Below are 55,075 nucleotides of genomic sequence, written 5' to 3' on the forward strand. Positions count from 1 at the left end.
GGCGTACGCCCCGCGCGTACGCCTCGATCGTCTTCGGTCGGAAGCCCTTGAGATGCAGATGCTTGTCCAGGGCGCTGTAGCGGCGCTTGAAATCGGCCTCGAAAGATGGTGACATGACGGCGCAACCTCATGATTCTCAGCGGAATGTCCCCTCGCACGGCGAGGGCGTGAGGTTGCATCTTAGTCACTGCGGGGCCGCCGCGTCGCTGTTCTCCGCGTAGCGGCTCCGTCCAACGACATTCCCGACCTGCGTATCCCATGACCAACGTCACCCCCGGTCCTCTCCACCTCCTCGCCATCATCGAGCTCGGCGGTTATCCGAACTTCGCGCCGCTCTACAAGCGCTTTGGCTTCGCTGCGGAGCTGGTGAGCTCGCAGCGGAAGGCGCAGGCGGCGCTGAAGCGGCGCATCCCGGAGGTCATCGTCGCGGAGTACAACTTCCAGTCCGACTTTCGGGACCGCACGAGCAACCTGGAGACGCTGATGGCGCGGCTCCAGAAGCATCCCGAGGTGCGCGTCATCTGCATCTACCAGCCCGAGTACGAGCACAAGCTCGATGGCCTGCGCGCCCGCTTTCCGGTGTTCGCGGCGCTGCCGCTGCCGGTGACCGAGGCGGCGATGGAGCAGGCGCTGGGGTCGGCGCTGGCGAGCACCGGCCAGGCCGACTGAGCCTGGATCCGTGCGGGATGCGCGGGGACGGGGCTCAAGCGGTCGGTCTTTCCGGCCGATTGCCCCTACGCAAGTGCCGATCTGCTGGACGATGGGTTCTGGCCCGGTTGAGGGCGCGGCGCGCCGAGGGTGCAAGGTCCTTGAATTGAGCACCTGGATTGGGGGCGGGATCGGTTGCCTCTCGGTTTGATCTCGATTTCGATTTCGATAGCGATGTCGATGAGCGCGACTCATCGGTCTGAGGCTCTGCCTGGCTAGGATGCGCGCAGCAGGACCTGGCACTGCGCCGGCGGCTTCGGGGTCGGGGGCGCCTTCGCGGACGATGAGCTTTTGGGGCTTCTGGCTTCCAGGCTGAACCACCAGGCCAGCTCGGCGCCGCAGCCGCTGCCCATGGGCACCGGGCTCTGCTGCTCGCAATGCGGGCTGTCGGCCGGGCACTTGAGGCGCACGTGCATGTGTGCGTCGTGCCCCCACCAGGGGCGCAGCTTGCGCAGCCATGGCGCGTTGTTCTCGCTCTCGCACAGCGCGCGCTTGATGCCCGGGTTGACCAGCACGCGGTCCACCTTCGGATGCTCCGCGGTGGTTCTGATCAGGAACAACTGGTCCGGGCCGAAGAGCGCGTTCAGCGCCAGCCTCTTCGGCGTCAGCATGCTCGGTGGGTCGTGCTGCTCCGGTGTCGCGCGCACGGCCTCGGCAGGCGAGTCGGCGAGGGTGAGCCAGATGTCCGCGTCGAGGCCGTTTTGGTGACTCACGTGGGATGAGTTCATGCGCCCGCCGCGCGGCTGCGCGAGGTCGCCGACCATGATGTAGCGGCCGTTGCGCGCGGCCATCGCCTCGCCTAAGTCGCGGATAAGCAGCAGCGCATCCGGATGGCCGTAGTAGCGATTGCGGTGTCGGCGAATGTTGACGAAGCCCGTGCCGCTGGCGGGCAGGGCCTCGGCACCGGCAATACACCCGTTGGATGGGCTGCCAATGGCCGTGGCGCGGCCGAGTGATGCGTGTTGGATGCGGGACCAAGGCGTGTCCGCGGCGGCGGACAATGCTGGACTCAGCACAACAAGCCAGAGGATGGCGCGGCGCAACATGGCCCCGGCCGGTGTCCCGTTTCGATCCGTTCTCGATGAGTGCATGCTCCGCTTCCCCGGGCAGACAAGCCGCCGCCGTGGTCAATGAGAGCGGGCATGTTAGCCGAAACGAGAAGCTTTGACGCCGTCCCTGGCATGCATGTGAGCGCGCCCGGGATCGGCGCCGGTCGGCTAGGCCGCCTTCATCAGGCGGCGCTTGCGGGCGCGCTTGCTGATGACGGCGCCGCGCATCATGAAGACGACGAATAGGCTGGCAACGAAGCCCGCCAGTGCCACGGCGCTGCTCACGAGCACCGGTTTGGCCTGCGGCTCGGCGATGCCCAGGAAGGTGCCGACGGAGATGAGCGTCGGGTTGTTGGCCGGCACCGCAATCAGGAAGGCGCAGAAGGCGAGGAACACCGAGAAGAACAAAAGCTTGATGTCCATCTGCACTGCCGCGAGCAGGGTGCCCAAGGCCAGCAGGTAGAGCATCAGGGCCGTGTATTGCTGGTCATTCATTAGCTCCCGGTAGCCCTGGGAGTTCAGCAGGTACAGTAGGCCGATCAGAGCGCCCCAATGGACTAGGCCGCGCAGCAGGTACCACATGCGGTTGCTGTTGCTGACATAGGCCTGGGTCCAGCCCGAGGCCAGCGACACAATGGCGACGACGGGTACGAAGATTTCCCAATACTTGTACGTCGCGGACATGTCCCGCTGGCTCAGCCAGAACAGCACCACGGTGGCGGCAAACAGGATCAGGATCGGCAACAGCGCCATCGGCAGGGGGGTGAGCCCGTAGGGGTCGCGCTTCGGGGTGGTCGTCTCGGTTGCGGCAGCGGACACGTCGAATCCTCCAGCAGGGTAGGGGAAGAAGCCGACGGCTTCCGCGGCCCCGCGCGGGGTCGTTAGCCGGCTGCAATGCAGGGTGCAAGGCAGGGGCCGTCGGCAGGACAGCCACGCTAGAGTCTAAACCATTTTTTCCATGTGTGAAGTGTGATTGACACCGACTGCCGATTTTTCATGTAAACCGAAACTGACACCCGCGGCGCGCCGACCTGGCTTGAACCTGGATTGCTTGACGGCGCCAAGTGCTTGCAGATGAGTCAAGGTTCATGGCGACAAGGCGCTTGAAGGCAAAAGGGCCGAGGGCCAAGGGCCAAGGGAGCCCTCCTTGGCCCTTGGCCCTTGGCGCAGGCTGCTGAGGTGCGGCCGATCAACTGCCGATCAGCGCCTCGTAGCGCTCGCGGAACGCGGTCTGCCGAGCCCGATCCGCCTCCGCCTCGCTCGCGAACAGTGGCGATTCCTGCCAACTGCCGCTCGCGTGGTCGTAGACCGAGTAGCGCCAGGTCTTGCCCACCTTGAACACCTTGGTCACGTCGTGGCCCGCCTGGGCCATGGCCTGCATCCTGTTGAGGCCGGTGGGCAGGCCGGCGTCGGCGGGGCTTGGCGTGCTTGCTGGGGCGGGGGCAGGGTCGGCGGGGGCCTGCTCGCGCAAACGGAAGCTGTTGTTCTGCATCTCGCCCTGCACGTCGAGCTCCACCGCCTCGACGTTCGGCAGTCGCTTCAGAATATAGGCGGCCATCAGCATGCCGACCTTGTGATTCTCCTTTTCGAGCGCGGTCAGGAGCTTGTCGGCGACAATCTGGCAGCGCTGCTCCAGGGTCGGTGCGGCGACCCATTCGCGGCTCATCTGCCAACCCTTGTCCATGTCCGCGTCCAGCTTGGCGCAGAAGGCGTCGGCGCCGGCCAGCAGGCCGTCCGGCACGTCCAGACTGTATTCCTGGTCCTCGATAATGGCCTTGAGGATCATGCTCGGTCTCCGGGCTCGGGTGGCAGCGGGGCGGGGCGGGCCGGCGGCCGAGCTGGCCGCCGCCACGGGCGATCCGCTATGTTAGCAAAGGCGTCGGCGCTCACTGTCGGCCGGCGCGTCGTTCGTCCCCAGACGCCCGCGAGGCCGCGATGCTGCTCACCATCCCGAACCTGCTCAATGCCGCCCAGCTCGCCAAGATGCACGAGATCATTGCGGATGGCGAGTTCCTCGACGGCAAGCTCAGCGCCGGCTACGCGGCGGCGCGGGTCAAGCGCAACGAAGAGCTGGGGCAGGAGCCGGAGCGCATCCAGCGCCTGATTCGCATCCTGATGGCGAGCTTGGGCCACCACGAGACCTTTCGCTTCGGCGTGCTGCCGCATCGGGTGGCGGACCCGATCTTCGCTCGCTACCGGCCCGGGATGGCCTACGGCGACCACGTGGATGATCCGATCATGGGCAGCGGCGGGCCGCGCTTTCGCTCGGACGTCTCGATGACCGTGTTTCTGAACGAGCCAGCGGACTACGACGGCGGCGAGCTCGTGATCCGCACCAGCTTCGGCGAGCAGCGCGTCAAGCTGCCCGCCGGCGATGCGGTGGTCTACCCGTCCTCCAGCCTGCATCAGGTCGCGGAGGTCACCCGCGGCGAGCGCCTGGTGGCACTGACCTGGATCCAGAGCTACGTGCGCGACCCCGCCCGGCGAGAGCTCCTGTACGAGCTGAACCTGGCCCGAGAGCACCTGCTGAGGACGGCGCCAGCCGCCGAGCACACGGCCCTGGTGGACCGCAGCTACAGCAACTTGGTGCGGATGTGGGGGGAGGTCTGATGGCGTCGGGGAGGGGCCGAGGGCCGAGGAGGAGGGCGCCGCGCGGTTGCCCTCGGCGGCGCGCTTGCCGCTCATCATCGGCACCGGCAACGCTGCAACGCCGTTGATGATGGCGGTGTCGCGGTTGCCGTGGAGCCTGAGCGTATCGGCCCTGTCCATGCCTGCGTAAGGAGGGGGGAGGTTTGACGCCGCCGGGGAAGAGCCGAGGGCCGAGGCTGGCGCGCCCCTCGGTTGCTATGCGGCAGCCAGACTGCGCACCTGCCTCTTCATCTTGTTGACGATGGCATAGACGCCGACGTGGCGGTTGGGGCTCAGGTGCTCTTCGAGCTGCAGCCCTTCAAACAGGGCGTCCACGTCCGTCGCCTCGATCTCGGCTGCGCTCTTACCGCTGAAGACCTGCACCAGCAACGCCACCACGCCCTTGATGATGGCGGTGTCGCAGTCGCCGTGGAACCTGAGCGTGTCGGTCCCGTCTATGGGCTTCGGCTCTATGGGCTTCGGCACCACGTGCACGGTGCTCATGCACTCCATGACCCGATTGCCGTCCACCTTGTCGGCCGGGTCCATCGGCGGCAGGCGCTCGCCGAGCTCCACCAGATACTCGTAGCGCTGATCCCAGTCGCCGAGCAGCTCGAAGGTGTCGATGATCTCGTCGATCTCGTCGCTGGTACTCATGATGGCGCGTTGAACCTAGTTGCCGCTTAAACGCTGAAGGACTCGCCGCAGCCGCACTGGTCCTTGATGTTCGGGTTGCGGAACTCGAAGCCCTCGTTCAGCAGGCTCGACTTCACGAAGTCCACCTCCATGCCGTCGAGGCGGGTCAGGCTCGCATCGTCCACGACGACCTTGACACCGTGGCTTTCGAAGACCTGGTCGTCTTCGTCCACGTCGTCGGCGTAGTCGACGACGTAGGCGAAGCCGGTGCACCCGCTTTTCTTGGTGCCGATGCGAAGGCCGATGCCGTGCCCGCGCTTTGCCAGCATGTTGCTTACGTGGCGGGCGGCGCTGTCGGTGAGGGTGACTGCCATGGTGCTGCTCCGAAGTGTTCGTTGTTGCGTCGATGACGGCTGTCGATGTCGGCTGTCGATGTCGGCTTTAGTAAACCTTGCGACTAAGGATTTCAAGGGCGCGGCGCAGCGCCGGCAGGCCAAGCGCTGGCGCCTCGGCCCTCGGCCCTAGGCCCTAGGCCCTCTCCTAGTGCCGCTGCTCGCTCCCCGCCGCTCCGCCGCCGAAGACCGACATGTCCATCAGCCCCCGCATCAGGTCCGCGCGGGCACCGATGCTTTCGGTTTCGAGCAGGGCCTGCTTGTCGTCCGCGCCCAGCGGCAGGTGCGCGCAGAGCAGGTTGACGAGGTCGTAATCGTCCATCTTGCCGATGTCTTCCCAGGGCACCTCGACGCTGCGCTGATCGCAGAAGGCCCGCAGCGAGCCCATGAAGCGCTCGCGGTTGCCGATGGCTTCGCCTTCTAGGTCGTAGTCGCCGGCGAAGCGGCTCCAGTCCGGGCGCACGCGGCGGTAGCCGTCGCGTGCCGGCAGCTCCTCGGCGATCTGGAAGCGGCAGAGCCCGGTCAGTACGAGCACGATGCGCCCGTCAGCGGTCTCGCTGTAGGAGGTGATGCGCCCGGCACAGCCGATGCGGTGCACGGCAGGCGTGTCGTCGGTGTCGTCGCCGCGGGGCTGCACCATACCGATCAGGTGATCCTCGGCGAGCGCCGCGCCGATCATGCGCAGGTAGCGCGGCTCGAAGATATTGAGCGGCAACTGCACCCCCGGCAGCACCACGGCGCCGCTCAGCGGGAAGATGGGCAGCTCGCGCGGCAGGTGCGCGAAGGTTTGCAGAAAGGGGCTTCTCACGCTGGATTCTCCCGGTGGCAATGGCAGGCGCGCGGGCCGGCGGCCCTGGGTCTCGGACAGCCCTGTGGTCGGGAGATTCACGGCAGGGGCCGTTCCGCGATCGCGCGCCTCTCGCACGTTACGCCGACAATGATCAACATACTGACCGCCATATTGAGTCCAGCACCGGCGTCTTACAATCGATCCGGCGCAAGTTGCGGGTTGCCTGCGGCTGCCGTGCTCGGCCGCGGGGCTCCCGCACGCCGCATCAGCCCGGCTCGTTGATCGGCACCCGCAGCTCTTCGGCGATCTGGCGCAGCAGCTCCCCCGCGGTGGCGAAGTCGAAGCCGTTGATGGCATTGCGCAGCGTGTCGACGCTGTCCGCGGCCACCAGGCCCGTGAGCCGCTCTGCGAGCGGCACGAAGGCGTTGATGGCCGCCGCGTCGAAGTCCTCCAGCAGCCAGGCCACCTGCCGCAGCCTCGCGCCCACGGCCGCCTCCGGCCCCGCACGGCTGCGCTTGGCCTCCGGCGGGGGCTGGGCCGCTCGGTCGTTGAGCCGATGACCGCGGCATCGGTCGTGGTCGTGGCGGGCAGGTGGCCGGACCGCTCCGCGAGGCGCTGATCGATCTCCGCCATGAGCCCCTCCAGCAGTCGGCCCACGCGGAGCACGTCGAGCGACGGATCATCGTCTGCCCGGCGCTTGTGTGCCAGTCGCGACGCCGCCTCGCGCAGCTCCAGCGCCCCCAGGCTCGCCGCCGGGCTCTGCAGCGCGCGCGCCAGTTGCGCGGCGCCGAAGCGGTCGCCCACCGCGTGCAGGCTGCTGTAGTCCGTCACGAAGTCGCCGTGGTCCAGCTTGAACCTGGTGAGCACGCGCCGCAGCATGCGGCCGCTGCCGCGCGGCCGCACCCGTGTCGTACCGAGGTCGATCTGTCCGGATCGCGTCGGCCGGTCGTGGTGCGCGGCGGTGACCGTCGGCTCCGGGGGCGTCGGCGCACGTCCCGGCACGCCGAGTCGTAGCTCAAAATAGAAACTGCTGCCGGTGTCCAAGTGACTGTCGAGCCTGAGCTCGCCCCCCATGACCTGCACCAGCCGGTAGCACAGCCCGAGCCCGAGCCCGGAGCCGCCGTGCCGGCGGGTCAGCGAGGTATCGCCCTGGCGGAACAGCTCGAACAGCGTGTGCTGCTTGTCGGTCGGAATGCCGATGCCGGTGTCGCGCACCTCGAAGCGGACGCACGCCTCGGCAGCCGGGGCCTCACTTACGAGCTGGCAGCTCAGCACCACCTCGCCCGCGTCCGTGAGCTTGAGCGCGTTGTCCAGCAGGTTGGCCAGCACTTGGTGTAGCCGGTCGGCATCCCCCACCAGCGCGCTTGGTACCCGCGGATCGAGCTCCGTGTGCAGGTGCAGGCCCTTGCCCGCGGCCTGCTCGGCGGCGGCGGCGACGAGCTGGGCCAGCAGATCGCCCGCGGCAAAGCCGGAGCGCACCAGGCGTAGCTCGCCGGTCTCCAGCTTCACCAGGTCCAGCAGGTTGCTGATTTGGGTCAGCAGGCCTTGGGCGGCGCGGTCCGCTCGCAGCAGGTGCTCGCGCTGCTGCGGCAGCGTCGCGAGTTTCAGCGACAGCCGCGTCATGCCGACGATGACGTGCATCGGCGTGCGGATCTCGTGGCCGATGTTCGCGAGGAAGGCGCGCTTGGCGGTGTCCGCGCACTTGGCTTCGGCCTGCGCGCGATGCAGGCGCGCCTCCAGCTCGCGGATGCGGGCGCGGTCGGTCTCCCGTTGGCGGCCGAGAGCGCTCAGGCAGGTGTCGATCTGCGCCCAGTCGCCGCCCGCGCAGGCGCCGCCCGGGGCGAGCTGCCGTGCCCGCCGAGCCAGCCGCCGCCGCGGGCGCACGACCAGCTCGAATGCCGCGTTCAGCAGGCCGGCCAACACCGTAATGGCGAGCACCTGCCCGAGCGGGGACGCCAAGAGCCCGCTTCGCGCAAGCACCGGCACGCCGAGCGCGACTGGCACTAGGGCGATTTCTGTCAAAAAACATACCGCCTGGCTTGTCTTTTCGCCCGCCTTCTGCGTCGCGGCAGCGGGTGCATAGATCGACTATGCACCCGCTGCCGCTCCTTGAAGGCGGACGAAAATCCTGCGCCATTCGGTACGTTTTTTTCCGGCAATCGCCTTTAGATCAGCAGGCGCAGCAGCGAATCGGTCATGGTCTGACTTCCAACCGCGCGAACGACAGGCTCGGCGGTCACGGGCTGCGAGCCAGCGCGGCGAGCAGCATCGAGCTCAGTCCAAACGATAGCGCCCGCCTGCCGCGGCAGACTGTGATTCGGGTTCGACAACGCCAGCTTCCGTATCCGCACCGGCGCGCCCGCCTCCCGACCGGCGGTCTCGCTGCCGCGGCCCGTGCGCCAGCGCCGGCGGGCAGCGGCGGCAGGCCGCCGCCGGCTGGCGTTCGGCTTGACTGTCCGCGCCGTCGGCACATAACATCACGGGCTCGCTATCGCATGAAGTTGCCCATGGATCTTTCCGCTATTCGGGCGCCTGTCTCCGCCGATCTCACGGCAGTCGACGAGCTCATCCTGAAACGCCTGCACTCCGACGTGGTGCTGATCAATCAGATCGGCCATTACATTGTCGGCAGTGGGGGAAAACGACTGCGCCCGCTGCTGGTGCTGCTCGCGGCCAAGGCTTGCGGGTACGCCGGCGATCGTCACCACGACATGGCCGCCATCGTCGAGTTCATCCACACGGCGACGCTGCTGCATGATGATGTTGTGGACGGCTCCGAGCTGCGCCGCAACCGCGACACGGCCAACGCCGTCTGGGGCAACGAGGCCAGCGTCCTGGTGGGCGATTTCCTGTACTCGCGCGCCTTCGAGATGATGGTGGACGTGGGCGTCATGCGGGTCATGGACGTGCTCTCGCATGCCACCAACCGCATCGCCGAGGGCGAGGTGCTGCAGTTGCTCAACACGCACGACCCGGACACCGACGAGGCGCGCTACATGGAGGTCATCGAGCGCAAGACGGCGACCCTGTTCGAGGCTGGCACCCGGCTCGGCGCCGTGCTGGCGGCGGTGCCGCAGGCGCTTGAAGATCGCATCGCAAGCTTCGGTCGGCACCTGGGCGTCGCCTTTCAACTCGTGGACGATGCGCTGGACTACGAGTCCGACAGCGCGACCATCGGCAAGCACATCGGCGACGACCTCGAAGAGGGTAAGCCGACGCTGCCGCTGATCCGCGCTATGCAGGTGGGCAACGACGCCCAGCGCGCGCTGCTGCGCAAGGCCATCGAAGAGGGCGGGCGCGAGCGCATCGACGAAGTCGTCGCGGCCATTGTCGATACCGACGCTTTGAACTACACTGTCGCGCTTGCCAGGAGGCATGCGGAGTCAGCCCAAGAGGCGCTGGAGGCGCTGCCGGACTCGGACGCCAAGCGTTCTCTGCTGGCCACGGCCGAGTTCGCCGTGGCCCGCACCTACTGATCTCGTCGGCGCACGGGGTCAGATTTCAGCACCACGGTTCCCGGCCGTCGTGCAGCCCACGGAAGGTCGAGCGGCCCTGTGCCGCGCGCCACACACCATCGGGGTGTAGCTCAGCCTGGTAGAGCACTGTCTTCGGGAGGCAGGGGTCGAAGGTTCGAATCCTTTCACCCCGACCAAACTCAGCTTCCGAAATTGGAAGCCAAGAACGGCTGAAGGCGAACGCGCCCTCAGCCGTTTTTTTTGTCCCGCGTCGTCGCCGCTTGGCGTGCCTTTGCGCCGTCGCCGCCGAGGGCCCGCCGCATCGACTTCCTTCAGCCCCAGGAGCGTCGTCGCGACTTGCGCGACTCGCGCAACAGGGCCGAGGCAGCGCTGTCGGTCCGTTGCCCGTTGGACGGGGCTGATCTATATTCCCGGTATATATTGCAATCCAACCGGAGGCCGCCGTGTCTGCTAGCGCAAAGCTCTTCATGAACGGGCGCAGCCAAGCCGTGCGCTTGCCCGCGGAGTTCCGCTTCGACGGCACCGAAGTGTTCATCGAGCGCCAAGGCGATGCCGTGATCCTGCGGCCAAAGCCGCAGGGCTGGGATGACTTCTTCGCGGCCACGCCCCGCACGCCGGACGACTTTCTGGCCGACCGGGAGCAGGAGGCACCGCAGGAGCGGGGCTGGCACGATGACGTGGATGCTTGACACCAATACCGCGAGCTTCGTCGTCCGCCGCCGCCCGCCGACGGTCAAGGCGCGCTTCGATGCCGTCGGCCACGACAACCTCGCCATCTCCGTGGTCGTGCTGGCCGAGCTGCTCTACGGCGCCGAGCTGCACCCCACGCGTGGCGCCGACATTCGCCGCGACATCGACGACTTCCGTCGCCGGCTCCGGGTCGTTCCCTGGTCCGAATCCGCCGCTGTCCACTACGCCCGCATCCGCGCCGACTTGCGCAAGGCCGGTACCCCGATCGGCAACATGGATCTGCTCATCGCCGCCCATGCCCGAGCGGAGGGCTCGATCCTGGTGACGAATAATCACAAGGAGTTTCGACGCGTTGCGGGACTCGACTTGGAAGACTGGTTGGAGCCTGTGGATGGCGATGGTTGAACCAGGAAAGAGCGGTTATTCGCCTGGGTTTGCAACGAAATGCCCGTGCTCGTCGGGATCTCGAGCATTCCGGGAACTGCGCCGCGGGTCCTGCCCGCGGCGCAGATGGCCTTACGCGACGCTGGGTTGAGCGGTGCCGGCGGGCAGTGCAGCGGGCGGCTCCTGCGGCATGGCCTGGCTCGTGCCGGTCTGAGGCTCCGTCGGGGTCGCTGCTGACTGCGCGCGGCGGTGGCCCTTCGGCACCATGGAGTAGAGCATCAGGCTCGCGATGAAGCCGGCCCCGGCCAGTGCCGAGACGACCATGGGGGCGTTGTCCCGCGGGTTGTCGATGCGCAGCAGATTGCCGACTGAGGCCAGCGCGGGGTTCTCCACCGGGGTGAAGAGCAGGTAGGCGCAGAAGGCCAGGAGGAACGCGAACAGCATTAGCTTGAGGTCCATCTGGATGGCGGCGAGCAGCGTTGCGCCGGCCAGGGTGGCGATCAGGATGACGATGTATTGTTGATCGCTCAGCAGCTCGCGGAAGCCGACCGCGTTGAATACGTAGATCAGCCCGAGCACCGTGCCCCAGTGAATGAGTTGCCGGATGAAGTACCACAGGCGGTCGCTGCCCATGGCCTGGCATTGGCCCCAGCCGGAGAACAGCGACAGCACGGCGACGACGGGGACGAAGATCTCCCAATACTTATAGGTTGCCGACGGGTCGCCGGCGCTGAGCCAGAACAGCGCCGCCACGGCACCGAAGAGGATCAGCAAGGGTACGACTGTCAGAATCACCGGGCTTTGGTCGTTGTGCGTGGTGGGGGCAGTAGGCATGGTTATTCCTCCTCTCGCGTTTTGGTGGGCCGGCACGGCTTGGGCCGGGCCGAAACATCCGGCGGGGTGACCGGCGGATGTGCGACTGTCATCGTCGCGGCATGTCGGATCATCGCCGAGCTCGACAGGATGCTGCCTGTCGCCGCCAGATTGTATGCCATGTCGGCGCCCCGCCGCGCATCCGCAGTGGGCGCGGCACGGCCGGCGCGCAACGGCGCAGGGGCGTACCGGCGCTCGCCCGTCCGGGTTACAGCAGCGCCACGGCCTTGATCTGAATCCAGACGTCCATGCCGGGCGTGAGCCCGAGCTCCTCGGCTGAGCGCCGCGTGAGGCGGGCGAGTACGGGGGAGCCCGCCACGTCCAGCTTCACCAGCGTGAGCGCCGGGTGTGAGTCTTCGCCCAGGGAGACGACTCGGGCGGGCAGGGTGTTCAGGATGCTGGTGCCCGTCTTGGGCTCGCGGGCGATGCTGATGTCGCGGGCGAGGATGCGGATGCGGGCGTGGTCGCCGACGGCGGCGCCGTTGTCGCGCACCCACAGGCTCGCGCTGCAGCAGGCTACCCGCAGCAGGTGCCAGCGCTCGTCGCGCTCGGCCACCTGGCCGTCGAGCACGACGCCGGCGTCCTCGCCCAGGCGGATCGGCAGGTCCAGGCGCGACAGGATCTCGTTCAGCGGTCCGCTCGCCTGCACCCGGCCTTCGTCCATCACCACCAGGTGGTCCGCGAGCCGCGCGACCTCGTCGGGGGCGTGGCTGACGTAGACGACGGGAATATCCAGATGATCGTGCAGGCGCTCCAGGTAGGGCAGGATCTCCTGCTTGCGGGCAAGGTCCAGCGCTGCCAGCGGCTCGTCCATGAGCAGGAGCCGCGGCCTCACGGCTAGCGCGCGCGCCATGCCGACGCGCTGGCGCTCGCCGCCGGACAGCGCCGCCGGGCGGCGCTCCAGCAGGTGGCCGATGCCGAGCAGCTCGATGGCGTGCTCCAGGCTGAATTTGTCCTCGCTGACCTCGCTGAGCTTGTTCTCGCCGGGGCGCTGGTTCTCTGCCTTGGCCAGGGTTCGCCGCTGACCGTAGCGCAGGTTGCCGAGCACGGTCAGGTGCGGGAACAGGCTCGCCTCCTGGAACACATAGCCGATGGGTCGGCGGTGCGTCGGCACCCAGGTGCGCTCGTCCTGCCAGACCTCGCCGTTGAAGCAGACCTGGCCCGTGGCCTTGCGCTCCAGGCCGGCAATGCAGCGCAGCAGCGTGGTCTTGCCGGAGCCGGAATGGCCGAACAGCGCGGTGACGCCGCGCGGGGGCAGGTGCTCGTCCACATCCAACGTAAAGCCGGGCCACTCGACCCGCAGGCGGGCGCGGATGCCGGGCTTGCTCACGGAGTCGCGCATGGTCAGGTCTTCCTCAGGTCCGGCCGCCAGGAATAGAGCGCCAGCAGCACCAGGAAGGAGAACACCAGGAGCACGGCGGCGAGGCGATGGGCGTTGCCGTATTCCAACGCCTCGACATAGTCATAGATTTGCACGGAGGCGACCCGGGTCACGCCGGGAATGTTGCCGCCGATCATGAGCACGACGCCGAACTCGCCGACGGTGTGCGCAAAGGTCAGGATGCCGGCGGTGGCAAAGCCGGGCAGCGACAGCGGCACCGCCACGGTGAAGAAGCGGTCCAGCGGCGAGGCGCGCAGCGTCGCCGCCGCCTCCAGCGGCCGCTCGCCCATCGCCTCGAAGGCGTTCTGCACCGGCTGCACCATAAATGGAAAGGAGTAGAACACTGATGCCACCACCAGCCCCCAGAAGGTAAAGGGCAGGAGTCCGATACCGAGGGATTGGGTCAACTGTCCCACAGGCCCGTTTGGCCCCATGGCCACCAAGAGATAGAAGCCCAGCACCGTCGGGGGCAGCACCAGCGGCAGCGCCACCACGGCGCCGATCGGCCCCTTCCAGCGCGAGCGCGTTCGCGCCAGCCACCACGCGATGGGTGTGCCGACGACGAACAGGATCAGCGTCGTGGTCGTGGCCAGGCGCAGGGTCAGGCCGATGGCTTGGAGGTCGGTGTCTGAAAGCATAGTGGGAAGTGGGAAGTGGGAAGTGGGAAGTGGGAAGTGGGAAGTGGGAAGTGGGAAGTGGGAAGCGCGGAGTGCGAAGTGCGAAGTGCGGAGTGCGAAGTGCGGAGTGCGGAGTGCGGAGTGCGGAGTGCGGAGTGCGGAGTGCGGAGTGCGGAGTGCGGAGTGCGGAGTGCGCACTTCGCACCACGCACTTCGCACTATCTTCTATGCACTTCGCACTTCTTTCTATTCCGTTTCATACCCAAAAGCGTGAATCACCTCCAGCGCCCGCTCGCTCTTCAGGTACTCGAGAAAGGCTGCCACCGCCGGGTTGTCCTTGCCGGGCTCCAGCATGATGGCATCCTGGCGGATCGGTGCATGCATGTCGGCGGGCACTACCCAGCCCGAGCCCTTCGTGATCTCGCCGTTCTGCATCACCTGGGACAGCGCGACGAAGCCCAGATCGGCGTTGCCGGTGTCCACAAACTGGAAGGTCTGGGCGATGTTCTCGCCCATCACCAGCTTCGGCTCCAGGGCGTCCTTGAGGCCCATGGCCTCCATGGTCTGGACGGCGGCCACGCCGTAGGGCGCGAGCTTGGGGTTGGCGATGGAGAGCTTGTTGAAGTCCCCGGACGCCAGCAGCGCCTTGCCGTCCTCGACCAAGTCGGGCTTCGCGGACCAGAGCACCAGGGTGCCGATGGCGTAGGTGAAGCGCGAATCGGCCACGCCGGCGCCCTCGTCGGCCAGTTTCTTCGGGGTCTTCTCGTCGGCGGCCAGCAAGGCCTCGAACGGCGCGCCGTTCTTGATTTGCGCATAAAACTTGCCGGTGGCGCCGAAGGATGTCACGACCGTGTGCTCCGTGTCCTCTGCAAACATCTCGGCAATGATCTTCATGGGGGCCGTGAAATTGGCGGCGACGGCGATGGTCGCCTCTTCGGCGGCGGCATTGCCGGCGGCGAGCGCGACGGCGAGGACGGCGGAGGCGGTGACGAGGTTCTTCATGATCAATGTCTCCTCACGGGAGTGGTTGCGTTGCAGTGATCCGGCCGGTGCAAGCCGATCGGAGCGAGTTGAAAGCGGGGTTGGAGTGGCGTGGACGGTCGCGTCGCGCTGTCAGCTGGGCCGCGGGATGCAGTGGGCCAGCAGCACGCTCGAGGCCTGGAACACCGCGCAGGCCTCGATGCCCTGCCGCAGGCCGAGGTGGCGCAGCCCGGCGCGGGTGATGACAGCCGCAAGGCTGAGGCCACCCGGCAGCCGCAGCGTGACATCGGCGTCGAGCGCGCCCTCGTTGATGCGGCTGACCTCGCCCCAGAGCTGGTTCGCCGCCGAGGTGCGCAGCCCCCGGCCCGTGCCCAGCATCACGGCCGCGGCCTTCACCAGCGCATGCACCTCGGCCCCCGGTTTGAGCGCCAGGGCCTCGGCACTCTCGCGGGTGAGCTGCGCGGTGACCTGCGTCGCCGCGTCCAGCCGCACCGTGGCCCGTGCACCGACCTGATCGGTGCTGAGCTGGACCAGCGTGCCGGCGAAGCGGTTGCGGGCGCTCGTGCGCAGCGACATGCGCTTGAAGAGCGCCCTGAAGGCCTGCGCGTCGCCGTCGCCCGCCTGATCCAGCTCCCCGGCGACGCGCTCGAGCGTCTGCTGGTACTCCTGCGAGACGGCCCGATACAGCGCCACGAGCCGTGCTCCCTGCGCCGTGAGCCGGGTGCCGCCGCCGTCGCGCCCGCCCACGGAGCTCGCCACCAGCGGCTCCGCGGTCAGGCTGTTCAGCGCGTCCAGCGTCTCCCGGGCCGACTTGTAGGACATGGGCACGGCCCGGGCGGCGCGCGCGATGGAGCCGTGGCGGCCGATGGCCTCCAAGAGCCGGATGCGCTTGTCGTCGAGCAGGCCGCCCAATAGGTCGAGCTCCGCGCCTCGGCGGGGTCGGCACTGCGGGCGGGGCGCTCCGTCGCGTGGGGGTGTCATGCGGGGGGTCTGTAAATCTCTGGCTATAACGCTATCGGTGCCGAGCGGCTGCAATAAGGGGGCCAACCATCGATGGCGCTGTGCTTGTACCTACCGAGCGGCCTTCTCTACCCTGTCGGGGAGTCGCGCCGGCTGCGGCCGAGGCGGCCACCGCCAACCCACGACAACGAGGCCATTCGCATGAAGATCAGCGCGCGCAATCAATTCCACGGCAAGGTCGTCTCCGTCACCCCCGGCGCTGTCAACGCCGAGGTTACGCTGGCCCTGCCCGGCGGCCAGGAGATCGTCGCCATGGTCACGATCGAAAGCGTCAAATCCTTGAATTTGCAGCCGGGAGTGGACGTCGTGGCACTCTTCAAGGCGTCCTCCGTGCTGGTCATGACCGACGGCTCGGGCGTGCGCCTCTCGGCCCGCAACAGCTTGGCCGGCACCGTCTCGGGCCTGGAGGTCGGCCCGATCCATGCCGAGGTCACCATCACCCTGCCCTCCGGGGACGAGGTCCACGCCACCGTCACCCACAAGGCCTGCGAGGCGCTCGGCCTCAAGGAAGGCGTGCCGGCCACCGCGGTCATCAAGGCGCCGCAGGTCATTCTGGGTGTTCCCGTCTGACGACGTAGTGTGCGCTGAGACATAGCGAGACTTGTCGGAGCGTCCGCTGCTTGCCCCGCGATGGTGCGACTGTGCGCGGGAGGCGGGGCGCTCGGCGCTGCGCGATGGTGGGTAGAAGCGGCGGCGACGGCGCCTGAAGCCTAAAGAGGCGACCCCTCACACCGGCCAGCTGAAGGGATCGCCGTGTCGCGCGCGTTGCCGCAAATGAGCTGTGCGCCGAGGGCCGAGGAGAGACCCTCGGCGCCGTTGCTTCCGAAGCCAGGTTGTTGCTATGAAACCGGGCGAGTCTGCGCCGGGTCAGTGTCGTCGATCCGGGCGTCGGCGGTTGTCGCGTTATCTACAGATGTAGATGACGCTACGTCGGTCTTGCGACAGGGCGGGTCCTCGGCGAGGCGGCTCGGGCATCTGTGCGGACCGCTGCCCGACGACGCCGAGCGGCCGTTCATTCAGGAGCAAGGTGCGCCTGGCGCCCGGGGCCGCGCTCCGATGCCACGCCCGGTTGCGGACCGTCGTTGTCCCGAGGACCCCGCGCGGCCATCCTGTCCCCATCGTGCTGACCCCATCGAGGCCTCTACATGCCAGTGTTTACCCCGCCCGTGCTCGCCGACCACGAGCTGTACCAATTGCTGGCCGAGGACGTCCCCTTCGGCGACCTGACCACGGAGTCCCTCGGCATCGCCGCCGAGGCCGGCGGCATCCGCTTCTATGCTCGCGACCCGATGACCGTGTGCGGCGTCGAGGAGGCGGTGCGGATGTTTCAGCTCTGCGGTGCCGAGGCCGAGCCGCTGTTGGCGTCCGGCACCGAGGCCGCGCCCGAGACCCTGCTGCTCCAAGCCACGGGCCCGGCCGGCGCGCTGCACCGCGGCTGGAAGACGGCGCAGACGCTGATGGAGTGGTGCGGCGGCATCGCCAGCAGCGCCGCCGCCATCGTCGCCGCCGCCCGGCGCGGGCACCCGGATGCGATGGTCGCCGGCACGCGCAAGAACGTCCCCGGCAACCGCAAGCTGGCGGTCAAGGCGTTCAAGGCCGGCGGCGCCGTCATGCATCGCAACGGGCTGTCCGAGACCCTATTGATCTTCGCGGAGCACCGGCAGTTTCTGGGCGGCGAGCCGGCGGCGGCAACCCTCGCGGGGCTGCGCCGCCTCTGCCCCGAGAAGCGGGTCGTCGTCGAGGTCGCGACCCCGGACGAGGCGCTGACCTGGGCCGATGCCGACGTGCTGCAGCTCGAAAAATTCACGCCCGAGCAGGTCGCCGACACCGTCGCGGCGCTCGCCGAGCGCGGCGCCGCCGCCGTCGTCGGCGCCGCCGGCGGCGTCAACGCGAAGAACGCCGAGGCCTACGCCCGCGCCGGCGCCCGGCTCCTGGTCACCACCGCGCCGCACCTGGCGCCGCCGCGGGACGTGCAGGTGCGGTTCGGAACGGGCGATCAGCTCGCGTAGCGGCCGTTCCATTCGCAGCGCCGGGCCGCTGGGTCAGTGCAGCACCGATTCCAGCGTCTCGGCGGTGAGGATGCGCTCGGACCAGTCCAGCAGGCGCTCGGCATCGGCGCTCAGCACGCGCTCGCGGATATCGGGGGGCGTCTTGATCTCGGCGCTCGCGGAAGAAGGTGTCTTGCCGGGTGGCGATGTCCTCCATGGCGTGAGCCGGGAATCGCTCGCTCCCCTGTGCCAAAATTGCCCGAGCACAGCCCACGCCAAAGCCCCATGCACGCGACACGATGCCCCCGAACAACGGCAACAGCGGCGGTCCCCTCGGACGCGCCCGCTGGGCCGACCCCGAATATATCGCCGCGCGCTACGCCTGGCGCGAGGGCGCGATCTGGCTCGGTCGCTGCCCGCACGACCCCGAGCGCGCCATCGGCTTCGATGACAATCGCCACGTCTTCCTCTGCGCCGAGACCCGCTCCGGCAAGGGCCGCGCCTTCCTGGTCAACAACCAGGTGCTCTGGCCCGGCTCGCTGATCGCCATCGACCCCAAGAGCGAGGCCGTGGTCACCGCCGCCGCCCGCCGCGGCCCCGGCAACGACTTCTGCGAGGGCCGAGTCAGGAGGTCTACATCCTCGATCCGAGCGGCATCGACCTGCCGCCGGAACTGGACCGCTTCCGCGCCCACTTCAACCCGCTGGCGGCGCTGCGCCCGGACGACCCGAGGCTGGTCGAGAAGACCAGCCGCGTCGCCGACGCCCTCTGCGAGATCAACCAGAGCGATGCCGCCGTCTGGGACAAGCGTGGCCGGGAGCTGGTCACCGCCGTCATCCGCCACGTCATCACCGCACCGCACACCGAGATCGAGGACTACGGCCTGACCCGCGACTTGCTCACCGTCCGCCGCCTAATCATGGAAGGTCACCGCCCGCTCGCCGAGCGCGTCAACAATCACCGAATCAAAGAGGCCAAGGCCGCCGGTAAAGAGCCCGTCCTCACCAACGCCACCGACCTGCTGCTGCGGCAAATGGGCGCCAACAGCGCCTGCCACGGCGAGATCGCGCTCACCGCCAACGACCTGCTCGGAGACGCCCCCAGGAGATGCCCTATTATCCTTCGGCCAAGTGCTCATGCTCGGCATAACGCTGCTCATACTCTTCGTATCCACAGTTTTGTTCGACGTCTGGTATGACGATAGAAAGCGAAAGAATTTACTGGCCGGACCCCAAAAGGAGCTGGAAATGCTGGAGGCAGCGCATGGCGCGCGTCTTGAAGAGCGATATGAAACCGCGAAAGCGGAAAGGGATAGACTGGATAGCGAAGGTTCGCGCACTCGGAAACATCTTGACAAACTGCGCGCACAGCTCAATCAAGCAGAGGCGGAGTTTGCGGCGACCTTCCACGAGCCCCCCGTAATCAGCGCAAACGCATCAGCACCTGCTAGTACAGCCAGTCTCAGAACGTCTCCGCAGTTGGCTTGTGCATCAGCCAATAGGGTAGACGAGCGATAGCGAAGCCCCCGGTCTGCGCGCCGCCGCTGGTGGACTGCGCTACGCTTGTCCACCCTACAAGGCTGCGACGCGCTCGGTGGCCGGAACGATGATCAAGGCGAGACCGTCGATGCGCCGGATTGAGTTGCGATGCGCGACCTTTCGATGGCCGGAAACACCATCAAGGTTGCTGCCTCAAGCCGCCGAGCGCCAGTCCAATTCCAAATGCACGCCGGCATACGGGAAATGCAACGTGCCGTTTTCGTCCTTGTCGATCAAGCCGATGGCCGCCAGCCGATCCGCGTCGGCATGTACCGCGCTCAGATCGCGCCCGACACGCTGCGCAAGTGCTTGTGGATCGGTTGGACCGGTGCCGCAGAGCGCCTTGAGGATGGCGAAGCGATTGCCGGTCAGCGTATCGAGCAAGGCTTCCTCCGAGTCGAATAGGTAGCGTTGCGGCTGCGGGCGGTCGGACTCGATGGCCGCGATGGCTTGGGCGAGGGCTTCCTCTTCGCTCGCAACCTCAATGATCAATGTGTCCATGCTCTAGCCTCCAACGGCCTATTTCGCGGTCGAAGTCGTTAAGGAGTTGCACAAGCGAGACAAAACGGAGCGGATGCTCGTCATCGCCAAGGTGCCTGTGGTCGCCCTTGCCCCGCTCGTTGTCGTACCGCAGCACGCATTCACCCTTGTAAACCAGCACCAAGCTGTATTTGAACGGGTGTTGGCTTCCGGGTAGCGGATGAGGCAACCGCCAAACCCGGACTTTGGCATAGTCCGGCGGCTCCCAGGTCGCACTCGAAGACGCAGCCTGCGCGGAGCCGGCGGCTGCCGAGTCCGAGGAACCGTCGGTGTCTGTGGAACCGCTGTCGTCCGCGTCGCCGGTCGCTGCCTCCTTCGTGACCTCCGCGTTGAACTCCCGGGTCACGTCGCCGTCCTCGAACTTCCGCGGCTCCCATGCGGCCGCCGACGTGGCGGCATCGTCTTCCTCAATGCGCCCCGGACTGCTTGTTGAATTCGCTCTTTACTTGCGCTTCATCAACCATTGCAACCTCCCGATGACCAGCGTGGCTCCGTCAATGATGCGACCTTACATCTTCGCGGTGACCGGCGGAAGCAGCGGAATCGTCAGCCCGGTCCTGCGGCTATCGGCCTGGCATTCCGCTTGGCAGTGTCGCGCTGCTGGGCTCAGTGCAGCACTGATTCCAACGTCTCGGCGGTGAGGATGCGCTCGGACCAGTCCAGCAGCCGCTCGGCATCGGCGCTCAGCACGCGCTCGCGGATGTCGGGGGTCGGCGGGCCGAACTTGCGCTCGATCTGGCGCAGCAGGACCGCAGCCTCGCCCTGCTGGAGCCCCTGCTGGAGGCCCTGCTCGCGGCCCTGTTGGCGGCCCTGCTCGATATAGCGGTCGATGAAGGTCTGCATGATCGGGTCTCCGGCGGAGGTCTGTTGCAGCAGCGCGCGGACGGTGGGCTCGTCCACCCGGCCGGTGCCTTGGACATAGTAGCGCAGCAGGGATTCCAGCACGGCCACGGCCGTGTCGCGGTCCTCAATCTGCTCGATCAACGCGATCAGCTCGCGCAGGCGCTCTATCGGCGCGTCGTCGAAGATCCAGCGCAGCGCGAGTTGGATCAGCCGCGTCAGTACCTTGCCCTTGATCTCGGCGTCGGTGCGGCTGGACAGGTCCGCGATGTCGTAGCGGAAGCTCGGCACGAAGGGCGCGAGCGCCGCCGGCAACGGCTGGACGATGGCATGGAAGTCCGCCGGTGCCTGCCAAGCACGCGCCCCGTGATAGACGACGGATAGACGACGATGGTGTAGACCGGCGGCAGATGGCGCGCCTCAGGATGCTGCTTGCGGAACTGCTCGCCCTCGGCGGTGACGTAGCGCAGCAGTTGCAGCGGGGTCCAGTGCTCGGGCCAGCTTTTGTGCTCGAACAGCAGGTAGACGTGCAGGGGCCCATCGCGGTGGCGAAGGCGGTAGACCAGGTCGGAATAGGCCGAGCGCAGGTCGCTGGACACGTAGGTGTCCTTGGCGATCTCCAGCGTCGAGAGGTCGATGTCCGCCAGCAGCGCCGGCGGCAATCGGCAGCGCAGGAAGTCGCAAGCGATCTCGCGCCGGCCGAAGCTCTCGCGGAAGAAGCTTTAGCGGAAGAAGGTATCGTGTGGGGTGCCGATGTCGTTCATGGCGCGAGCATAGCGCGATCGGGCAGGAAAGGCACATCCCGTGGCCGGCTGGCGACCGTTGGCTCGTGATCCGGAACGGCGAGCCGATCATGCGCTTGCATGGGCGAAGCCACCGCGGGGCGGCTGGTCAGCTTGATGCGCGACGCGCGCGTCCGGCCTTGCATGACCGGACGGCCGTTTGTCCATTGCGAGCTTGTGCCTCGCTGCCGCCGGCGCTGCTCGGCGGCGCGGAGGCCGCTATTTCACGAGGATCAGCTTGTCGTTGCGGGTCAGGAGCAGGGTATAGCGGGCCTCACCGTGCTCGATGACGATGCGTCGGTCGCCGCGCAGCAGCTCGTGGCTGCTCAGGCGGCGCGGTTCGAGCTCGGCGGGACGGGTCCGGGACGAAGTCGTGGCTGCGGCTTGTTGCATCTTCGTTGCTCCGTTGGGGTGGATGGCGAAATGGCTGGGGTCAGCTTGCATTCGTCGCTGCGGGGTGTCCCGACAGGACAGCAAAGGGTCGTGCCGCGCCGGCGGGCGCGGACGGCGAGATAAAGAGCCCGGCGAGCAGGAGTGAGCCGACGATGAGTGTTGTGCGGGTCATGGTTGCTCCGGATGCGTTGGGATGAGGCGCCGCGGCCAGCGGTTCGCGCCGGGCGGCTGTTGCTGGCGACGTGGGTTGCACCCGAACGCAGGCTCGCGCGGCTGAACAAGGCTTGAGAGTATCGCAAATGAGAGTGATTCGCAAACGCGGAAATGGACCTTTTCGGGGTGCCGAGCAGCGTTGCGGCCGAGCGGCCGACAGCGGCGTACGCCCGCGTGTGCCAGGGCTCTTCTAATGACGCAGCGCGCTGTCCCGAAGCACGGCGGTGATCGCCGCGCGCTCGCGGCGCGTGCCGGCTGTGCGCCCGGTGAGCTGCTCGATTTCAGTGCTAACATCAACCCGCTCGGCATGCCGCCGGCGGCCCGGCGGGCACTGATCGAGTCGGTGGATGCGCTGGCTGACTATCCCGACCCGGCCTGCACGGATCTCTGTGCCGCAATCGCTGCTGCGCTCGGCGTCTTGCCGGCGCAGGTGCTGCCGGGCAACGGCGCCGAGCAGCTCATCTGGTGGCTGCCGCGGATACTCGGTGCGCGCCGGGTGCTGGTGAGCCCGCCCTGCTATCTGGATTACGCCCGGGCGGCGTTGGTGTGGGGGCTTGCGGTGCTCCGCGTTCCGCTGCGCGCGGAGCAGGGTTTCGAGCTCGACGTTGAGCGCCTGACCGCGCTGGCGCGGACTGGGGATCTCGTCTGGATCGGCCAGCCAAACAACCCAACGGGGCGCATCATTGCCGCAGATGCGCTGCGGCGTGCCGCGGCGGCGCGCCCGGGCGTCTGGTGGGCAGTGGACGAGGCCTTCATCGACTTTGCCGACGGCGCCGCCTCGGCGGTGGGCTTCGGCCTCGACAACGTCGTCGTGGTGCGCTCGATGACGAAGTTCTTTGCGCTGCCGGGCCTGCGGCTCGGCTACGCTGTGTTGGCGCCGGGACTGGCGTCCGCCGCCCGCGGGCTGCTGCCGGATTGGTCCGTGAGCACGCCGGCGCAGCGCGTCGGCGTCGCGCTGCTGACGGACCCCGCGCGGCACGACTTCGCGGAGCGTACGCGCCGGCTGATCCGCACCGAGCGGGCTCTGCTCGCGGCCGGGCTCCGCGCCCTCGGCGCGAGCGTGCTCGACAGCGCCGCCAACTACCTCTTGCTCCGGCTGCCGGAGGCGGCCGCAGCGGGGCGCGAGGTCGCGGACAGGCTTCTTGTCCAGCATCGCATTGCGGTGCGGACCTACGGCACCGAGGCTGACCTTGACGAGCAGTTTCTGCGCGTTGCCGTGCGCGCGGCCGACGACAACCGCCGCCTGCTTGCGGCGCTTGGCGACGTGCTCGCGACCGGCGCGTCGCGCGAGGGCTTGTCGACGCGCGTCGGCGGCGCTTAAATCCCGCCCTGCAAGGCCGCTGCCGTGCGTGCCGACCGCTTGCCAGGAGCCGATCCGCAATGCCTGTCTACGAGTTCTACTGTCCCGATTGTCATGCCATTTACAATTTCTTCTCCCGTCGTGTCGACACCGACACACGCCCTGCGTGTCCCACCTGTCGGCGCGCGGCGCTTGAGCGCCGTGCCTCGCTGTTTGCGATCTCCAAGGGCCGCGGTGAACAGGGCGAGGACGCCGGCGGTGATCTGCCCGAGGGCATGGACGAGTCCGCGATGATGCAGGCCATGGCAACCATGGCCGGCGAGCTTGAGAACATGGACGAGGACGACCCGAGGCAGGCCGCGCGCGTGATGCGGCGGCTGTTCCAGACGGCGGGACTCAAGCCGGGGGACGCCATGGCCGATATGCTGGGCCGCATGGAGGCGGGCGAGGACCCGGACCAGCTAGAGGCCGAGTACGCGGACGTGCTCGACGCCGAGGACCCCTTCGCGGCGCTCGCGGGCGGCGGGGTGGCGAACCTGCGCGCATTGCGCCGGGAACTGCTGCCGCCGCGGCGCGACGACACCTGGTATCCGCTGCGCGGGGCGGAGCCCGAGCCTTGAGCGCTAACGGCCATGGCGACCAGCGCCACCCCGGAGGATGAAAGGCGCTGCTCGCCATGGCCGTTTCCCTCACCCCGGCTCTCTCCGAGAGGGAGAGGGCGATTTAGGAGCGCGCTGCGCGCGACTTTCATGGTAAACGGGGGGGCGGCAGCCGGTCAGCGGCAATATTCGTTGACGAAGGCCTCGTGCTCTCGCCGTTTGCGCTTCAGCCGCTCCCCGCGGGCGACCGTGTAGCCGGCGCGGAGTTCGTTCTCGATGCGCTCGATCTGCTGGCGCTGCTGCCAGCAGCGCGCGGCGTATCTGTCCTTGTCCGCGGTCTTCGGCCGCGGCTTCGCGGTCTTGCCCTTCGGCTCCGGTGCCGGCTTCGGCGGCACCCAGCCCGTGCTGTGGTCCTCGATGAGCAACTCCTCCGCGGCGTCGCGCCCGTGGCAGGGATGCCGGCGGAATTCGATGCTGCCGTCCGGGGCCGTGCAGCGGTAGACGCTGGATTGCGCCTGCGCGCGCCCCGCTGCAAGGGACAGGACGACGAGCGCCGCGCACAGGGCGGGCGCTCCAATGGATTCAATTAAGACTTGAGCACGCATTTTGCTTTATCTCCTTCTGGGGCGCCGTCGCGGACATGCCGGTCGCACTGCGCATCCACCGGGGTGGGTCCGGGATCGATGCGCAGCATCGCACTAGTGTGTACGTTGGCGCCGTCGTTGTAAACACCAAGTAACACCCGCGCGCGCCCGGATGCGGCATCATCCGCGGCCATGATCGACGCCGCGCCGAGTATCCCCAAGGCGTACCACCACGACGTGGTGACGCGACCGCCGGCAGCGGGGCAGTCAACGGAGAGCAGTAAACATGCAGAGTATCTACATCGCCGGTGCCGGCGCCGGCAGCGGCAAATCCGTCGTGGTCTTGGGGTTCATGGAGCTCCTGTCCGCCATCAACCAGCGGGTCGGGTTTTTCCGGCCCATCGTCAACCGCGATGTGCACGAGGACAATCTCACCACCCTGATCCGCAAGCGCTACGACCTGCCGTTCCCGGCCAAGCAGCTATACGGTTGCACCGCGGAGCAGGCGAGCGAGCTGGTGGCGGCCGGGCGCTACGATGAGCTGCTCAAGCGCATCCTCGACAAGTACATGCTGCTCGACGAGCAGTGCGACATCGTGCTGTGTGCTGGCACCGACTACGACGGGCTGGTGCCGTCGCTGGAGTTCGACTTCAACGCGGACCTCGCCAACAACTTCGGCTGCACCATCGTCGTCGTTGTCAAAGGCTTCAAGCGCAGCCCCGACGAGGCGCTGCACGCGGTGCACATGGCACACGAGTCCATGGTGAACCGGTGCGGCGACCTGCTGGCGACCATCGTCAACGGTGTTGACCCGGACTTCGTGGAGCTGGTGAAGCGCCGGGCGCGGGCCGTGCTGCCCGCGGATGAGACGCTCTACGTGCTGCCGGAGGCCGAGGCGCTCGCCAAGCCCACCATCGGTGAGATCAGCAAGATGCTGGGCGGCGATTGCCTGTGCGGCGAGGGGGACGCGCTGACGCAGGTCGTAACGACCTATAAGGTCGCGGCGATGGAAATTCCGGAGTTTCTGAACTACATCGAGGACGGCTGCCTGATCATCACGGCCGGCGACCGCAGCGACATCATCCTCGCCAGCTTGGCCGCGGACGTGTCGGATTCCTACCCCCGCGTCGCCGGGCTGCTGCTCACCGGCGGCCTGCGCCCGGCGCCGAACGTGCAGCGGCTCCTGAACGGTCTGCGGCGCAACAAGGTGTCGGTCCTGAGCGTGGCGGAGGACACCTTCCAGACCGCGCTCGCCGTCAGCCGCGTGGAGTCCACGATCTTGCCCGGCGATGATCGCAAGATCGCCGCTGCGCTCGGGCTCTTCGAGCACAACGTCGACATCAAGGAATTGCAGCAGCGCATCGCCGTACACCACAGCGAGCGTGTGACACCGCTCATGTTCGAGTACGAGCTGGTGCACCGCGCCAAGGCGGCGCGTAAGCATATCGTGCTGCCCGAAGGCACCGACGAGCGCATCCTGCGCGCTGCCGAGATCCTGACGCTGCGTAGCGTTGCGGACCTGACGCTGCTCGGCGACCCTGACAAGATCCGCCGACGCATCGGCGAGCTCGGCCTGCAACTGCCGGACATCCGCATCATCGATCCCACAACCTCGCCGAAGCGCGACGAGTACGCCGGCATCTACTATGAGCTCCGCAAGCACAAGGGCATCTCGGAGCAGATGGCCCAAGATGCGTTGGCCGATGTGAGCTATTTCGGCACCCTGATGGTGTACACGGGCGATGCGGACGGCATGGTCTCCGGTGCCGTCCACACCACGCAGCACACCATCCGCCCGTCCTTCGAGACGATCCGAACCAAGCCCGGCACGAAGCTCGTGTCCAGCGTCTTCTTCATGTGTCTGGCAGACCGGGTGCTGGTGTACGGCGACTGCGCCGTGAACCCGAATCCGGATGCCGAGCAGCTCGCGGACATCGCCGTCACGTCCGCCGAAACGGCGGCGGCCTTCGGCATCGAGCCGCGCGTGGCGATGCTGTCCTATTCCACCGGCGCATCCGGCAAGGGGGCGGACGTGGAGAAGGTCCGCGAGGCCGTGCGCATCGCCCGCAGCCGCAACCCGGAGCTCAAGCTCGACGGGCCGATCCAGTACGATGCCGCGGTGGACTTCAGTGTCGCGCGCTCGAAGCTGCCGGACAGCGAAGTGGCCGGCAAAGCGACCGTTTTCATCTTCCCGGACCTCAACACCGGCAACAACACCTACAAGGCCGTCCAGCGCAGCGCCGGGGCGGTGGCCATCGGGCCCGTGCTGCAGGGTCTCAACAAGCCGGTGAACGACCTGAGCCGTGGCTGCACGGTCACGGACATCGTCAACACGGTCACCATCACGGCGATTCAGGCCCAGAACGCGGCACAGGCCTGAGTGCGCCGCCACGCAGAGAGCGATTATGAAAGTACTGGTGCTGAACTCCGGCAGCTCGTCGATCAAGTTTCGGCTGTTCCAGGTCGGCGCGGGGGCCGACGACTGGCAGGTGGCCGCCACCGGCGCGGCGACGCGCATCGGCGAGCCGTCGGCGTCGCTGAAGCTCATCTGGACGAATGCCGACGGCGCCACCGAGACCCGAGAGCACGCGGCGGCCATCGGCTCGCACAACGACGGCATCGAGCGCATCGGTGCCGCGTTGCAGGAATCCGGCGCGTTGGGCGGGCTCGACGAGCTCACGGCCGTCGGCCACCGTGTGGTGCATGGCGGCGAGGCCTTTCATGCGCCGACGGTGGTGGATGACGACGTGATCGCTGCCATCCGGCAGATGATCCCGCTGGCGCCGCTGCACAATCCGGCCAATCTCGATGGCATCTTGGTCGCGCGGGAGCTCTTCCCCGGCGTGCCGCAGGTCGCCGTGTTCGACACGGCCTTTCACCAAACCATGCCGCGCACCGCCTATCGCTACGCGATCCCCGGCTATCTGTATCGCGAGCATCACGTGCGCCGCTACGGCTTTCACGGCACCTCGCACCACTATGTCGCAAAGCAGGCGGCGCAGATGCTCGGCAAGCCGCTGTCGCAATGCAACCTGATTACGCTGCATCTGGGCAATGGGGCCAGTGCGACGGCGATCCGCGACGGGGCGAGCGTCGATACCTCCATGGGCATGACGCCGCTCGAAGGGCTCGTCATGGGCACGCGCTGCGGCGACATCGACCCCGCGGTGCACTTCTACCTGTGCCGACATTTGGGCTTCGACAACGAGACCCTGGACGATCTGCTGAACCGCCAGAGCGGCCTCATGGGTCTGTGCGGCGTCAATGATATGCGCGAGGTGCACAGGCTCGCCGAAGAGGGTCACGAGGACGCCGAGCTGGCCATCGGGCTCAGTTGTCATCGGCTCAAGAAGTACATCGGTGCCTATGCCGCCGTGCTCGGCCGGGTGGACGCGGTCGTCTTTACCGGCGGCATCGGCGAGAACGACACCGAGATGCGCGAATGCGCCTGCGCTGGGCTCGAAGCCTTTGGCCTGGTGCTGGATTGCGAGGGAAATGCGCGGGTTATCGGGAGTGCCGGCACCGTGTCTGCGCCGCACAGCCAGGTTAAGGTGTTTGTCATTCCCACTGACGAAGAGCTGGAGATCGCGCGTCAGTCCCTAGACGCCGTGGGCTGATGCCGGGCCCTCGACGCCCGACGACGCGGGCCCGCCACTGATGGCGAAGCCTCAGACCGTCAAGGCCGAGGGCCAAGGAGATCTCCCTCGGCCCTCGGCCCTTCCCCCAAGGTATCCCTGTGAAACTTGACGCATCTGCACGCGTTTGGCACCGCTATGGGCTTTAGGCCAGATCCCGACGCTTGGGCGGCTCCGCTTTTCATCGCCGAGGCGTCTTTTGGTTTATCCTCTGCATCACAACATTTGCTTATGCCAAGACCAGGCGATTCTCCAGGAGACGGCTCATGACAAGAACGCGACTCTTCCTAATGGCTGCCATTGCGGCAGCGATCGGCGGCTGTGCGGTAACGCCGAGCACTGAAACGAAGTTGGTGCAGAACGGCTTCGAGCACATCCTGAACCAGCAATGGTCGGAGGCGGAAACCTCACTGTTGCAGGCGCTGGAATCCAACGCCGATGATCCCTACGCGCTGCTGAACCTCGGCGTGGTCTATCAGCAGACCGGCCGTAATGAAGAAGCGCGCGAGATGTACAACCGCGTGATCGAATCGGACACGACGCTACGCGCCGGGCGCTCGAACCTGCCCGACGAGCGTGGTCGCTTGTTGACCGAGCTGGCGCAGGACAATCTGGACCGAATGTCGAGGGACGGCGCTTATTGAGCTCAAGCGCAACCCGGCTGCGGTTCCACCGAGCTGCGGGTGGGCCGCGCGGGGGAGCGGGAGATGGCCGGGGGCGACTAGGTTGCTTGACGGCGCCAAATGGCTTGCAGATGAGTCAAGCTTCATGCAGTAGGGCCAAGGGTGAGAGGAGCGGTCCTCAGCCCTTGGCCCTTTGTTCAATACGCCAACGAGCGCGCTGCGTAACATGGCGCTCCTTGTTGGTCTGAGGCTCAGCCTTACTAGGATTCGCTGTGAAGGGGTCGCCGCCACGGTAACGCCCACTTCACGATAGAACTGGGCTCGACGGTATGCTTGGCCGTGGACTGCGACCGCCACTGCTTGCACGGTCGGGAGCGCCGACCGTGCGACAGTGACGACGTTCGGAACTACTACGGGCTGATTGGGCCGTCCGGTTGCGGCGGCGGCTGCGACGCGGGCACGGATGGGTCGTCGTCGTCGTCGGTGTTGGCTGCGACGACGGCGCCGACGACAACTGCGCCGGCGGCAACTGCGGCCGTCTCAGCCGCGGTCAGCCCCAGCAGACCGGCGCCGCCGCCGGCACCGAGCAGAAACGGGGCTGCGCTGCCCGGAGCTGCGGCCGCTGCGGCAAAGCTGCTCTGCGCCGAGCTTGCCTGGGCAACCGAGGTGGCCGAGCGCTCGATAAGGGCCGCTTCGCACCCGCCGCGTTCGCTGATGGTCAGCATCTCGTTCTCGGCGAGCTCTTTTTCGCAGCCGTCGCTGAAGGTCACGACGGCTTGGCCGTTTTCGAGCACGAAGAGTCGGTTGAGTGGTTCGAGCTCCATACCGGCCAAAGCCGGCACGATCTCGCTCTGTGTGGAGACGAGGGCAGAGCCGGCGACGGAAGCGATGACCGCGCGAGCCGGCGACGAACCCTCAGCCGCGGTGACAGCGGTGTGAGCACTGAGACCTGTCAGTAAAGCCCCTACAGCGAGCGCTGATGTCCTGATGGTAAACACGGAATTACCTCTGAGCGTGAGTCGGAGAAAACTTTCCGGCATTTGATCAGCAAAGCCAGGGGGAGTCAAAGGTCAACGGGGGCGGCCACGGTCCGTTCGTCGCCGAAACCGAGCGCCTTATTCGGAGACCGCTGGTTGCTGCGCAATCGCTGCGGAACTGTCACGTACAGTGTGCTCCTTGTTTGTCTAAAGCAAGCCTAAACGAGGGCTTCTTGCCGGGCGGGCAGGAGATCCTTGTGCGATTGTCGGGCAACAACGGTCACGCAAGCGGCAGTCTGCTCGGTGCCCTGTCGTGCCGCAGCGCCTCCACCCACAGTCGCGTCGCCTCTGCGGCCGAGCGCGTTGGCCCAGAGCGGCACGAGCACGTAGCGCTTGAGCCCGGGGCGGGTCAGGAGCCCGAGGCCGCGCAGCAGGAGCAGGCTCCGGCAATCGGAGTGGCTGACACGCTGGCGGGGTTTGGTCACGGCGAAAGGCCCCCAAAATAAAACTCAAGCGAAGCATGGCCCGAGAACGCCCAGGGCACGGAATGGCGTCTTGCGCAAGCTCGCACGTTGCCGCAAGTGAACCGAAGGGCCAAGGGCGGACGACGGCTTGCTCGGCCCGCGGCCCGCGGCCCTTCGTTCAGGTGTCGTGGTGAAACTGGCCGCATCCGAAAGCAGTTGCGGCCGGCAAACAAACATAAGAAGTTCGGTCGCAACCTTGTGCCCGCCTTCCGCAGGCAGAGGCATCACGAAACGGAGCCGCCGATGCAAGATCCACAGCAAGCGCTCGCGGCCCTGGCGGCTGGCCCTGACGATGCCATCGATCTGACCGCCGCCGCGCTGACCCTGAGCCGCGTCTTCCAGCCCGGCGTCGACCCCGCCGCGAGCCACGGCGAGCTCGCGCTCCTGAGCGCCGCGGCAGAGGCCCGGGTTCCCGCCACGGGCACGCTGCTGGAGCGCGTGGCGGCGCTGAACACGCTCCTGTTCGACGAGCTCGGCTTCGCCGGCGAGCACGAGGACTTCTACGACCCGCGCAACAGTTTCCTGGACCAGGTGCTGGTGCGCCGGCGCGGCATTCCCATCTCCTTATCGGTGCTCTACTGCGCGTTGGCGGGGCGGCTTGGGCTGCCGGCCTACGGCATCAGCTTTCCCGCGCATTTTCTCGTGCGGATCGGTCGCGGCGACGGCACCCTGGTGCTGGATGCTTACGCTGGCGGTATCGCGCTGTCGGAACAAGAGCTCGACCGGCGCCTCGCCGACGTCTACGGGGAAGGCGCGGTGACCATCCGGTCGCACCCCTCCCTGCTGCGTCCCGCCGGCAAGCGCGAGATCCTGGTGCGCATGCTGCGCAACCTGGCCGGCATCTACGCGGGGCGCAAGGATGACTTGCAGTTGCTCTCCGCCCTGACCGCGATGCTGAACCTGCTCCCAGACCTGCCGGACGCCCTGCACCAGCGCGGCCTGCTGTTCCACAAGCTCGGCCATGCCGCCGGGGCGCTGTCTGACCTGCGCCGCTTTGCCGAGGTGTCGGACGACGCCGAGCAGATCGCGGCCGTGAGCCCACTCATCGACGCCCTCACGAGCCGGCCCCAGCGATTGCATTGAGTCAGCGATTGAGGCAGCGGAGACCACGCCCGCGCCACAGGTTCGGTATAGTCCTGCCGTCACCCGAGGCAAGAGGCACCGCACCATGTTGCAGAGCTCGTCCCGCCTGCGCCGCTATGGGCTGCGCAGCATGCCTCTGTTGGCCAGCGCCGCGGCCCGCCGCTCGGCAACGGAGGCCATCCGCGCCTTGCCCGCTTATCGCGTCGCGCTGTGGCCGGACGGCTGGGTGATGGACGCCGATGGCGGCGTGCGTGTCGTGGACACCCATGCCATGGCCGAGGCGCGCCGCTGGTTCGACATGGCCGAGCGCACCTCGGCCGCTGCTGGGCGCCGCGGCCTGACCGCAGCCGAGCAGCGTCGCGCCATGCGGCTCCTGGGCGTCTATGTGCCGCCGGCGGTGGTGGCGCTGTCCGGGCGGCGCTTTGCCTCGGAGCAGGTCGCATCCGTTGCGCTGCAACTGATCGCCGGAGATTGGATCGGCGAGCGCCGCCGGGCGCTCTTAGCGCAGCCGGAGCGATCGCTCGCAGAGCGCGCCTGTGCCTGGCAGGGGTCCCGGCACCAGAGTCCCGCCACGGCCGATGCCGCCGACGCGCTGCTGCGGCAGGCGCTGGATGCCTGCATCGCGGAGGGGCTGGTGCCGCCGGCGCGCTATCGGCTCGTGTCCCGCTGCGAGGACGGCTTTGGGCTGCGCCGCTGGCGCTGCGCCGTGGAGGTCAACCTGGATCCCTACGCCCGGGCGCGGGCGCGCGAGGCACTGAATGCCGCGCTGATACCGTGGAACCGAGCCGTGAGCCGCGACGGCGTGCCGATGCCGCTGATTACGCTGGATGTCCGTGCAGGCCACGGGCATCGGATGGTCTAGGAAGCGATCAAAAACACCTGATACACACCCATCTCCGACACTCACTTTCCGCCAGCCATTCGTCGAAATCGAAATCGAAATCGAAGCTCAATCCTTAACAACACTTGGCTCAAGCCGCGTCGAAGTGCGAAACCCTAGCGAGGCAGAGCCTCAGACCGACCAGGGCACGGCGCGTCGTCTTGCGTAGCCCGCTCGTTGGCGCATTGAACCAAGGGCCAAGGGCCGAGGAGGGCTCCCTTGGCCCTCGGTCCTCGGCCCTGTTGCGCATCTCCACTGATCGCCATGCCCTCCCACCAATACCGGCGCCGTCGCAGCGGACTGTTGCTCTGCATTGCGCTCGCCTTCGCGACCGCAACGAGTGCTGCACCGCTGCGCTTCTTCGCCGTTGGCGATCTGCCCTATTCGAGCGCCGAAGCGGAGCTTTTGGGGCGGTTGCTGGCGCGGGCCGCGGCGGCGGAGCCGGCGTTCATCGTCCATGTCGGCGACATCAAGGGCGGCGGTCAGCCCTGCACGGATGCCCGCAATCGCGCCATCGCCGAGCTCTTTCGCTCCCAGCCGGTGCCGATGGTCTATACGCCGGGCGACAACGAGTGGACCGACTGCCACCGCCTGACCGCCGGCGGCCTCGACCCGCTGGCGCGGCTCGAGAGCCTGCGGCGCATGTTCTTCGCTGATGCCGCGGTGCTGCACAACGGCGGGCTGGGCCTGACGACACCGGACCCGCGCTTGCCGGAGAACGCCTGGTTCATCCGCGATGAGGTGCTGTTCGTGGTCCTGCACATCGTCGGCAGCAATAACGGCTGGCAGCCGCGCAACCCGCCGGGCCACGCCGAGCACAAATCGCGCAGCCATGCCAATCGGGCGCTGCTCGACCACGCCCTCGCAGCCGGACAGCGCGCCGGTGCGCGCGCCGCCGTGTTCATGTTGCACGCCAATCCGCTGTTCGAGCAGCCGAACAAGCCCGGCTATCTGACCTTCAAGCAGGATCTGGGGCGCCTGCTCGATCGTTTCGACGGCCCGGTGCTGGTGATCCACGGCGACACGCACAGCTACAAGCTCGACCGCCCCCTCCGCGACCCCGCAGGCGGCGCGCCCATTGCCCGCCTGCAGCGGCTGGAGGTGCCGGGCTCGCCCACCGTTGCCGGCGTCTGGGTCAGCGTGGACCCTGACGCGGACGAGGTCTTTAGCGTCCGCATGCTCTACCCAGAGGCCCGCTAGGATCGGCTCGGGGGCGCTGGCAAGGAATGTGCTTATTTTCTTGCGTGGCATGTCTCCGACATCTTACGAAACCTAAGTCGCTGATTGTTGAGAGCCCGCGCAGCAACCCACCGGCCAGGGATGGACGCTTTCCCACGCTCGGCGTGCGCGTTTGTGGGGTCTGCATCGGGGCTCTTTTTGCAGAAGCTCCCCAACCCGACCCTGTCCGACCCAAACCACCCATGACTCATCCGCACCAGCCCGCGGCGCTCGACCGCTACGTCAGCTTCGTCGGCCTCGACTGCGACGGCAAGGCCGAGCGTTTCGCCACGGCGCTGCGCGAGGTCCTGCCGGACGGCGACGCCGCCGACCCATTCTGGATCTACTTCCGCGCCAAGCTCGACGGCGAACGCGGCCCGGCCCACGACGCGCTTTACCACATCCACTGCCACATGAACGACCTGCGGGACTTGCTCGACCGTGCCGAGCAGCCCGACCTCATCGAGATCTTGGAGGAGCTGGAGCACGAGTGCTGCTGAGGTCTGCGGCCCCGGCAGGCGGATGAATCCGGCGTACCCGGGGGCGGTGCCACCACCGGCTCGGCTCGGTCACCAACCGCGCTTGAGCAGTGGCGCGAGGAACCGCCCCGTGTGCGACTCGGCAGAGCCGGCGATGGCCTCCGGCGTGCCGGCGGCGACGATGTGCCCGCCCTTGTCGCCGCCCTCCGGCCCTAAATCGATGATCCAGTCGGCGGTCTTGATGACGTCCAGGTTGTGCTCGATGACGACGACGGTGTTGCCGGCGTCGCGCAGCCGGTGCAGGACTTCCAGCAGATGCTTCACGTCGTGGAAGTGCAGGCCCGTCGTCGGCTCATCCAGGATGTACAGCGTGCGGCCGGTGTCGCGCTTGGACAGCTCGCGGGAGAGCTTGACCCGCTGCGCCTCGCCGCCGGAGAGCGTGACGGCGTTCTGCCCGAGCCGCAGATACCCGAGCCCCACGTCGGTGAGCGTCTTCAGCTTGCGGTAGAGCACCTGCACGGGCAGAAAGAACGTCAGCGCGTCCTCGACGGTGAGGTCGAGCACCTCGTCGATGGTCTTGCCCTTGTAGCGGATCTCCAGCGTCTCGCGGTTGTAGCGCCGGCCGTGGCAGACGTCGCACTGCACATACACGTCCGGCAGAAAGTGCATCTCGACCCGGATCAGCCCGTCGCCCTTGCACGCCTCGCAGCGCCCGCCCTTGACGTTGAAGCTGAAGCGCCCCGGCCCGTAGCCGCGCGAGCGCGCCTCCGGCACGTTCGCGAACAGCTCCCGGATCAGGTTGAACATGCCGGTGTAGGTGGCGGGGTTCGAGCGCGGCGTCCGGCCGATGGGGCTCTGGTCGATGTCCACGACCTTGTCGAAGTGCTCCAGCCCCTCGATGGCCGCGTGCGGCGCGGCGCGCAGGCTCGCGCCGTTGAGCCGGCGGGCGGCGGCGGGGTAGAGCGTGTCGTTGATGAGCGTGGACTTGCCGGAGCCGGACACGCCGGTGACGCAGCAGAAGGTGCCGACCGGGATGGCCGCGTCGATGCCGTGCAGGTTGTTGCCGGCGGCGCCGCGGATGGTGAGCTGCTTGGCGTCCGCGGCCGGCACGCGCTCGGCGGGGATCTCGATGCGGAGCTCCCCGGACAGGTATCTGCCCGTCAGCGAGGCCGGATTGGCCGCGATGTCAGCCGCCGTGCCCTGCGCCACCAGCTCGCCGCCGTGGATGCCGGCGCCGGGCCCCAGGTCCACCACGTGGTCGGCGGCGCGGATGGCGTCCTCGTCGTGCTCGACGACGATGACGCTGTTGCCGATGTCCCGCAGCCGCGTCAGCGTCGCCAAGAGCCGCTCGTTGTCGCGCTGATGCAGGCCGATGGAGGGCTCGTCGAGCACGTACATGACGCCGACCAGCCCGGCGCCGATCTGGCTCGCGAGCCGGATGCGCTGCGCCTCGCCGCCGGACAGGCTCTCGGCGCTGCGCTCGAGCGTCAGGTAATCGAGTCCGACGTCGGTCAGGAACCGCAGCCGCTCGGCGATCTCGTGTAGCACCTTGGCCGCGATCTCCGCGCGCTGGCCCTGCAGCAGCCCGTCGTCGCGCAGCGCCCGGAACCACGCGACGGCCTCGCCCACCGGCATGGCGGAGATGGACCCTAGGTCCTTGCCCGCCACCAGCACGTTGCGCGCGGCGGCGTTGAGCCGGGCGCCGCCGCAGTCGGGGCAGGGGCGGGTGGAGATGAAGCGCGCGAGCTCCTCGCGCACCGTGGCGGAGTCGGTCTCGCGGTAGCGGCGCTGCATGTTGCCGAGGATGCCCTCGAAGGCGCGCTGCTTGCCGCCGCCGCGCTCGTGCGGCAGCTTGAGCTTGAGCTTCTCGCTGCCGGTGCCGTTCAGCACGACCGCCTGCGCGGACGCATCGAGGTCCTGCCAGGGCACGTCGAGCGCGAAGCCGTAGTGCTCCGCCAGCGCCTCCAGCATCGAGAAGTAGTAGCCGTTGCGCCGGTCCCAGCCGCGGATGGCGCCGTCGGCGACGCTCAGCTCCGGCTGTGCGACGACCTTGACCGGGTCGAAGTACTGCTCCACGCCGAGCCCGTCGCAGGTCGGGCAGGCGCCGGCGGGGTTGTTGAACGAGAACAGCCGGGGCTCCAACTCCGCCAGGCTCCAACTGCACACGGGGCAGGCGAAGTTGGCGGAGAAGGTCTCGGGCTCCGCATCCGGCGCGTCCATGCACGCGAGGCGCAGGATGCCGCCCGACAGCTTCAGCGCCGTCTCGATGGACTCGGCGAGGCGTAGCTGCAGGTCGGGCCGCACCCGGAAGCGGTCCACGACGACCTCGATGTCGTGCTTCTTCTTGGGATCGAGCTGCGGCGGGTCGTCCAGCTCGTGCAGCGTGCCGTCGATGCGCGCGCGCACGAAGCCCTGGGCGTTCAGCTCCGTCAGCAGGTGCTGGTACTCGCCCTTGCGCGCGGCAATCAACGGGGCTAGCAGCATCAGCCGCTCCCCCTCGGGCCGGGACAGGATCAGATCCACCATCTGCGTGACGGTCTGCGCCGACAGCGGCGCGCCGTGCTCCGGGCAGTGCGGCGTGCCGACCCGCGCGTAGAGCAAGCGCAGGTAGTCGTGGATCTCGGTGATGGTGCCGACGGTGGAGCGCGGGTTGTGGGAGGTGGTCTTCTGCTCGATGGCAATGGCCGGCGACAGGCCCTCGATGAGGTCCACGTCCGGCTTGTCCATCATGGACAGGAACTGCCGCGCGTAGGCCGACAGCGATTCCACGTAGCGCCGCTGGCCCTCGGCATAGATGGTGTCGAAGGCCAGCGACGACTTGCCGGAGCCGGACAGCCCGGTCAGCACGACCAACCGGCTCCGCGGCAGGTCGAGATCCAGGTTCTTGAGGTTGTGCGTGCGGGCACCGCGGATGCGGATCGCGTCCATTCGATGTGGCGTCCGGCTCAGTTGCCGCCGACGAGGGTTTGCAGCAGCGCGTCGGCGTCGGCCTTTTCCGGGTACGCCTGCGCCTGCACCGCGAGCAGCACGCGCCGCGCGCCGGGCTTGTCGCCGGTGGCCGCGAGCGCCTTCGCGTAGCGGTAGGCGATGCCGGGGTCCTGGCTGCCGGCGTGCGCCTTGGCGAGCAGCGGCAGCGCCGCCGCGGCGTCGCCCTTGGCCAGCAGCACGGTGCCCTTGGTGTCGATATAGGCCGCGTCCTCGGGGGCCTGCGCCAGCGCGCGCTCGGCGTAGCCCAGGGCCTCGTCGGGGTTGCTGTCCGCGAGCAGCATGGCCAGGTTGTTCAGCGCCACGCGGTTGTTCGGCGTCTGATCCAGCACGCGCCGGTACTGGGCGATGGCCTCGGCGTAGTCCACATCCGAGATGGCGAGCTGCGCCAGCGACAGGCGCACGGCGGGCTGGTCGGGATGGGTCGTCAGCCAGTCCGTCAGCAGCCGGCGGGCCTCCGGCCGGCGGCCGGCGGTGTCCTGGGCGTCGGCGAGCCAGAGCGTGTAGACCGCGTCGTCCGGGTGCTGCCCGGCGAGCTCGCGGAGCATCTGCATGGCCGCGTCGAAGTCGCGCTCTGCCAGCAGAAAACGCGCCTGGGCCGCGCGCACCACGGGGTGCTCCGGGGCTAGGCGCAGCAGGCGCTCAAGCAGCGACTTGCGCGCCTCCGCAGTGGGCTGGGCGGCCAGGATGCGGGCAAGGCGCTCGTGCTCCAGCTCGGCGTCGCGGTCGAGCATGAGGCCCTCCGTCAGGCTGCCGGTCGCAGCCGCAAGGTCACCGGTCTGGGCATGCAGCGACGCCAGCATGTATGGGAACCGGGCCATGGTCGGGTTGCGCTGCACCAGCGTGGAGAGCGTCGCTGCGGCGATCGTGTGCTGACCGCTCTCGAGCTCCGTCTCGGCGCGCAGCAGCAGGACCGGGGTGGCGTCGCGCTGCTGCGGTGGCGCCTGGTTTAGCAGCGTGCGCGCGGCGTCGGCGTTGCCGGCGGCGAGCTCGCTGCGGGCCAGCACGAGGCGCAACTGCAAGGCATCGGGGTTCTGCGCGAGGGCGTCGCGCAGGCGCTCGCGGAAGGCCGCGTCGCCGCCGTCGCGCCGGTCCATCGCGGCGCTCGCCAGCGTGGCGGCGACGCTGTCGGGGTTCGCGGCGAGCAGCCCGTCGAGGGCCTCGCGCGCCTGCTCTGGGCGCTCGCTGCCGAGCTCCAGGGCGGCCAGCGCCAGTGCGGCGCGGTCGAAGCTCGGGTCGCGCTCCAGTGCCGCGGCGAAGGCGCTGCGCGCACCGTCGATGTCGCCCTGTTGCGCGAGCAGCGCGCCCGTGGCGGTATGCGCCATGGGCGAGTCTGGCGACTTGGCGAGGAAGGCGTCCGCCGCCGCCATCGCCGCATCGGTGTCGCCGCGGGCGAGCAGCGAGCGCATCAGCAGCATGCGCGCGCGCTCGTTGGCGGGCTCGGTGTCAACAACACGCCGGAGCAGGTCCACGGCGCCCGCTGCATCCTTGCTGTCCAGGAGCTGCTGGGCGTGGGCGAGCTGGGCGCTGGCGAGGTCCGGGAAGCGCTCCGCAGCCCGGCTCACGAGCTGCTCGGCCTCGTCCGCGCGCGCCTGGCGCACGAGCGCCTGGCGCAGCAGCTCCATGGCCACGGGCGTCGCCTCGGCGTGCTCCGCGAAAGGCCGGATGGCCGCTTCGGCGCCGGCGGCGTTGCCTAGCGCGAGCCGCGTTCTGGCGAGCAGCCCCGCAACCTGAGGGTTGTTCGGCATCGCGGCGGTGAGGCGCACGAGGTATTCCTCCGCCTGTGCGTGACGTTCCAAACCGTTCAGCGCCAGTGCAGCGAAGTAGATCGCGGCTAGGTCGCTTGGGGCACCGCTCAGATAGTGCTCCAGCTTGTCCGCGGCGGCGGCGGCGTCGCCCTGCAGCAGCAACAGGCGGCCGTCCAGGTAGTCGAGCCCGGGCAGGCGCGCGCGCGCCCGCCGCACGGCCTCGATATCCGCGGCGGCGGACTCTTTGTTGCCGAGGTCGAGGTGGACGATGGCGCGCTGGTATTGCAGCGGCCATGGGCTGCGTGCCTGTTCGATGGCGCGGCTGTAGGCCGCCAGCGCGGCCTCGCGCTGACCGCTGAGCTGCTCCAGGCCGCCCAGGGCCTGCCAGGCGTGCGCGGATTCGGCGTGGAGCTTGGTGGCGTGCGTGAGGGTCGCGCGGGCGGCCTCGGCGTCGCCGCGGCGGAGCTCCAGCGTCGCCATGCCGAGCATCGCGCGCAGCGCGTTGGCGTCGGCGTCTACGGCGGCGGAGAAGGCCGCTGCCGCCTCGTCTTCTTGCTCTTGCGACAAGAGCACGCTGCCGCGCAGGGCCAGCAGCTCGGCGCGCTCCGCGGCCGTGGCCTGCAGCGGCGGCTCGGTCCATTCCAGCGCCCGTGACAGCTCGCCCTGGCCGAGCAGCGCCTCGGCGAGGGCGATGCGGGTCGCTATGTCGTCGGCGCCGGCGTCGCGGGCGCGGGTCAGCTCTTGCTCCGCCGCCTGCATGTCGCCGGAGTCGAGGTAAATGCGGCCGAGCAGCAGCCGGGCCGCGGCATTGTCCGGGTCCTGCTGCAAGGCGTCCTTGAGGCGGACGACGGCGCTTTGGACATTGCCGGCGGCCCAGTCCGCGTCGGCATCATCGAGCGCTGTGGCCGCGCCCAACGGCGCCGCGACGACGATCGCAAACGCGATGGCGAGCAGGGTGTAGCGGCGCGCCCGCACGCGCGCTTCTGTGGGTCGGCTCATGGTCGTTGGTTCCCCCAAACGGGTCGCAAGTTGGCGGGCGCATCCTAGCCCATTTGGCATCTACCGCGACCGCTGGGCGTCCTGCCTGGGCCGCCGGTGTCAGGCCGCACCGGGCGGTGCGGCCTTGCCGGGACAGCTTGGGTGCCGACGCGAGCCGCCGGCGCCGAGCTGCAGGTCAGACGCGTGCGGCCTCGAGCGCGGCGATGCGCTCCTCCAGCGGCGGATGGCTCGCGAACAGCTTTTTCAGACCGTCGCCGATGTTGCCGGAGATGCCGAACGCGGCGAACTCCCCGGCCGGTAGGTCCTGCGGCTCGTGCACGCGCTGCAAGGCCCGGAGCGCGGCGATCATCTGCTCGCGGCCGGCGAGCTTCGCACCGCCCGCGTCGGCGCGGAACTCCCGGTAGCGCGAGAACCACATGACGATGATGGATGCGAGGAAGCCGAGCACGATCTCGGCGATGATCGACACAACAAAGTAGCCGATGCCGACGCCGCCCTGATCATTGTTGCCGCGCATGGCGGAGTCCACAATGCCGCCGATGACCCGTGCGAGCACGATAACGAAGGTGTTCAGCACACCCTGGATCAGCGCCAGCGTGACCATGTCGCCGTTGGCGACGTGGCTGATCTCGTGGCCCACCACGGCCTCCACCTCGTCGCGATTCATGTGCTGAAGCAGACCGGTGCTGACCGCCACCAGCGCGTCGTTGCGGTTCCAGCCGGTGGCGAAGGCGTTCGGGTCCGGTTGATCGAAGATGCCGACCTCCGGCATGCGGATGCCGCTCAGCTCGGACTGGCGGCGCACCACCTCGAACAGCCACTGCTCGAAGGGGGTCTGCGGCTGCTCGATGATCTGCACGCCCATGGAGCGCTTGGCGAGCCACTTGGACATGAACAGCGAGATCATCGACCCGCCGAAGCCGAACACCAGCGCCATGATCAACAGCCCGGGGCCGGTCTGCGCCGAGAGACCGGTGATGCTCAGCACGATCCACAGCACCGTCAGGATCGCGAAGTTGGTCGCGACAAACAGCAATACTCTCAACATCTTCGTAGGTCTCCAGCAGGGTGAGGCCGTAAGGTTATCGCGGGGCGAATTTCTGCGTCGGCAAAATGGATGCTCGGTGCACTTTCCGCAAGTCGGCCGGTGTCCGCTGCACTATATCGACCCACCGCCCGCCGCCTGGGAAAAAGGCCTGGACAGGTCCAATGGGGCACCCTATACTGCGCGGCTTTCCGGGGCCATAGCTCAGCTGGGAGAGCGCAACACTGGCAGTGTTGAGGTCGGCGGTTCGATCCCGCCTGGCTCCACCAAACAGCAAGAAAACGACAATCCGCGGCCGGCCGCTCATGCGCCGGCCGTTTTGCATCGCTCCCAGCGATCGACGATCACAGTCCAGGTCCCCATCGTCTAGAGGCCTAGGACACCGCCCTTTCACGGCGGCGACCGGGGTTCGAATCCCCGTGGGGACGCCATCTTTGTAGGGCCGAGGGCCGAGGGCCGAGGGCTAAGGAAAGTCTCCTCGGCGCTCGGATTGGCTGCGCCTGCGATGTTGGGCCAAACGGCGCTCCCTGGCCTAGTTGATGCTCCGCCTTAATGCACGCCGGCAGCGCCGAGGCCTCAATGGCCGTCATCGCGCTTAGGCGATTGCCGGAAAAAACGTACCGAATGGCGCAGGATTTTCGTCCGCCTTCAAGGAGCGGCAGCGGGTGCATAGTCGAACTATGCACCCGCTGCCGCGACGCAGAAGGCGGGCGAAAAGACAAGCCAGGCGGTATGTTTTCTGACAGATATCGCCTTAAAATCTAGCGTGTGCATTGAGTCCTGCTTCGGGGTTCGATCGTCCTTCCGCAACGCCATCTGCGGGATCTCACCCTCTACAATCAGCACAGGCGCCCCTTCGGTTCGTCCTCTCCCTCCGGCTCGCCGTTCATGTCCGCCAGCGCGCTCGTTGTCGGCAGAGCGTTCGTGCACCAGCTTGGGCAGCCTCAGCAGGGCCGGCCGGTTTCCACGGTCTATCGATTACCATGAAAGTCGCGCGCAGCGCGCGCCGTAGTCGCCCTCTCCCACTGGGACAGGGCCGGGGTGAGGGAAACGGCCATGGCGAGCAGCGCCTTTCATCCTCCGGGGTGGCGCTGGTCGCCATGGCCGTTTAGCCCCGCGACCCCCGACGCGTGCCGGACTGAGGCAGAACCCGCCGACGGTGCAGATGTCAGACGTCGCGCTCCGGATCAAGCCCGCGCTCGCGCACGCTCTGCAAGATGGCCCGGGCGCGGCCCATGGCCTCCAGCATCGGGCGCAGGCCTTTCTCCGTGCCGTCGGGGTTTGGGAATTCCAGCCACTCGCTCTCCGGCAGGGCCTGGAAGCCCATACTCCAGTCCGGGCAGTCGCGCGCTTCCACCTCCCGCTCGAAGATCGTTGTGATCTCGTGATGGCGGTTGTCTTCGCAAATGCGCGCGTAGAGCGTGCGCACGGCTTCCTCGTCGCCTTCGAGCAACTGCACGAAGCGCTCTGCGCTGAACAACAGGAGGCCGGTAAGTCCGCTGGCCTCGTTCTTGGCGCGCGAGATCCGCAGCAACTCGACCAAGTCCTCTCGCTGCATGTCGCGGGCAGCGGTGCTGGTGTAACAGAGTTGGAAAATCATGGGATGGCTTTGCTGAATCGGCTTTGCTGAATCGATGGATGACGACGGCCTAGCGAGGCAAGCCTCAGACCGACCAGGGCACGGCGCCTCTGACCAAGGGCCAAGGGCCAAGGGCCGAGGTGGGCTCCCTCGGCCCTCGGCCCTTTTGCCTGCAAGCGCCGTGTCGTCGTGAAACTTGACTCATCTGCAGACCTTCGGCGCCGTCAAGCAATCTAGCGAGGCAGAGCCTCAGACCGACAAGGAGCGCGGTCTGGCGCAGCCCGCTCGTTGGCGCATTGAACAAGGGCCAAGGGCCGAGGTGGGCTCCCTCGGCCCTCGGCCCTCGGCCCTTCCCCCAGGTGTCCTCGTGAAACTTGACTCATCTGCAAGCCTTCGGCGCCGTCAAGCAATCTAGTCAAGGCCGGGACACTACACAAAGGCAACCGGGCTCACAACGGCGTCAGGCGACTTGACAGGCGCCGTCGGCGGCTCGACGCTGCGCGCCTTCCGGGCTGCCGCCGCAGCCCCGTCATCGTCGGAAGCTGCGCAGTCACCATGGCTTGGATCTATCTCATCGGCGCCGGCCTGTGCGAGTGGGGCTGGCCGGTCGGGCTCAAGCTCGGCTGGACCGAGCAGGGCATGCGCTGGGGCTGGGTCGCGTTCTCGATCTTGTGCATCGTCGCGAGCGGGGCGCTCCTGCTGCTCGCGCAGCGCACCATCCCGATGGGGACGGCCTATGCGGTCTGGACCGGCATCGGCGCGGTGGGCGCCTTCGTGCTGGGTCTGCTGCTGTTCGGCGAGTCGGCGACGCTCGCGCGGTTCTTCTTCGTCGGGCTCATTGTCGTCGGCATCGTCGGGCTGAAGCTCGCCTCGCCGGAGTAGCGCCACCCGCGCCGGACTGTCGCTCGGCCCCGCCACACAGTAAGGCCGCCCGGCGAACAGTCGCCGGGCGGCCTTGTGCGGGCGCGGCCCCTCAGCCGGGCTGAACGCCGTGGCGTCAGCCGCCGAAGTTGCCGGCGACGAACTCCCAGTTCACCTTGTCCCAAATGGCCTCGAGGTACTTCGGGCGCGCGTTGCGGTAGTCGACGTAGTAGGCGTGCTCCCAGACATCGACCGTGAGCAGCGGGGTCAGACCCTGCGTCAGCGGCGTCGCGGCGTTGGAGGTGTTGACGATGTCCAGGCCGCCGTCGGCGGTCTTCACCAGCCAGGTCCAGCCGGAGCCGAAGTTGGTGGCGGCGGACTGCGTGAACGCCTTCTTGAACTCATCGAAGGAGCCCCACTTGGCGCTGATCGCGTCCGCCAGCGCGCCGGCCGGCTCGCCGCCGCCGTTCGGGCTCAGGCAGTTCCAGTAGAAGCTGTGGTTCCAGACCTGGGCCGCGTTGTTGAAGATGCCGCCCGAGGACTTCTTCACGATGTCCTCCAGCGACATGGCCTCGAACTCGGTGCCGGGGATCAGATTGTTCAGGTTGTTGACGTAGGTCTGGTGGTGCTTGCCGTAGTGGTACTCGATGGTCTCGGCGGAGATCACCGGCTCCAGGGCGTTCTTTTCGTAGGGCAGGGCGGGAAGCTCGTGGGTCATGTGCTGTCTCCTGGCGGGGGGCTGGGTTGATGAATCGCTGCGCGATACTTGTGTCCGGTCTGGGGTATCTCAAGCGTCGGCCGGCACCGGCGCCTGCTTTGCGCGCCGCCGGGCCTGTGTGACGATGGCGCCGCCACGCAGCCGCCCGACGCCGCCACCATGAACCCGATCCAGCTCAGCCTATTCGTCAGCCGTCTCACCGCCGTTTGCGACGAGATGGCCGCGGTGCTTTGCCGCGCCGCGCTGTCGCCGAACATCCGCGACCGGCTCGACTTCTCCTGCGCCGTGTTCGATGCCGGCGGCGCGCTCTGCGCCCAGGCCGCGCACATCCCCGTGCACTTGGGCAGCATGGCCTACGCGATGGCGGATCTCGTCGCGCGGTTCGACTGGGCCGATGGGGACATGGTCATCGTCAACGACCCCTTTCTCGGCGGCACGCACCTGCCGGACGTGACGCTCATCGCGCCGGTGTTTGCGGCGGGCGCGCTCGCCGGCTTCGTCGCGAACCGCGCGCACCACGCGGACATCGGCGCCAGCACGCCGGGCTCCATGCCCATCTCGGCGCGGCTGGACGAGGAGGGCGTGGTGATCCCGCCGAGCCTGATCCTCCGCCGCGGCGCGCAGGACGCCGCGCTGCTCGGGCGCATCACCGGCGCCACGCGCAACCCGAGCCACGCCCGCGGCGACTTCTTCGCGCAGATCGCCGCGAACCGCGCCGGGCGGGCGCGCGTCGCCGGGCTCGTGGCCGCGGGGGGCTTGGACGCCTTCCGAGCCGGCCTCGCGGCCATGAACGACTACGGCGAGCGCCTCGCCCGCTCGGCCATCGCGGCCATCCCGGACGGGCGCTACTGCTTCGACGACCTGCTCGACGACGATGGCCAGGGCCACACCGACATCCCGATCCGGCTCGCGCTCAGCGTGCGCGGCGACAGCGCCCACTGCGACTTCACCGGCACCGCCGAGCAGGTGCCGGGCAACGTCAACTGCCCGCTCGCCGTGGCCGCGGCGGCGGTGTTCTATAGCTTTCGGTGCCTGATGCCGGCGGAGACGCCCGCCTGTGCCGGCGCGCTGCGCCCCATCACGCTGCACGCGCCGGCGGGCTGCCTCATCAACGCCCGCCGGCCGGCCGCGGTGGCGGCCGGCAACGTCGAGACCAGCACCCGCATCGTCGACGTCGTGCTCGGCGCCCTGGCGCAGGCCGAGAACGACACCTGGCACGGCCGCATCCCGGCCGCGAGCCACGGCAGCATGAACAACCTCGCCATCGGCGGCGTGCACGACGGCCAGCCCTGGGACTACTACGAGACCATCGGCGGCGGCATGGGCGCGGGCGCGAGGGGCGGCGGCCTCTCCGCGGTGCAGACGCACATGACCAACACGCTGAACACGCCGATTGAGGTCATCGAATCGCGCTTCCCGCTGCGCGTCACGCGCTACGCCATCCGCCGCGGCTCCGGTGGTGCCGGCGCCCGCCCCGGCGGCGACGGGCTGATCCGGGAGCTGGAGGCCCTGGCCCCGGCGCACGCAACCCTCATCGGCGAGCGCCGCGGCCATGCGCCCTGGGGCCTCGCCGGCGGCGCGCCCGGCGCGACCGGCACGCAGCACCACAACGGCCGGCCGCTGCCCGGCAAGGTCGCGTTGGCGCTAGCACCCGGCGACCGGCTCGGCATCGAGACGCCGGGCGGCGGCGGCTACGGCGCGAAAACCACGTAGCGGCGCCGGCCTTGCCTGCCGCCGGCGTCGATCTGTGGATCTGTGCTCGGTCTCGGACACCCGGCGGTCGTTGAACTGCGACCGCGAGCCCGAAATCAAGATTCCTTGGCGCTACCCCGGCAACGGCTGGTTTCGCACGGAGTGGCCGGATAGAGCCAGAGGTGATCGAGCGCGATCGGCTCCATCGGCGTCCCCGAGAGCGTGAACGAGCGCCTATGGACGGATCGGAACACCTGCTCGCCAATACAGGTCATCGCCACTTCTTCGAGCGTTCCCGAGGATCCGTACTGCTGCCTGCTGGTTCCCTCTAGATAGGCCGACAATCCACTCGGAAGCCAGCATCGATTGCGGACATAGCCCACCATTAGGGCGCGGTCGACCGCCCAGGCGTAGTCGCCGCGGATGTATCGTGCAAGACCCGCTTCGCAATAGACAGAGCCGACGGGATGATTAGAGTCGACCGGCTTGCATTCGACGAATATCCCCGCAAAAATCGTATTGGTCGCCGGGATGCTGCCGCGCAACGGATAGAAGGTCAAATCGGGCTGCAGGTCAAGACTGCGGCCGTCGTAACTGCGCAATGCGCCATCGCGACCGCCGAAGCTGAGCTGCGAGAAGCCCGCCACGGGTTCGGGCTCCGCCGCGTGCAGCTCGCCCAGGATGACCTGAATCTGCTCGGTAATTTCGTCCTCCTTGGCCGAGCGCAGCGAGAACTTGCCCGCGGCGACATCGCGCAGCAAGACCTGCCACGCGTGACTCAGCGCGCGCTCGACCAGCATCATCAGAAATTCGGGAATCGCACTGACCCTTTGCGGCGGTCCGGGCCTTTGCCAGCTCCCTGTCATCAGACCGCTCATGGCTGGGCACGCTCCTCCAGCAGGGCGCCGTACTGCCAAACGAGATCCGAGGCCAAGAGCCGCGCCTGAGTCTGGGTCCAGTACCGGTAACGATCCAACAGACCCACGACCAGGCAGGGCTCCCGATCATCGAGCACGGTGATGCGGCTGGCCGCCAGATCGTCGGCGGCCTCGATCCAGCGGGACGGCAGCCGGGGGGGAAGCGGTCGGCCATTCAGTGACACGCCGAGGAGGCGCCACGGCAATTGACTGTCGGCGGAATCGAGCAGATGGACCCGGACCCGGTGGCCGCCAGCGGCCAGGACGCTAGCCAGCTCGGTTTCCAGGCGGGCGCGGAAGACCTCCTTTTCCTGCGGCTTAGCCGGCGTAGTTGCACGGTCCCTGATCGCAGCAAAGGGAGCGTGAGTGGCCAGCGTGTCGCCAATCGTTTGCCGATCGAGCTTCGATAGACCATACACTGTAGAAATGGTGCGATCCAGCTCGGCCCAGTCCGGCTGGTTAGCCAACAGCTTGGCGGCACAAGCTTCAATGGTTTCACGCTGTGACTTCTCAAGCCTCTCCGGGGATATGAATGGAAATCCGCTGATATCGAGAACTTGAAGCACGTCTCGCTCAATGCCGAACTCTCCACTGGACATCAGGGATACGTACTCAAACACCAGGCTATGTACCAACACCAACAGATAGCGGACGAGAAAACTGCCCTCCGGATACCCCGCGGCGGAGTAACCATAGTAAGACTCGCAGTAAGCGACATCCGAGTCGCTAACCAATGCGCGCCCACGTGTCCTGTCGGATTGGCTCCTTTTGCGGATAAGCAAGAGAGGGGCTATATATATTCGCGGATCCCGGGGTCGATGCAGGCCACGTGGCTCATATGGTTCAAGGACTTGATCCAAGACCCGAAATGGATGGGCGGAATATCTTGCCTTCAAAGTCGGCAACCGTCGCAAGAAGCTATCGTCGCCAGAACGATCGCCAACCCGGAATCCTTGACTGGAAAGCAACCCGCGCGTCTGCTCCCAGTAGTCTGCAATCGTGAGTGTCGTCTTGGCCTGGATGCGCTCCATGATGGCGACATCCAAGGCCGTTCCGCGATACAGGGTCTTGATGGCACTGCGCTGCCGGGTCACCAAGTCAAGGCTTACCGGTACCGCGTCGGAGGCATCGATGCGCATGCGTCCTTTGTCGTTCAGCTTGCGGTCCCATTCCGGGCTGACCAGTACGAATCGATCATCGTCGGCCGGCACCCGGTTATCGGCAAAAAGTAGGCAGAAGGGCTGATCCGTGTTTGGCCAGACCTTGGTCTGACGCAGGGATGCACCGTTGAGGATCCCGGTGATGGCGAGCGAGCGGAATACGGCGCTGCGAGCGGCGAAACCTGCATCCGTTATCTTGAACAACCAGCGACCAGCCAGGGCCAGCGCGATCCGTCCGTTCAGTTTTGCCCATTCCATCGCTCCCCAAACGAAGGGCAGATCCGGCACCCGGTCCGGGTTCCTGTAGCTGCGGGCGATGTCGCTAAGACCGCGCCGACCGGCGATAGCCCGGCAACGGGCAGTAAGCTGTCGGCCGATGGCGTCGTATTCGGGTTTGAGACTGGTCCACGGCGGGTTGCCGATGACCAGATCGAAGGCACCCTGGTAGGCCTCGGACACGTGGTCTCCCAGACTGCCGGCCATGGGTACTATGATCGCGGGGCCGGTGCCCGGATCGGCCACGTCGATCAACACACGCCCTTCCAGCTTTCCGAATCGCAGCGCGTCCACCGGTGTGGGGTCCGGATCCAGATCCAGGGCCGTCAGATAAAGTGCGAGGGCCGCAAGGGTGCGGGCATGGGCGTTGGTGTCGAAGCCGACGAGTTGTTTGTCGAGGATGACACGCAGTTCATCTCGCGTGGGTCGTTGCCTGGTCTCTTGAAAGCGCATTTCGGCCAGCTTGCGGAAACAGGCGACCAGGAACACGCCCGCGCCGCAGGCCGGGTCCAGCACCCGGGCTGCTGCGCCGGCGGAGTGCTCGTACAGTGCCTCCTGAACCATGTACTCGGCGATATGGGCCGGGGTGTAATAGACGCTGGTATCGCGCCGCGCCCCCCGGTCGAGCTGCTCCATCAGCCTTTCGTAGGTCTCGCTGAGCAGGCCGATGGGCAGATGGTTGAAATCCAGCCCCCACCAGGCCAAACGCCGTTGAGACACCCCCGCGGCGACCGGCTTGTCCAGCTCCAGGATGGCCTTGAGGGGACGCACGATCCGCTCGCCGCGAATCTGGATCAGCTGGGCGAAATAGACCGGATAATCTTGGTCCGGCAGGCGCAACAGGTCGCCGTTGAAGGTGACGTCCAGCCAGCGGTTGGTCTCCGCCAGGCTAGCGGCGGTGCTGAAGCACTCGCTCAGGGACCGCGCGGAAGGCGCAATGGCACTGCGGTGGCTTTCCCGGATGATCCCGCGACCGATCAGGTAACGGAAGAAGAGCGCCCGGCCGGTCAATGCGATGATTTCATCGGTGGAGAGGCCGTACCCCTTCAGCTCCTGGGCGGCATCCGTCATCAGCCCCAGCAGCACATCCCGCAGCAGTAGGCTGCCGGGCGGCGCCAGGTCTTCGCCTTGGGCCAGTAGAGGCAATACCGCGAGCGCATCCCCTGACTCCAGGGAGTAGGTCTTTGGCGCCGTATCGTGGTCGGGAGCGAGGTCGGTGGCGTAGATGTCCAGCCGACCGGGGCGTAGCACCCCCAGCCAGGCCGGATCGCCGCGCATAGCGAGGGTTTGACGCAACTTTCCGATGTCCACCCGATCGCGACCGGCAAGTCGGGCTTGGTCGATGACATAGAGCAGGGCGAGGGACTGCTGCTCGACCACCCCGTCAACCAGGGGTCGCTGCGCGTTGCGGATCAGGTCCGCGTACCGCAGCACCCGTGGATCGTTTCGGGCTTGCAGATCAATGCAGTCGTGCTCCGGTGCGCCGTACACCCGAAGCCGTTCGTGAAGCGCGGTCACGGGCTTGCCCGGCCAACGCCGCCCACCAGGGGCAACTCCCGCTGGGGCGGAAGGACGCCCAGATAGCGGTCGATGCATTCCCGTTCCCGTGCTAAGTCAATGACCCAGCCGGCTTCGGTGATCGCCTGATCGGGCACGGGACGGGCGGCGCCGTCGACCAAGGGCACAAACAGCCAGTCGCCCGCGCCCGTCGCCCGCGGGGCCGAGAGATACGCGTGGATGGCCGCGGAGGCGTGTGCGAGCTGGGCGCCTCGCGCGCCGAGCTGGTCGTCCAACGTGCGCAGGACCGCAAAGGTCAGGAGGTCAGCCCGGCTGAAACGGCGTGCGCAGCGTTCCCGAGAGGGGATGCCGGAGAAGGGAGGCAGCCCCACCCAGCCGTGGACACGGGAACGGCTGACCCCGCCGAGGGCCGCGCAGACGTCTTTCACCGTAAACGAGTGCCGGGCGGACATGGCTGCCTTGAAGGCGGAACAAATCTGTTTGAATCCTAGAACAGATGAACCGCTGGCGCCAGAACTTGCACCGCCACTAGGGGGCGGAGCGGGTGTTCCAGGAGATCCTGAGCGTCGACCCGGTCAACTCCCGCGCGCAGTTCGGCCTGGCCCAGAGCTGCCTCGGCCGCTGCGGGCTGGAGGAGTCGGCGCTGGCGGCGCTCGGCTTCTGCACCCCGCGCATCGGCGGCCTACTTGATGATCACCGTGTTGGACCAAACGCGGAATCTCCTGGGAGCCTTCCGGCACCCCGACGCGGAGCCCGCGGGCATGCTCATCGTCACCGAGAACCGCAAGCTGATGCGCCCCGGCCTCAAGCGCCTGCTGGAGCGCCACGGTTACGAGTACCGGGGCCGCGAGCGGCGCGGGCTGGACGTTTGGCTGGCGCGGTTCTGAGCGCGGTTGGGCGCCGAGCCAAGCTGCACGGCCGGCATCGCGTCGCATCAGCCTGCCTTCGATTCCGCGGCCCCGCTCTGCTAGCCTTGCCGTTGCCCGCAAGCAGCCTGGAGGCAGCGCCATGCCCCCGATCGCCATCGCCGCTCCCCCCGTCGTTCCCGGCCCGGACCCGGAGAAGTCGGCTGCGCCCGGCGCGGCGGACGGCCGCCGGGTGTCCGAGGCCGAGTACTGGGATGACTGGTACCACGTCTCGGACATCACCTACGAATGGAACAACGGCCGCTTGGAGGAGAAGCCGGTGTCGGACCTGGAGACGCTGCTGGTCGGCAAGTGGCTCCTGCTGCTGATGGAGCACTATCTGACCGAGCAGCCCATCGCCGAGTCGATACCGTTGGAGATGGGCTTCCGCCTGCCGCTGCCCGGCGGCGCCGTCATCCGCCGGCCCGACATCGGTGTCGTGCGCCACGACAACCCGACGCCCATCGCCGGGCGCGACTGCTCCTATCGCGGTATCTACGACCTCTGCATCGACGCGCTCACCGATTCCAAGCCCGCCTATGCCCGGCGCGACACGGTCACCAAGAAGGCCGAGTACGCCGCCGCGGGTGTCAAGGAGTACTGGATCCTTCACGCCAGCCCGGAGCAACAGGCCTTCTATCGCCTTACGGCGGCAGGGCTCTATGTCGCTATCGAGCCGCGCGACGGCGTGATCGAGTCCCGTGTGCTGCCCGGCTTCCGCTTCCGGCTCGCCGACCTCGACCGCCGACCCAGCTTGTTCGGGCTGCGCGAGGACCCCGTTTACGCCGAGTTCGTGCTGCCGCAATGGACCCGTGACCTGAAGCAAGCCGCTGCTAGCGCCGAGCGCGCCGAGCGTGCCGAGGCCCGCGTGGCCGACGCCGAGGCCCGCGCCGTCGCCGAGGCCGCCGCCCGCCGCGAGCTGGAGGAGAGGCTTGCCCGGCTGGAAGCGTCTGCACCCGGCAGCGCCGAACCACGGGACGGCTGAGGGCGGTCCCGGCGGCGCGTTCGCGCAGCACAGCGGGAGCATCCGCGGCCGATGCAGATCGGGGGACTCCCCAGCCGCGGCGGACAAGCGCTTACAATGCCGCGACGAGCGCAGGCGCAACCCCCGAAGGACATCCCCCGATGGCAACCCAGATCATCGAGCTGCAAGACGGCCTCCTCATCGAGGTCCAGGCCGACACCGCCGACGGTCCGCGGCAGATCTCCGGCGGCAGGCATCGCGTCGTCGACGGCGCCATCGACACGGCGCGGGAGCTGCTGCTGAAGGCGGTGGAGCCGGTGGCGTCGGTCTGGGGCGAGCTGAACCGCGACCTCAGCATCGAGGAGGTGGAGATCCAGCTCGGCCTCGGCTTCGAGGCCAGCGGCCGGCTCTTCATCGCCCAGGGCACCGGCAAGACCAATCTCAGCTTCACGCTCAAGGTGCGCCCGAAGGCCCAGGCCTGATCGCGGCGACGGGCAAACCGCACATCACGCGAGCGCGTCGCGCAGGAACCCCGCGATGGACTGGCCCGGCAGCGTGTACCGGATCACGGCGGCGGACGGCGAGCCCGGCTTCGGCACCGGCTTCGTCGTGCGGCACGATGGCGACCTTGTGCTGCTCGTCACCTGCTGGCACGTGGTGCGGGACATCGGCCGGGAGCACTTGCAGATCGACGGCCTGCCTTGCGCACTCCTTTCCACCGACGGCGACGACGAGCTGGACCTCGCGCTGCTCGCCGTCCGCGGCCTGCCGGCGGCCCGCCCACTGCCGCTCGCCGCGGCCGGGGCCACCGGACGGCGCTTCGCCACCTTCGGCTACGAGCCCACCGGCCGGCCGCTGGCGGGCGAGCTGGGCGCGCGCACCTGGCGCGACCACGCGAGCCACGCGAAGCTCCCCGCCTGGGACTTCTATCTCGATGACCGCCGCGCGCTGGAGCGCATCCGCGAAGGCTACAGCGGCTCGCCCGTGGTGGACGCGGCGACCGGCGCGGTGGTCGCGGTCATCACCCACGGGCGCGACGACACCGGCTTCGCCCTCGACATCGCCAACCTGCCGCGGGTGCATCCGCCGGCGCAGGCGTGGCTCGACCCGCGGCCCCCTGTTGCGTCCCCGGACGACGACCACGACTACCAGACCCGCCTCGAATCCGCGCTCGCGAAGCTCCTCGACCACCAGTCGCAGCTTGTCGGCGTCGCGGAGCTGCTCGCCGCGCGCACCGATCGGGTGCTGATCGGCGTCGTCGAATGCAGCGCCGAGGACTGGCCCAGCTACCTCGCCCATCACCTGCAATGCGCTCAGGCGACGGACCCTGCCGATGCCATCCTGAGCGAGGCCATCGAGCTGAACCTGCGCCGGCGCAGCGACGCCAGGGCGATCTGGAGCGCGCTGGTGGAGACCGCCAACGGCGTTAGCGCGCCGAGCGACGATGCCCGGCGCACGGCCGTCCGCGCGCTGCTCGCCGGCCCCGGGCTGCGCGTGCTCTACGCCCACGTCGACGTCCGGCTGCACGGCCGGCACCTCGCCGCGCTCATCGACGGCGCCGCCGCGGACCTGCGTGCGCTGGGCGAGCTCGGCACCGAGACTCGCGTGCTGCTGCTGATCGGCGCCGGCCGCGATCCCGAGCGCCCGCCGTTCTGGTGGCGCTGGCGCCATCGGCACGCGGTGCGGCGGCTGGACTGCTGCCACGGGCTCACCGCCATGGCGCCGCTCACCGGCGAGGACGTGGAAGGCTGGTATCAGGACTTCCCGGCGCTGCTGCGCCACTGCCTGGACCGCGACCGCATCAAGACCGAGCTGCTGGACCTGTTCGCCGCGCAGGGCGCCGTCCGCTACCAGCGCGTGCGCAAGCTGCTGCTCGGCGACGGCGTGGCCGACCCGGGCGCGCTGCGCCGCGCGCGCCTGCGCCCCTGCGATCGCAGCGCCCGGTGAGCCCCGGTCGCAGCCGTGCAGCTAGCCCGTGACCGTCTGAACACCCCAGCCCCGAGCACCCGCCACCATGTCCGACACCCGCTTCTACCGCGGCCAGGGCCACCGCGAGCCCAAGACCGCCGACGCCCTGCCCACCGTGGACCTCGAGACCATGCGCCGTCCCGAGGACTACCGCGCCACCCCCGAGCTGGCCGCCGCCGTGGACGTGGCCCTCACGCTCGGCATGCCGCTACTGCTGACCGGCGAGCCCGGCTCCGGCAAGTCCGGTCTCGCCGACAGCCTCGCCTGGGAGCTGGGCTTGGGCGAGCCGCTGCGCTTCCCGGTCAAGTCCGACACCGAGTCGCGCGACCTCTTCTATCGCTTCGACACCGTCGGCCGCTTCCATGCCGCGCAGGCGCGCCCGGCCGACGGCGGCGACGAGGACCGCGCCGACGCCGGGCGCTTCATCGCCTTCGAGGCCCTGGGCCAGGCGATCCTGCACGCCAAGCCGCCCGCCATCGAGCAGGAGCTGCGCCTGCCGCCCGGCAGCCTCGCCCACCCCGGCGCGCCGCGCCGCTCCGTCGTCCTCATCGACGAGATCGACAAGGCGCCCCGCGACGTGCCCAACGACATCCTGGTGGAGATCGAGCGCATGGCCTTCGGCATCCCGGAGCTCTCCGGCAGTGGGCGCGCGCTGGTGCAGGTGGCCCTGACTCCCGAGGAGGCTCGCTGGCGGCCCATCGTCATCTTCACCAGCAACTCCGAAAAGGCCCTGCCGGACCCCTTCCTGCGCCGCTGCGTCTACCACCACCTGGGCTTCCCGCCCTTCGATGCGGACCTGAAGCCGGACGCCCAGGGCAACCTGCCCGAGGACCGGGTGACCGTGGACACCATCGTCGCCGCCCGGCTCGGCAGCCGCTTCCAGCGCAAGCAGCAGGCCGAGGCCAATGTCGCCGACGCCCTGGACCTCTTCCGGACGCTACGTGGCGAAGGGCTCGGCCTCACCCGCCGCCCGACCCTGGCGGAGCTGCTGGACTGGCTCGACCACCTGATGCCCCAGCGCCTGCCGCCGAGCGCCTGGACCCAGCTCGCCGCACTGCGCGCCGGCGGCGACGCCGACACCGAGCAGCGGCTGCTCACCGCCATCACCAGCCTGCTGCTCAAGCGCCCGGCCGACAAGGCCCGCGCCCCGACCCTGCTCGCGCAGTGGCGCCAGACCCGCAACGCCCGGCAGTGATGCCGCACGTGCCGCAGCAGCGCCGCGGCAGCGCGGATTTCCGGCTCGCGACGCCATGCCGGGGCTCGCGACACCGCTCCAGCGGTGTCGCGCGTCTCGGGGCGCTCCCGCGCCCAAGCCGGTTCCCGCCAAGCGCCGCCTGACCCGCCCGTGACGGACCACCAGCACCCCCCCGACGCCCTCGCGCACCTCGGCGCCGCGCTGCCGGACCTCGCCCGGCGGCTGCGCGAGGCGGGCCTGCCGTGCAGCCCGGACCGCTGGCACAACCTGCACGATCTGCTGCTGGCCCTGGCCGAGCAGGGCCGGCTGCCGGCGGACCCGGCCCGGCTGGAGGCCCGCGTCGCCCCGCTCTTCTGCGCCGATGAGCAGGACCAGCGCCGCTTCCGTGTGCTGTTCCGGGCCTGGGCGCAGGCGCACCCGTCGCCGCTGGCGCGGGCGCAACCCGCACCGCCCCCGATGCGGCTGCGCGGCTGGCTGCTGTTGCTCGCCCTGCTGCTGGTCGCGGCCGTGACCGGTCTCTATATCTACAACGAGACGCTCCCGATCGAGGAGCCCGACACCGGCCAGCAGCAAACTCCAGACCCGCCGCTCCAGCAACCCGACTCCCTGCGCGAGCGGCCCCCGCAACCGCCCCAGCCCGACCCGGCCGCCGCCGACGCCGCGCCCCTGACCATCCCACCCCGCCTGCCGCCCCCGCCGCCGGCGCTGGACCCCCACCACCGCG

At 68.3% G+C, this 55,075-nt stretch carries 54 protein-coding genes, 3 tRNA genes and 1 pseudogene (1 of these 58 cut by a window edge); 29 read left to right on the top strand and 29 right to left on the bottom strand.

What is annotated here, in order from left to right; translation table 11 throughout:
- Positions 1–258 precede the first annotated feature (258 nt).
- Positions 259–669, top strand: coding sequence for a hypothetical protein (locus ML01_RS14750; RefSeq protein WP_058556170.1), 411 nt, complete (start codon positions 259–261; stop codon positions 667–669).
- Between the two features lie 254 nt (positions 670–923).
- On the opposite strand, the gene mepA is transcribed toward ML01_RS14750, so the two are convergent.
- The 3 genes from mepA to ML01_RS14765 form a co-directional block, all read right to left on the bottom strand.
- Positions 924–1,754 (bottom strand): penicillin-insensitive murein endopeptidase, encoded by an 831-nt coding sequence (gene mepA / locus ML01_RS14755; RefSeq protein WP_156427735.1) that lies wholly within the window; start codon positions 1,752–1,754, stop codon positions 924–926.
- A 171-nt stretch (positions 1,755–1,925) separates the two neighbouring features.
- Positions 1,926–2,576: a hypothetical protein gene (locus tag ML01_RS14760; RefSeq protein WP_254045265.1), complete on the bottom strand. Its 651-nt coding sequence runs from the start codon at positions 2,574–2,576 to the stop codon at positions 1,926–1,928.
- A 370-nt stretch (positions 2,577–2,946) separates the two neighbouring features.
- Entirely contained in the window at positions 2,947–3,543 is a 597-nt protein-coding gene (locus ML01_RS14765; protein ID WP_058556172.1) for a hypothetical protein, read from the bottom strand.
- 149 nt (positions 3,544–3,692) lie between these two features.
- On the opposite strand from ML01_RS14765, the gene ML01_RS14770 reads away from it, so the two are divergent.
- Positions 3,693–4,367 carry a Fe2+-dependent dioxygenase gene (locus ML01_RS14770; protein WP_058556173.1) on the top strand — a complete coding sequence of 225 codons (675 nt, stop codon included), beginning with the start codon at positions 3,693–3,695 and terminating at the stop codon, positions 4,365–4,367.
- A gap of 234 nt (positions 4,368–4,601) precedes the next feature.
- Here ML01_RS14770 and ML01_RS14775 read toward each other — a convergent pair whose 3' ends face one another.
- From ML01_RS14775 to ML01_RS31395, 3 genes are all read right to left on the bottom strand, one after another.
- The gene (locus ML01_RS14775; protein ID WP_058556174.1) at positions 4,602–5,042 is read right to left on the bottom strand and encodes a SufE family protein; all 441 of its coding nucleotides are present in this window, start codon (positions 5,040–5,042) and stop codon (positions 4,602–4,604) included.
- A 26-nt stretch (positions 5,043–5,068) separates the two neighbouring features.
- Complete coding sequence (locus ML01_RS14780) at positions 5,069–5,395, bottom strand: iron-sulfur cluster assembly accessory protein (RefSeq protein ID WP_058556175.1); 327 nt, start codon at positions 5,393–5,395, stop codon at positions 5,069–5,071.
- 166 nt (positions 5,396–5,561) lie between these two features.
- Positions 5,562–8,207, bottom strand: a complete 2,646-nt coding sequence (locus tag ML01_RS31395; RefSeq protein WP_162268026.1) for an LON peptidase substrate-binding domain-containing protein — start codon at positions 8,205–8,207, stop codon at positions 5,562–5,564.
- Positions 8,208–8,710: 503 nt separating this feature from the next.
- Between ML01_RS31395 and ML01_RS14790 the strand changes: the two genes are divergently transcribed.
- The 4 genes from ML01_RS14790 to ML01_RS14805 all read left to right on the top strand — a co-directional run bounded on the left by ML01_RS14790 (position 8,711) and on the right by ML01_RS14805 (position 10,774).
- Positions 8,711–9,679: a polyprenyl synthetase family protein gene (locus ML01_RS14790; RefSeq protein ID WP_058556256.1), complete on the top strand. Its 969-nt coding sequence runs from the start codon at positions 8,711–8,713 to the stop codon at positions 9,677–9,679.
- 99 nt (positions 9,680–9,778) lie between these two features.
- Positions 9,779–9,855 (top strand) — tRNA-Pro (locus ML01_RS14795).
- Between the two features lie 291 nt (positions 9,856–10,146).
- Positions 10,147–10,368 carry an antitoxin gene (locus ML01_RS14800; protein ID WP_058556176.1) on the top strand — a complete coding sequence of 74 codons (222 nt, stop codon included), beginning with the start codon at positions 10,147–10,149 and terminating at the stop codon, positions 10,366–10,368.
- A complete protein-coding gene (locus ML01_RS14805) occupies positions 10,361–10,774 on the top strand; it encodes a PIN domain-containing protein (protein WP_254045266.1) in 414 nt (137 codons plus the stop codon). The genes ML01_RS14800 and ML01_RS14805 overlap by 8 nt, the downstream gene beginning before the upstream one ends.
- Before the next feature lie 111 nt (positions 10,775–10,885).
- On the opposite strand, the gene ML01_RS14810 is transcribed toward ML01_RS14805, so the two are convergent.
- The 5 genes from ML01_RS14810 to ML01_RS14830 form a co-directional block, all read right to left on the bottom strand.
- Entirely contained in the window at positions 10,886–11,587 is a 702-nt protein-coding gene (locus ML01_RS14810) for a hypothetical protein (protein ID WP_058556178.1), read from the bottom strand.
- A gap of 247 nt (positions 11,588–11,834) precedes the next feature.
- Positions 11,835–12,968: a molybdenum ABC transporter ATP-binding protein gene (gene modC / locus ML01_RS14815; RefSeq protein ID WP_058556179.1), complete on the bottom strand. Its 1,134-nt coding sequence runs from the start codon at positions 12,966–12,968 to the stop codon at positions 11,835–11,837.
- Between the two features lie 2 nt (positions 12,969–12,970).
- Positions 12,971–13,645: a molybdate ABC transporter permease subunit gene (gene modB, locus ML01_RS14820; RefSeq protein WP_058556180.1), complete on the bottom strand. Its 675-nt coding sequence runs from the start codon at positions 13,643–13,645 to the stop codon at positions 12,971–12,973.
- A gap of 225 nt (positions 13,646–13,870) precedes the next feature.
- On the bottom strand, positions 13,871–14,626 hold the full coding sequence (modA, locus tag ML01_RS14825; protein ID WP_058556181.1) for a molybdate ABC transporter substrate-binding protein: 756 nt from the start codon (positions 14,624–14,626) through the stop codon (positions 13,871–13,873).
- A 111-nt stretch (positions 14,627–14,737) separates the two neighbouring features.
- Positions 14,738–15,586 (bottom strand): TOBE domain-containing protein, encoded by an 849-nt coding sequence (locus ML01_RS14830; RefSeq protein WP_082674309.1) that lies wholly within the window; start codon positions 15,584–15,586, stop codon positions 14,738–14,740.
- Between the two features lie 180 nt (positions 15,587–15,766).
- Here ML01_RS14830 and ML01_RS14835 point away from each other — a divergent pair, with 180 nt between their 5' ends.
- Positions 15,767–16,195, top strand: coding sequence for a molybdopterin-binding protein (locus ML01_RS14835; RefSeq protein ID WP_058556183.1), 429 nt, complete (start codon positions 15,767–15,769; stop codon positions 16,193–16,195).
- Between the two features lie 575 nt (positions 16,196–16,770).
- A complete protein-coding gene (gene modD, locus ML01_RS14840; protein WP_058556184.1) occupies positions 16,771–17,634 on the top strand; it encodes a ModD protein in 864 nt (287 codons plus the stop codon).
- 33 nt (positions 17,635–17,667) lie between these two features.
- Here modD and ML01_RS28815 read toward each other — a convergent pair whose 3' ends face one another.
- Positions 17,668–17,880 carry a hypothetical protein gene (locus ML01_RS28815; RefSeq protein ID WP_156427736.1) on the bottom strand — a complete coding sequence of 71 codons (213 nt, stop codon included), beginning with the start codon at positions 17,878–17,880 and terminating at the stop codon, positions 17,668–17,670.
- A 32-nt stretch (positions 17,881–17,912) separates the two neighbouring features.
- Here ML01_RS28815 and ML01_RS31400 point away from each other — a divergent pair, with 32 nt between their 5' ends.
- Both ML01_RS31400 and ML01_RS30240 read left to right on the top strand, forming a co-directional pair.
- Positions 17,913–18,500, top strand: coding sequence for a type IV secretory system conjugative DNA transfer family protein (locus tag ML01_RS31400; protein WP_156427737.1), 588 nt, complete (start codon positions 17,913–17,915; stop codon positions 18,498–18,500).
- 8 nt (positions 18,501–18,508) lie between these two features.
- Positions 18,509–18,811: a hypothetical protein gene (locus ML01_RS30240; protein ID WP_216819191.1), complete on the top strand. Its 303-nt coding sequence runs from the start codon at positions 18,509–18,511 to the stop codon at positions 18,809–18,811.
- A 493-nt stretch (positions 18,812–19,304) separates the two neighbouring features.
- Here the strand turns inward: ML01_RS30240 and ML01_RS14855 are convergent, their stop codons facing one another.
- The 6 genes and pseudogenes from ML01_RS14855 to ML01_RS31070 form a co-directional block, all read right to left on the bottom strand.
- Positions 19,305–19,652, bottom strand: coding sequence for a hypothetical protein (locus ML01_RS14855; RefSeq protein ID WP_058556187.1), 348 nt, complete (start codon positions 19,650–19,652; stop codon positions 19,305–19,307).
- Positions 19,633–20,037: a DUF6516 family protein gene (locus ML01_RS30660; protein ID WP_254045268.1), complete on the bottom strand. Its 405-nt coding sequence runs from the start codon at positions 20,035–20,037 to the stop codon at positions 19,633–19,635. Before ML01_RS30660 ends, ML01_RS14855 begins: the two co-directional genes overlap by 20 nt.
- Positions 20,038–20,297: 260 nt before the next feature.
- A complete protein-coding gene (locus tag ML01_RS27425) occupies positions 20,298–20,846 on the bottom strand; it encodes a DUF4351 domain-containing protein (protein ID WP_082674310.1) in 549 nt (182 codons plus the stop codon).
- Positions 20,750–21,238: pseudogene (locus ML01_RS30665) on the bottom strand (Rpn family recombination-promoting nuclease/putative transposase); the annotation flags it as partial. The pseudogene ML01_RS30665 and the gene ML01_RS27425, both read right to left, overlap by 97 nt.
- A gap of 294 nt (positions 21,239–21,532) precedes the next feature.
- Complete coding sequence (gene hemP / locus ML01_RS27435; RefSeq protein WP_173865182.1) at positions 21,533–21,706, bottom strand: hemin uptake protein HemP; 174 nt, start codon at positions 21,704–21,706, stop codon at positions 21,533–21,535.
- Positions 21,707–21,746: 40 nt separating this feature from the next.
- Positions 21,747–21,878: a hypothetical protein gene (locus ML01_RS31070; protein WP_256363655.1), complete on the bottom strand. Its 132-nt coding sequence runs from the start codon at positions 21,876–21,878 to the stop codon at positions 21,747–21,749.
- A 234-nt stretch (positions 21,879–22,112) separates the two neighbouring features.
- On the opposite strand from ML01_RS31070, the gene cobD reads away from it, so the two are divergent.
- Positions 22,113–23,240 (top strand): threonine-phosphate decarboxylase CobD, encoded by a 1,128-nt coding sequence (cobD, locus tag ML01_RS14870; protein WP_058556189.1) that lies wholly within the window; start codon positions 22,113–22,115, stop codon positions 23,238–23,240.
- Between the two features lie 59 nt (positions 23,241–23,299).
- Positions 23,300–23,839, top strand: coding sequence for a zinc ribbon domain-containing protein (locus ML01_RS14875; protein ID WP_058556190.1), 540 nt, complete (start codon positions 23,300–23,302; stop codon positions 23,837–23,839).
- A 155-nt stretch (positions 23,840–23,994) separates the two neighbouring features.
- On the opposite strand, the gene ML01_RS14880 is transcribed toward ML01_RS14875, so the two are convergent.
- Positions 23,995–24,423, bottom strand: a complete 429-nt coding sequence (locus tag ML01_RS14880; RefSeq protein WP_058556191.1) for a hypothetical protein — start codon at positions 24,421–24,423, stop codon at positions 23,995–23,997.
- Positions 24,424–24,688: 265 nt separating this feature from the next.
- Between ML01_RS14880 and pta the strand changes: the two genes are divergently transcribed.
- The 3 genes from pta to ML01_RS14895 all read left to right on the top strand — a co-directional run bounded on the left by pta (position 24,689) and on the right by ML01_RS14895 (position 28,681).
- Positions 24,689–26,782 carry a phosphate acetyltransferase gene (pta, locus tag ML01_RS14885; RefSeq protein WP_058556192.1) on the top strand — a complete coding sequence of 698 codons (2,094 nt, stop codon included), beginning with the start codon at positions 24,689–24,691 and terminating at the stop codon, positions 26,780–26,782.
- 25 nt (positions 26,783–26,807) lie between these two features.
- Positions 26,808–28,019 carry an acetate/propionate family kinase gene (locus ML01_RS14890; protein ID WP_058556193.1) on the top strand — a complete coding sequence of 404 codons (1,212 nt, stop codon included), beginning with the start codon at positions 26,808–26,810 and terminating at the stop codon, positions 28,017–28,019.
- Positions 28,020–28,327: 308 nt separating this feature from the next.
- The gene (locus ML01_RS14895; protein ID WP_058556194.1) at positions 28,328–28,681 is read left to right on the top strand and encodes a tetratricopeptide repeat protein; all 354 of its coding nucleotides are present in this window, start codon (positions 28,328–28,330) and stop codon (positions 28,679–28,681) included.
- A gap of 389 nt (positions 28,682–29,070) precedes the next feature.
- Here ML01_RS14895 and ML01_RS14900 read toward each other — a convergent pair whose 3' ends face one another.
- Together ML01_RS14900 and ML01_RS29650 are read right to left on the bottom strand one after the other, a co-directional pair.
- A complete protein-coding gene (locus ML01_RS14900; protein ID WP_156427739.1) occupies positions 29,071–29,658 on the bottom strand; it encodes a hypothetical protein in 588 nt (195 codons plus the stop codon).
- 197 nt (positions 29,659–29,855) lie between these two features.
- Complete coding sequence (locus ML01_RS29650; RefSeq protein ID WP_162268028.1) at positions 29,856–30,122, bottom strand: hypothetical protein; 267 nt, start codon at positions 30,120–30,122, stop codon at positions 29,856–29,858.
- A gap of 282 nt (positions 30,123–30,404) precedes the next feature.
- Between ML01_RS29650 and ML01_RS14905 the strand changes: the two genes are divergently transcribed.
- The 4 genes from ML01_RS14905 (at position 30,405) to cowN (ending at position 33,842) form a co-directional block, all read left to right on the top strand.
- Positions 30,405–31,244, top strand: a complete 840-nt coding sequence (locus ML01_RS14905) for a SirB1 family protein (protein ID WP_058556196.1) — start codon at positions 30,405–30,407, stop codon at positions 31,242–31,244.
- A gap of 85 nt (positions 31,245–31,329) precedes the next feature.
- Complete coding sequence (locus ML01_RS14910) at positions 31,330–32,106, top strand: hypothetical protein (RefSeq protein WP_058556197.1); 777 nt, start codon at positions 31,330–31,332, stop codon at positions 32,104–32,106.
- Between the two features lie 282 nt (positions 32,107–32,388).
- Entirely contained in the window at positions 32,389–33,324 is a 936-nt protein-coding gene (locus ML01_RS14915; protein WP_082674314.1) for a metallophosphoesterase, read from the top strand.
- 221 nt (positions 33,325–33,545) lie between these two features.
- Positions 33,546–33,842, top strand: a complete 297-nt coding sequence (gene cowN, locus ML01_RS14920) for a N(2)-fixation sustaining protein CowN (protein WP_058556199.1) — start codon at positions 33,546–33,548, stop codon at positions 33,840–33,842.
- A 69-nt stretch (positions 33,843–33,911) separates the two neighbouring features.
- Here cowN and uvrA read toward each other — a convergent pair whose 3' ends face one another.
- From uvrA to htpX, 3 genes are all read right to left on the bottom strand, one after another.
- A complete protein-coding gene (gene uvrA / locus ML01_RS14925) occupies positions 33,912–36,749 on the bottom strand; it encodes an excinuclease ABC subunit UvrA (RefSeq protein WP_058556200.1) in 2,838 nt (945 codons plus the stop codon).
- A gap of 17 nt (positions 36,750–36,766) precedes the next feature.
- Complete coding sequence (prsT, locus tag ML01_RS14930) at positions 36,767–39,553, bottom strand: XrtA/PEP-CTERM system TPR-repeat protein PrsT (protein ID WP_162268029.1); 2,787 nt, start codon at positions 39,551–39,553, stop codon at positions 36,767–36,769.
- Positions 39,554–39,728: 175 nt separating this feature from the next.
- On the bottom strand, positions 39,729–40,601 hold the full coding sequence (gene htpX, locus ML01_RS14935; protein ID WP_058556202.1) for a protease HtpX: 873 nt from the start codon (positions 40,599–40,601) through the stop codon (positions 39,729–39,731).
- A 190-nt stretch (positions 40,602–40,791) separates the two neighbouring features.
- On the opposite strand from htpX, the gene ML01_RS14940 reads away from it, so the two are divergent.
- Both ML01_RS14940 and ML01_RS14945 read left to right on the top strand, forming a co-directional pair.
- Positions 40,792–40,867: transfer RNA gene (locus ML01_RS14940), tRNA-Ala, on the top strand.
- Positions 40,868–40,953: 86 nt separating this feature from the next.
- Positions 40,954–41,029, top strand: a tRNA-Glu gene (locus ML01_RS14945).
- Between the two features lie 737 nt (positions 41,030–41,766).
- Here the strand turns inward: ML01_RS14945 and ML01_RS14950 are convergent.
- Entirely contained in the window at positions 41,767–42,198 is a 432-nt protein-coding gene (locus ML01_RS14950) for a BLUF domain-containing protein (RefSeq protein ID WP_058556203.1), read from the bottom strand.
- A gap of 534 nt (positions 42,199–42,732) precedes the next feature.
- Between ML01_RS14950 and ML01_RS14955 the strand changes: the two genes are divergently transcribed.
- A complete protein-coding gene (locus ML01_RS14955; RefSeq protein WP_058556204.1) occupies positions 42,733–43,059 on the top strand; it encodes a multidrug efflux SMR transporter in 327 nt (108 codons plus the stop codon).
- A 115-nt stretch (positions 43,060–43,174) separates the two neighbouring features.
- Here the strand turns inward: ML01_RS14955 and ML01_RS14960 are convergent, their stop codons facing one another.
- The gene (locus ML01_RS14960) at positions 43,175–43,756 is read right to left on the bottom strand and encodes a superoxide dismutase (RefSeq protein ID WP_058556205.1); all 582 of its coding nucleotides are present in this window, start codon (positions 43,754–43,756) and stop codon (positions 43,175–43,177) included.
- 159 nt (positions 43,757–43,915) lie between these two features.
- Between ML01_RS14960 and ML01_RS14965 the strand changes: the two genes are divergently transcribed.
- Positions 43,916–45,469 (top strand): hydantoinase B/oxoprolinase family protein, encoded by a 1,554-nt coding sequence (locus ML01_RS14965; RefSeq protein WP_058556206.1) that lies wholly within the window; start codon positions 43,916–43,918, stop codon positions 45,467–45,469.
- 95 nt (positions 45,470–45,564) lie between these two features.
- Here the strand turns inward: ML01_RS14965 and ML01_RS14970 are convergent, their stop codons facing one another.
- Genes ML01_RS14970 through ML01_RS14980 form a run of 3 tightly spaced genes read right to left on the bottom strand, consistent with a single transcriptional unit; the run spans position 45,565 to position 49,771 of the window.
- Complete coding sequence (locus ML01_RS14970; protein ID WP_156427740.1) at positions 45,565–46,326, bottom strand: hypothetical protein; 762 nt, start codon at positions 46,324–46,326, stop codon at positions 45,565–45,567.
- Positions 46,323–49,319, bottom strand: coding sequence for an N-6 DNA methylase (locus ML01_RS14975; protein ID WP_058556208.1), 2,997 nt, complete (start codon positions 49,317–49,319; stop codon positions 46,323–46,325). The genes ML01_RS14970 and ML01_RS14975 overlap by 4 nt, the downstream gene beginning before the upstream one ends.
- Positions 49,316–49,771: a hypothetical protein gene (locus ML01_RS14980; RefSeq protein ID WP_058556209.1), complete on the bottom strand. Its 456-nt coding sequence runs from the start codon at positions 49,769–49,771 to the stop codon at positions 49,316–49,318. Before ML01_RS14980 ends, ML01_RS14975 begins: the two co-directional genes overlap by 4 nt.
- Positions 49,772–50,008: 237 nt before the next feature.
- Here ML01_RS14980 and ML01_RS14985 point away from each other — a divergent pair, with 237 nt between their 5' ends.
- The 6 genes from ML01_RS14985 to ML01_RS30670 form a co-directional block, all read left to right on the top strand.
- The gene (locus ML01_RS14985) at positions 50,009–50,206 is read left to right on the top strand and encodes a hypothetical protein (RefSeq protein WP_058556210.1); all 198 of its coding nucleotides are present in this window, start codon (positions 50,009–50,011) and stop codon (positions 50,204–50,206) included.
- Between the two features lie 121 nt (positions 50,207–50,327).
- On the top strand, positions 50,328–51,209 hold the full coding sequence (locus ML01_RS14990) for a Uma2 family endonuclease (protein ID WP_058556211.1): 882 nt from the start codon (positions 50,328–50,330) through the stop codon (positions 51,207–51,209).
- A 140-nt stretch (positions 51,210–51,349) separates the two neighbouring features.
- On the top strand, positions 51,350–51,670 hold the full coding sequence (locus ML01_RS14995) for a CU044_2847 family protein (protein ID WP_058556212.1): 321 nt from the start codon (positions 51,350–51,352) through the stop codon (positions 51,668–51,670).
- A gap of 55 nt (positions 51,671–51,725) precedes the next feature.
- The gene (locus ML01_RS15000; RefSeq protein ID WP_058556213.1) at positions 51,726–53,135 is read left to right on the top strand and encodes a serine protease; all 1,410 of its coding nucleotides are present in this window, start codon (positions 51,726–51,728) and stop codon (positions 53,133–53,135) included.
- A 67-nt stretch (positions 53,136–53,202) separates the two neighbouring features.
- A complete protein-coding gene (locus tag ML01_RS15005) occupies positions 53,203–54,351 on the top strand; it encodes a MoxR family ATPase (protein WP_058556214.1) in 1,149 nt (382 codons plus the stop codon).
- 150 nt (positions 54,352–54,501) lie between these two features.
- Positions 54,502–55,075, top strand: partial view of a formylglycine-generating enzyme family protein gene (locus ML01_RS30670; protein WP_058556215.1) — the beginning only. 3,026 nt of this gene lie beyond the right edge of the window; the window shows 574 of its 3,600 coding nt (coding positions 1–574); its start codon is at positions 54,502–54,504; its stop codon lies beyond the right edge, outside the window.

Origin of the sequence: Thiohalocapsa sp. ML1 (assembly GCF_001469165.1) — a bacterium.
Lineage (GTDB): Bacteria > Pseudomonadota > Gammaproteobacteria > Chromatiales > Chromatiaceae > Thiohalocapsa.

Bases quoted from the DNA above. Each gene is read 5' to 3' on its own strand.
- uvrA (WP_058556200.1), bottom strand. From the start codon at position 36,749: ATGGACGCGATCCGCATCCGCGGTGCCCGCACGCACAACCTCAAGAAC.
- prsT (WP_162268029.1), bottom strand. From the start codon at position 39,553: ATGAGCCGACCCACAGAAGCGCGCGTGCGGGCGCGCCGCTACACCCTG.
- ML01_RS14855 (WP_058556187.1), bottom strand. From the start codon at position 19,652: ATGGACACATTGATCATTGAGGTTGCGAGCGAAGAGGAAGCCCTCGCC.
- ML01_RS31400 (WP_156427737.1), top strand. From the start codon at position 17,913: ATGCCCCCGAACAACGGCAACAGCGGCGGTCCCCTCGGACGCGCCCGC.
- ML01_RS15005 (WP_058556214.1), top strand. From the start codon at position 53,203: ATGTCCGACACCCGCTTCTACCGCGGCCAGGGCCACCGCGAGCCCAAG.
- modD (WP_058556184.1), top strand. From the start codon at position 16,771: ATGCCAGTGTTTACCCCGCCCGTGCTCGCCGACCACGAGCTGTACCAA.
- ML01_RS31070 (WP_256363655.1), bottom strand. From the start codon at position 21,878: ATGACCCGCACAACACTCATCGTCGGCTCACTCCTGCTCGCCGGGCTC.
- ML01_RS14905 (WP_058556196.1), top strand. From the start codon at position 30,405: ATGCAAGATCCACAGCAAGCGCTCGCGGCCCTGGCGGCTGGCCCTGAC.
- ML01_RS14880 (WP_058556191.1), bottom strand. From the start codon at position 24,423: ATGCGTGCTCAAGTCTTAATTGAATCCATTGGAGCGCCCGCCCTGTGC.
- hemP (WP_173865182.1), bottom strand. From the start codon at position 21,706: ATGCAACAAGCCGCAGCCACGACTTCGTCCCGGACCCGTCCCGCCGAG.
- ML01_RS14965 (WP_058556206.1), top strand. From the start codon at position 43,916: ATGAACCCGATCCAGCTCAGCCTATTCGTCAGCCGTCTCACCGCCGTT.
- ML01_RS14915 (WP_082674314.1), top strand. From the start codon at position 32,389: ATGCCCTCCCACCAATACCGGCGCCGTCGCAGCGGACTGTTGCTCTGC.
- htpX (WP_058556202.1), bottom strand. From the start codon at position 40,601: ATGTTGAGAGTATTGCTGTTTGTCGCGACCAACTTCGCGATCCTGACG.
- ML01_RS14800 (WP_058556176.1), top strand. From the start codon at position 10,147: ATGAACGGGCGCAGCCAAGCCGTGCGCTTGCCCGCGGAGTTCCGCTTC.
- ML01_RS14770 (WP_058556173.1), top strand. From the start codon at position 3,693: ATGCTGCTCACCATCCCGAACCTGCTCAATGCCGCCCAGCTCGCCAAG.
- ML01_RS14830 (WP_082674309.1), bottom strand. From the start codon at position 15,586: ATGACACCCCCACGCGACGGAGCGCCCCGCCCGCAGTGCCGACCCCGC.
- ML01_RS14810 (WP_058556178.1), bottom strand. From the start codon at position 11,587: ATGCCTACTGCCCCCACCACGCACAACGACCAAAGCCCGGTGATTCTG.
- ML01_RS14805 (WP_254045266.1), top strand. From the start codon at position 10,361: ATGCTTGACACCAATACCGCGAGCTTCGTCGTCCGCCGCCGCCCGCCG.
- ML01_RS14775 (WP_058556174.1), bottom strand. From the start codon at position 5,042: ATGAGTACCAGCGACGAGATCGACGAGATCATCGACACCTTCGAGCTG.
- ML01_RS14895 (WP_058556194.1), top strand. From the start codon at position 28,328: ATGGCTGCCATTGCGGCAGCGATCGGCGGCTGTGCGGTAACGCCGAGC.
- ML01_RS14950 (WP_058556203.1), bottom strand. From the start codon at position 42,198: ATGATTTTCCAACTCTGTTACACCAGCACCGCTGCCCGCGACATGCAG.
- ML01_RS14890 (WP_058556193.1), top strand. From the start codon at position 26,808: ATGAAAGTACTGGTGCTGAACTCCGGCAGCTCGTCGATCAAGTTTCGG.
- ML01_RS15000 (WP_058556213.1), top strand. From the start codon at position 51,726: ATGGACTGGCCCGGCAGCGTGTACCGGATCACGGCGGCGGACGGCGAG.
- ML01_RS14980 (WP_058556209.1), bottom strand. From the start codon at position 49,771: ATGTCCGCCCGGCACTCGTTTACGGTGAAAGACGTCTGCGCGGCCCTC.
- ML01_RS14955 (WP_058556204.1), top strand. From the start codon at position 42,733: ATGGCTTGGATCTATCTCATCGGCGCCGGCCTGTGCGAGTGGGGCTGG.
- modC (WP_058556179.1), bottom strand. From the start codon at position 12,968: ATGCGCGACTCCGTGAGCAAGCCCGGCATCCGCGCCCGCCTGCGGGTC.
- ML01_RS14995 (WP_058556212.1), top strand. From the start codon at position 51,350: ATGGCAACCCAGATCATCGAGCTGCAAGACGGCCTCCTCATCGAGGTC.
- modB (WP_058556180.1), bottom strand. From the start codon at position 13,645: ATGCTTTCAGACACCGACCTCCAAGCCATCGGCCTGACCCTGCGCCTG.
- cowN (WP_058556199.1), top strand. From the start codon at position 33,546: ATGACTCATCCGCACCAGCCCGCGGCGCTCGACCGCTACGTCAGCTTC.
- mepA (WP_156427735.1), bottom strand. From the start codon at position 1,754: ATGTTGCGCCGCGCCATCCTCTGGCTTGTTGTGCTGAGTCCAGCATTG.
- ML01_RS14790 (WP_058556256.1), top strand. From the start codon at position 8,711: ATGGATCTTTCCGCTATTCGGGCGCCTGTCTCCGCCGATCTCACGGCA.
- ML01_RS14835 (WP_058556183.1), top strand. From the start codon at position 15,767: ATGAAGATCAGCGCGCGCAATCAATTCCACGGCAAGGTCGTCTCCGTC.
- ML01_RS14960 (WP_058556205.1), bottom strand. From the start codon at position 43,756: ATGACCCACGAGCTTCCCGCCCTGCCCTACGAAAAGAACGCCCTGGAG.
- ML01_RS14990 (WP_058556211.1), top strand. From the start codon at position 50,328: ATGCCCCCGATCGCCATCGCCGCTCCCCCCGTCGTTCCCGGCCCGGAC.
- ML01_RS14875 (WP_058556190.1), top strand. From the start codon at position 23,300: ATGCCTGTCTACGAGTTCTACTGTCCCGATTGTCATGCCATTTACAAT.
- ML01_RS14970 (WP_156427740.1), bottom strand. From the start codon at position 46,326: ATGAGCGGTCTGATGACAGGGAGCTGGCAAAGGCCCGGACCGCCGCAA.
- ML01_RS14750 (WP_058556170.1), top strand. From the start codon at position 259: ATGACCAACGTCACCCCCGGTCCTCTCCACCTCCTCGCCATCATCGAG.
- pta (WP_058556192.1), top strand. From the start codon at position 24,689: ATGCAGAGTATCTACATCGCCGGTGCCGGCGCCGGCAGCGGCAAATCC.
- ML01_RS14910 (WP_058556197.1), top strand. From the start codon at position 31,330: ATGTTGCAGAGCTCGTCCCGCCTGCGCCGCTATGGGCTGCGCAGCATG.
- ML01_RS14780 (WP_058556175.1), bottom strand. From the start codon at position 5,395: ATGGCAGTCACCCTCACCGACAGCGCCGCCCGCCACGTAAGCAACATG.
- cobD (WP_058556189.1), top strand. From the start codon at position 22,113: ATGACGCAGCGCGCTGTCCCGAAGCACGGCGGTGATCGCCGCGCGCTC.
- ML01_RS14765 (WP_058556172.1), bottom strand. From the start codon at position 3,543: ATGATCCTCAAGGCCATTATCGAGGACCAGGAATACAGTCTGGACGTG.
- modA (WP_058556181.1), bottom strand. From the start codon at position 14,626: ATGAAGAACCTCGTCACCGCCTCCGCCGTCCTCGCCGTCGCGCTCGCC.
- ML01_RS14985 (WP_058556210.1), top strand. From the start codon at position 50,009: ATGATCACCGTGTTGGACCAAACGCGGAATCTCCTGGGAGCCTTCCGG.